At 64.9% G+C, this 57,671-nt stretch carries 53 protein-coding genes and 1 CRISPR repeat array (3 of these 54 running past the window's edge); of the genes, 44 read left to right on the top strand and 9 right to left on the bottom strand.

Annotation, left to right across the window (positions count from 1 at the left end; all coding sequences use genetic code 11):
* Positions 1-3, top strand: partial view of a phosphatidate cytidylyltransferase gene (locus VGK27_00840; protein HEY3488648.1) — the final stretch only. Its footprint begins 807 nt before the window's first position; 3 of the gene's 810 nt are visible here — the last part of the coding sequence; its start codon lies beyond the left edge, outside the window; its stop codon occupies positions 1-3.
* Positions 1-1,190 carry the 3' portion of a 1-deoxy-D-xylulose-5-phosphate reductoisomerase gene (locus VGK27_00835; GenBank protein ID HEY3488647.1) on the top strand. 1 nt of this gene lie to the left of the window's left edge, so the window shows 1,190 of its 1,191 coding nt (coding positions 2-1,191); the start codon is cut by the window's left edge — 2 of its three bases fall inside, at positions 1-2; the stop codon is at positions 1,188-1,190. The genes VGK27_00840 and VGK27_00835 overlap by 4 nt, the downstream gene beginning before the upstream one ends.
* Positions 1,183-2,586 (top strand): RIP metalloprotease RseP, encoded by a 1,404-nt coding sequence (rseP, locus tag VGK27_00830; protein HEY3488646.1) that lies wholly within the window; start codon positions 1,183-1,185, stop codon positions 2,584-2,586. Before VGK27_00835 ends, rseP begins: the two co-directional genes overlap by 8 nt.
* Positions 2,576-3,316 carry a tRNA (adenosine(37)-N6)-threonylcarbamoyltransferase complex dimerization subunit type 1 TsaB gene (tsaB, locus tag VGK27_00825; GenBank protein HEY3488645.1) on the top strand — a complete coding sequence of 247 codons (741 nt, stop codon included), beginning with the start codon at positions 2,576-2,578 and terminating at the stop codon, positions 3,314-3,316. Before rseP ends, tsaB begins: the two co-directional genes overlap by 11 nt.
* Positions 3,317-3,410: 94 nt before the next feature.
* Positions 3,411-4,091, top strand: a complete 681-nt coding sequence (locus tag VGK27_00820; protein HEY3488644.1) for a hypothetical protein — start codon at positions 3,411-3,413, stop codon at positions 4,089-4,091.
* On the top strand, positions 4,088-4,570 hold the full coding sequence (locus VGK27_00815; GenBank protein ID HEY3488643.1) for a hypothetical protein: 483 nt from the start codon (positions 4,088-4,090) through the stop codon (positions 4,568-4,570). Before VGK27_00820 ends, VGK27_00815 begins: the two co-directional genes overlap by 4 nt.
* Complete coding sequence (locus tag VGK27_00810; protein HEY3488642.1) at positions 4,567-5,046, top strand: hypothetical protein; 480 nt, start codon at positions 4,567-4,569, stop codon at positions 5,044-5,046. The genes VGK27_00815 and VGK27_00810 overlap by 4 nt, the downstream gene beginning before the upstream one ends.
* Positions 5,022-5,546 (top strand): hypothetical protein, encoded by a 525-nt coding sequence (locus VGK27_00805; protein HEY3488641.1) that lies wholly within the window; start codon positions 5,022-5,024, stop codon positions 5,544-5,546. The genes VGK27_00810 and VGK27_00805 overlap by 25 nt, the downstream gene beginning before the upstream one ends.
* Before the next feature lie 4 nt (positions 5,547-5,550).
* Here VGK27_00805 and VGK27_00800 read toward each other — a convergent pair whose 3' ends face one another.
* Entirely contained in the window at positions 5,551-5,973 is a 423-nt protein-coding gene (locus VGK27_00800) for a putative toxin-antitoxin system toxin component, PIN family (GenBank protein ID HEY3488640.1), read from the bottom strand.
* Positions 5,970-6,221, bottom strand: coding sequence for a ribbon-helix-helix protein, CopG family (locus VGK27_00795; GenBank protein ID HEY3488639.1), 252 nt, complete (start codon positions 6,219-6,221; stop codon positions 5,970-5,972). Before VGK27_00795 ends, VGK27_00800 begins: the two co-directional genes overlap by 4 nt.
* A 261-nt stretch (positions 6,222-6,482) precedes the next feature.
* Between VGK27_00795 and cas3 the strand changes: the two genes are divergently transcribed.
* Genes cas3 through cas1e form a run of 7 tightly spaced genes read left to right on the top strand, consistent with a single transcriptional unit; the run spans position 6,483 to position 14,633 of the window.
* Positions 6,483-9,119 carry a CRISPR-associated helicase Cas3' gene (gene cas3, locus VGK27_00790; GenBank protein ID HEY3488638.1) on the top strand — a complete coding sequence of 879 codons (2,637 nt, stop codon included), beginning with the start codon at positions 6,483-6,485 and terminating at the stop codon, positions 9,117-9,119.
* Entirely contained in the window at positions 9,116-10,648 is a 1,533-nt protein-coding gene (gene casA / locus VGK27_00785) for a type I-E CRISPR-associated protein Cse1/CasA (GenBank protein ID HEY3488637.1), read from the top strand. Before cas3 ends, casA begins: the two co-directional genes overlap by 4 nt.
* Complete coding sequence (casB, locus tag VGK27_00780; protein HEY3488636.1) at positions 10,645-11,169, top strand: type I-E CRISPR-associated protein Cse2/CasB; 525 nt, start codon at positions 10,645-10,647, stop codon at positions 11,167-11,169. The genes casA and casB overlap by 4 nt, the downstream gene beginning before the upstream one ends.
* Complete coding sequence (gene cas7e / locus VGK27_00775; protein HEY3488635.1) at positions 11,166-12,341, top strand: type I-E CRISPR-associated protein Cas7/Cse4/CasC; 1,176 nt, start codon at positions 11,166-11,168, stop codon at positions 12,339-12,341. The genes casB and cas7e overlap by 4 nt, the downstream gene beginning before the upstream one ends.
* A 2-nt stretch (positions 12,342-12,343) precedes the next feature.
* Positions 12,344-13,036 (top strand): type I-E CRISPR-associated protein Cas5/CasD, encoded by a 693-nt coding sequence (gene cas5e, locus VGK27_00770; GenBank protein HEY3488634.1) that lies wholly within the window; start codon positions 12,344-12,346, stop codon positions 13,034-13,036.
* Complete coding sequence (gene cas6e / locus VGK27_00765; protein ID HEY3488633.1) at positions 13,023-13,709, top strand: type I-E CRISPR-associated protein Cas6/Cse3/CasE; 687 nt, start codon at positions 13,023-13,025, stop codon at positions 13,707-13,709. The genes cas5e and cas6e overlap by 14 nt, the downstream gene beginning before the upstream one ends.
* Before the next feature lie 3 nt (positions 13,710-13,712).
* Entirely contained in the window at positions 13,713-14,633 is a 921-nt protein-coding gene (gene cas1e / locus VGK27_00760) for a type I-E CRISPR-associated endonuclease Cas1e (GenBank protein HEY3488632.1), read from the top strand.
* Positions 14,634-15,004: 371 nt separating this feature from the next.
* A CRISPR array of direct repeats spans positions 15,005-19,850; the repeat unit is 29 nt; unit sequence CCGTTCCCCGCGAGCGCGGGGATGAACCG.
* Positions 19,851-19,856: 6 nt separating this feature from the next.
* Here cas1e and VGK27_00755 read toward each other — a convergent pair.
* A complete protein-coding gene (locus VGK27_00755; GenBank protein ID HEY3488631.1) occupies positions 19,857-20,954 on the bottom strand; it encodes an ATP-binding protein in 1,098 nt (365 codons plus the stop codon).
* A gap of 104 nt (positions 20,955-21,058) precedes the next feature.
* Positions 21,059-21,364 (bottom strand): hypothetical protein, encoded by a 306-nt coding sequence (locus VGK27_00750; GenBank protein HEY3488630.1) that lies wholly within the window; start codon positions 21,362-21,364, stop codon positions 21,059-21,061.
* 264 nt (positions 21,365-21,628) lie between these two features.
* On the opposite strand from VGK27_00750, the gene VGK27_00745 reads away from it, so the two are divergent.
* The 14 genes from VGK27_00745 (at position 21,629) to VGK27_00680 (ending at position 35,494) form a co-directional block, all read left to right on the top strand.
* A complete protein-coding gene (locus VGK27_00745) occupies positions 21,629-21,874 on the top strand; it encodes a helix-turn-helix domain-containing protein (protein ID HEY3488629.1) in 246 nt (81 codons plus the stop codon).
* A gap of 3 nt (positions 21,875-21,877) precedes the next feature.
* Positions 21,878-23,086, top strand: coding sequence for a type II toxin-antitoxin system HipA family toxin (locus VGK27_00740; GenBank protein ID HEY3488628.1), 1,209 nt, complete (start codon positions 21,878-21,880; stop codon positions 23,084-23,086).
* Between the two features lie 150 nt (positions 23,087-23,236).
* Positions 23,237-23,455 (top strand): YdcH family protein, encoded by a 219-nt coding sequence (locus VGK27_00735; GenBank protein ID HEY3488627.1) that lies wholly within the window; start codon positions 23,237-23,239, stop codon positions 23,453-23,455.
* Positions 23,456-23,559: 104 nt separating this feature from the next.
* Complete coding sequence (gene ilvD, locus VGK27_00730; protein HEY3488626.1) at positions 23,560-25,212, top strand: dihydroxy-acid dehydratase; 1,653 nt, start codon at positions 23,560-23,562, stop codon at positions 25,210-25,212.
* A gap of 46 nt (positions 25,213-25,258) precedes the next feature.
* Positions 25,259-26,953, top strand: a complete 1,695-nt coding sequence (ilvB, locus tag VGK27_00725; GenBank protein ID HEY3488625.1) for a biosynthetic-type acetolactate synthase large subunit — start codon at positions 25,259-25,261, stop codon at positions 26,951-26,953.
* A 196-nt stretch (positions 26,954-27,149) separates the two neighbouring features.
* Entirely contained in the window at positions 27,150-27,623 is a 474-nt protein-coding gene (gene ilvN, locus VGK27_00720) for an acetolactate synthase small subunit (protein ID HEY3488624.1), read from the top strand.
* A 55-nt stretch (positions 27,624-27,678) separates the two neighbouring features.
* Positions 27,679-28,695 (top strand): ketol-acid reductoisomerase, encoded by a 1,017-nt coding sequence (ilvC, locus tag VGK27_00715; GenBank protein HEY3488623.1) that lies wholly within the window; start codon positions 27,679-27,681, stop codon positions 28,693-28,695.
* 12 nt (positions 28,696-28,707) lie between these two features.
* Positions 28,708-29,379: a phosphatidylserine decarboxylase family protein gene (locus VGK27_00710; protein ID HEY3488622.1), complete on the top strand. Its 672-nt coding sequence runs from the start codon at positions 28,708-28,710 to the stop codon at positions 29,377-29,379.
* Positions 29,376-30,230 (top strand): CDP-diacylglycerol--serine O-phosphatidyltransferase, encoded by an 855-nt coding sequence (gene pssA, locus VGK27_00705; protein ID HEY3488621.1) that lies wholly within the window; start codon positions 29,376-29,378, stop codon positions 30,228-30,230. Before VGK27_00710 ends, pssA begins: the two co-directional genes overlap by 4 nt.
* Positions 30,217-31,473 carry a 3-isopropylmalate dehydratase large subunit gene (gene leuC, locus VGK27_00700; protein ID HEY3488620.1) on the top strand — a complete coding sequence of 419 codons (1,257 nt, stop codon included), beginning with the start codon at positions 30,217-30,219 and terminating at the stop codon, positions 31,471-31,473. The genes pssA and leuC overlap by 14 nt, the downstream gene beginning before the upstream one ends.
* 388 nt (positions 31,474-31,861) lie before the next feature.
* Entirely contained in the window at positions 31,862-32,362 is a 501-nt protein-coding gene (locus VGK27_00695; GenBank protein ID HEY3488619.1) for a 3-isopropylmalate dehydratase small subunit, read from the top strand.
* A 5-nt stretch (positions 32,363-32,367) separates the two neighbouring features.
* Entirely contained in the window at positions 32,368-33,459 is a 1,092-nt protein-coding gene (gene leuB / locus VGK27_00690) for a 3-isopropylmalate dehydrogenase (protein ID HEY3488618.1), read from the top strand.
* Positions 33,460-33,467: 8 nt separating this feature from the next.
* On the top strand, positions 33,468-34,490 hold the full coding sequence (locus VGK27_00685; GenBank protein ID HEY3488617.1) for an aspartate-semialdehyde dehydrogenase: 1,023 nt from the start codon (positions 33,468-33,470) through the stop codon (positions 34,488-34,490).
* Positions 34,491-34,612: 122 nt separating this feature from the next.
* Complete coding sequence (locus VGK27_00680) at positions 34,613-35,494, top strand: VanZ family protein (protein ID HEY3488616.1); 882 nt, start codon at positions 34,613-34,615, stop codon at positions 35,492-35,494.
* A 31-nt stretch (positions 35,495-35,525) separates the two neighbouring features.
* Here the strand turns inward: VGK27_00680 and VGK27_00675 are convergent, their stop codons facing one another.
* The 4 genes from VGK27_00675 to VGK27_00660 all read right to left on the bottom strand — a co-directional run bounded on the left by VGK27_00675 (position 35,526) and on the right by VGK27_00660 (position 39,525).
* The gene (locus VGK27_00675) at positions 35,526-35,879 is read right to left on the bottom strand and encodes a hypothetical protein (protein HEY3488615.1); all 354 of its coding nucleotides are present in this window, start codon (positions 35,877-35,879) and stop codon (positions 35,526-35,528) included.
* A gap of 66 nt (positions 35,880-35,945) precedes the next feature.
* On the bottom strand, positions 35,946-36,197 hold the full coding sequence (locus VGK27_00670) for a hypothetical protein (GenBank protein HEY3488614.1): 252 nt from the start codon (positions 36,195-36,197) through the stop codon (positions 35,946-35,948).
* Positions 36,198-36,212: 15 nt separating this feature from the next.
* Positions 36,213-37,073 carry a DNA/RNA non-specific endonuclease gene (locus tag VGK27_00665; GenBank protein ID HEY3488613.1) on the bottom strand — a complete coding sequence of 287 codons (861 nt, stop codon included), beginning with the start codon at positions 37,071-37,073 and terminating at the stop codon, positions 36,213-36,215.
* A gap of 121 nt (positions 37,074-37,194) precedes the next feature.
* Positions 37,195-39,525, bottom strand: a complete 2,331-nt coding sequence (locus tag VGK27_00660; protein HEY3488612.1) for an ATPase, T2SS/T4P/T4SS family — start codon at positions 39,523-39,525, stop codon at positions 37,195-37,197.
* Between the two features lie 174 nt (positions 39,526-39,699).
* Here VGK27_00660 and VGK27_00655 point away from each other — a divergent pair, with 174 nt between their 5' ends.
* Genes VGK27_00655 through VGK27_00645 form a run of 3 tightly spaced genes read left to right on the top strand, consistent with a single transcriptional unit; the run spans position 39,700 to position 41,708 of the window.
* A complete protein-coding gene (locus tag VGK27_00655; GenBank protein ID HEY3488611.1) occupies positions 39,700-40,272 on the top strand; it encodes a DUF1499 domain-containing protein in 573 nt (190 codons plus the stop codon).
* Positions 40,273-40,281: 9 nt separating this feature from the next.
* Positions 40,282-41,067 carry a TPM domain-containing protein gene (locus VGK27_00650; protein HEY3488610.1) on the top strand — a complete coding sequence of 262 codons (786 nt, stop codon included), beginning with the start codon at positions 40,282-40,284 and terminating at the stop codon, positions 41,065-41,067.
* A 38-nt stretch (positions 41,068-41,105) separates the two neighbouring features.
* A complete protein-coding gene (locus tag VGK27_00645) occupies positions 41,106-41,708 on the top strand; it encodes a LemA family protein (protein HEY3488609.1) in 603 nt (200 codons plus the stop codon).
* A gap of 27 nt (positions 41,709-41,735) precedes the next feature.
* Here VGK27_00645 and VGK27_00640 read toward each other — a convergent pair whose 3' ends face one another.
* Positions 41,736-42,818: a hypothetical protein gene (locus VGK27_00640; GenBank protein HEY3488608.1), complete on the bottom strand. Its 1,083-nt coding sequence runs from the start codon at positions 42,816-42,818 to the stop codon at positions 41,736-41,738.
* Positions 42,819-42,975: 157 nt separating this feature from the next.
* Here VGK27_00640 and VGK27_00635 point away from each other — a divergent pair, with 157 nt between their 5' ends.
* The 12 genes from VGK27_00635 to VGK27_00580 form a co-directional block, all read left to right on the top strand.
* Positions 42,976-43,173: a hypothetical protein gene (locus VGK27_00635; GenBank protein ID HEY3488607.1), complete on the top strand. Its 198-nt coding sequence runs from the start codon at positions 42,976-42,978 to the stop codon at positions 43,171-43,173.
* A gap of 141 nt (positions 43,174-43,314) precedes the next feature.
* Positions 43,315-45,732, top strand: coding sequence for a glycoside hydrolase family 15 protein (locus VGK27_00630; protein HEY3488606.1), 2,418 nt, complete (start codon positions 43,315-43,317; stop codon positions 45,730-45,732).
* A gap of 55 nt (positions 45,733-45,787) precedes the next feature.
* Positions 45,788-47,179 carry an efflux RND transporter periplasmic adaptor subunit gene (locus tag VGK27_00625; protein ID HEY3488605.1) on the top strand — a complete coding sequence of 464 codons (1,392 nt, stop codon included), beginning with the start codon at positions 45,788-45,790 and terminating at the stop codon, positions 47,177-47,179.
* A gap of 7 nt (positions 47,180-47,186) precedes the next feature.
* Positions 47,187-50,306, top strand: a complete 3,120-nt coding sequence (locus tag VGK27_00620) for a multidrug efflux RND transporter permease subunit (GenBank protein ID HEY3488604.1) — start codon at positions 47,187-47,189, stop codon at positions 50,304-50,306.
* Positions 50,307-50,308: 2 nt separating this feature from the next.
* Positions 50,309-51,730, top strand: coding sequence for an efflux transporter outer membrane subunit (locus VGK27_00615; GenBank protein HEY3488603.1), 1,422 nt, complete (start codon positions 50,309-50,311; stop codon positions 51,728-51,730).
* A gap of 58 nt (positions 51,731-51,788) precedes the next feature.
* Positions 51,789-52,559, top strand: coding sequence for a tRNA pseudouridine(38-40) synthase TruA (gene truA, locus VGK27_00610; protein ID HEY3488602.1), 771 nt, complete (start codon positions 51,789-51,791; stop codon positions 52,557-52,559).
* A 37-nt stretch (positions 52,560-52,596) separates the two neighbouring features.
* A complete protein-coding gene (locus VGK27_00605) occupies positions 52,597-53,148 on the top strand; it encodes a hypothetical protein (GenBank protein HEY3488601.1) in 552 nt (183 codons plus the stop codon).
* A 77-nt stretch (positions 53,149-53,225) separates the two neighbouring features.
* Entirely contained in the window at positions 53,226-54,383 is a 1,158-nt protein-coding gene (locus VGK27_00600) for an ABC transporter substrate-binding protein (GenBank protein ID HEY3488600.1), read from the top strand.
* A 23-nt stretch (positions 54,384-54,406) separates the two neighbouring features.
* Positions 54,407-55,279 carry a branched-chain amino acid ABC transporter permease gene (locus VGK27_00595; GenBank protein ID HEY3488599.1) on the top strand — a complete coding sequence of 291 codons (873 nt, stop codon included), beginning with the start codon at positions 54,407-54,409 and terminating at the stop codon, positions 55,277-55,279.
* Positions 55,276-56,328: a branched-chain amino acid ABC transporter permease gene (locus VGK27_00590; protein ID HEY3488598.1), complete on the top strand. Its 1,053-nt coding sequence runs from the start codon at positions 55,276-55,278 to the stop codon at positions 56,326-56,328. The genes VGK27_00595 and VGK27_00590 overlap by 4 nt, the downstream gene beginning before the upstream one ends.
* A 6-nt stretch (positions 56,329-56,334) precedes the next feature.
* On the top strand, positions 56,335-57,051 hold the full coding sequence (locus VGK27_00585) for an ABC transporter ATP-binding protein (GenBank protein ID HEY3488597.1): 717 nt from the start codon (positions 56,335-56,337) through the stop codon (positions 57,049-57,051).
* Positions 57,048-57,671, top strand: partial view of an ABC transporter ATP-binding protein gene (locus tag VGK27_00580; protein ID HEY3488596.1) — the 5' portion only. It continues 108 nt past the right edge of the window; the window shows 624 of its 732 coding nt (coding positions 1-624); it begins with the start codon at positions 57,048-57,050; the stop codon falls past the right edge of the window. The genes VGK27_00585 and VGK27_00580 overlap by 4 nt, the downstream gene beginning before the upstream one ends.

Below are 57,671 nucleotides of genomic sequence, written 5' to 3'. Positions count from 1 at the left end.
TGACCGCGCCGCCCGTCAAGGGCGTCGCCCTCCTCGGCGCGACCGGCTCGATCGGCCTCAACGCGCTCGACGTCATCGGTCGTTTTCCCAGGCGCTTTCGCGTCACGGCGCTGTGCGCCGGCCGCAACGTCAAGTCGCTCGTCGCGCTGGCCCAGCGCTTCCGTCCGTCGGTTCTGTGCCTGTCCGAACCGGTGTCCCCCTCGCGCCTCAAGGGCATCCCGTCCCGCACGCGCGTCGTCTTCGGCGAGGAAGGCATGCACGAAGCGGTCGCCGCGAAGGGAACCGACATCGTGCTGGCCGCCGCCTCGGGCGTCTCGTCGATCCGGCCCGTCATCGCCGCGGCGCGGGCGGGCAAGCGGATCGCGCTGGCCAACAAGGAGCTGCTCGTTATGGCGGGCAAGTTCCTGGTCGAGGCGGCCCGGCGCTCCGGCGGCGAGCTGCTTCCGGTCGACAGCGAGCATTCGGCGATCTTCCAGGCCATTGCGGGGCACCGGCGCGAAGACATCGCGCGCATTCTGCTCACCGCTTCCGGCGGCCCGTTCCGCACCTGGACCGTGGCGCGCATGCGCGAGGCCACGGTGGCCGACGCGCTGGGGCATCCCACCTGGCGGATGGGCGCCAAGATCACGATCGACTCCGCGACGCTCATGAACAAGGGCTTCGAGATGATCGAGGCGACCTGGCTGTTCGGCCTGCCGCCCTCCAAAATCGACGTCGTCGTCCACCCACAGTCGGTGGTCCACTCGATGGTCGAATATCGCGACGGCTCCCTGATCGCCCAGCTCGGCCCCCCCGACATGCGCATCCCGATCGGCTACGCCCTGTCCTGGCCCGGCCGGCTTCCGCTGGAACTGCCGGGAATCGCGTCGCATCTCAACGGCGGCTGGAGCTTCGGCAAGCCCGACCTGCGCCGCTTCCCCGCGCTATCCATGGCCTACGCGGCGGCCGAGGCGGGCGGGACGTCGCCGGCGGTGCTCAACGCGGCCAACGAGGTGGCGGTCCACGCGTTCCTCGAGGGCGCGATCCGGTTCACCGACATCGTCCGGATCGTGCGGCGCGCGATCGAGGCCACCCGTTGCGGAACGGCCGACGGGACGCTCGAAGACGTGCTCGAAGCCGACGCAGCGGCACGTGAAGAAACGGGACGCATCCTGTCCCGCACCCGGAGAGGAAGAACCCAACTTGACTAACCTGATCCCGCCCGGCCTCACCTATGCGCTTTCCTTCCTGGTCGCCCTGGGCATCCTCATCTTCGTCCACGAGTTTGGCCATTTCATCGTCGCGCGCAAGCTCGGCATCGGGGTGACCAAGTTCTCGTTCGGGTTCGGCCCGAAGCTGTTCGGGTTCACGCGGGGCGAAACCGAGTACCTGGTTTCGGCGATCCCGTTCGGCGGCTACGTCAAGATGATCGGCGAGGGCGACGGCGACGACGTGCCGGCCGAGGATCGCGCGCGTTCCTTCCACCACAAGCCGGTGTGGGTCCGGATGGCGGTCGTCGCGGCGGGGCCTGCGGGCAACCTCCTGTTTGCGATCGTCGCTTTCTGGCTGTTCTTCGTCCTCGGCGCGCCGGTCCTGACCTCCCGCATCTCCGTCGATCCGGGCGGGCCGGCCGAGAAGGCCGGGCTCCGGTCGGGCGATCTGATCGTCGCGGTCGACAACGCGCCGGTTTCCGACTTCGATGGCGTCGACAGCGCCGTGAGCAAGAAGGGGCCGGGCAAGCCGCTCGCGCTGTCGGTGCGGCGCGACGGAACGCTGCTCTCCTTTTCCGTCGTCACGGTTCCCGAGGATGGCCGGAATCCCTTCGGAGAGAAGGTCAAGGGGGTGGGCATCGGCGTGGCGCCCGTCTCCCTGCCGCGCATCGGGTCCGTGCTTCCGGGCTCTCCGGCGGCGGCGGCCGGTCTTCAGAACGACGACCTGGTGCTCCGGATCGACAATGTCTCGATCGCGAGCTGGTCTGTCCTGTCCGGGATGGTCCACACCGGTAGCCCCGATCGCCCGATGCGGTTCGAGGTCCGGCGCGGCAAGACCGAGATGACATTCAACGTGACTCCGCGGCTCGAGCCCGGGGTCGATGCCTCGGGAAAGAAGACGATGGACCCGCGGGTAGGGATCTCAGCCAGTCCCGAGACCATCCTCCGGAAAGCCGGCCCGCTATCGGCGGTGGCGCTCGCCTTCCGCCGCGTATGGGAGCTGATCGTCCTCACGGTGATGGTGGTCGTCAAGCTGATCGCGCGCACGGTTCCCGCCAGGACGCTCGGCGGCCCGATTCTCATCGCCCAGATGGCGGGCGACCAGGCGCGGCTGGGACTCGGCCAGTTCGCCAACTTCCTCGGGCTTTTGAGCGTCAACCTGGGCATCCTCAACCTGCTGCCGGTGCCGGTGCTCGACGGCGGGCACCTGCTGTTCTTCTCCATCGAGGGCATCCGCCGAAAACCCTTGTCCGAGAAGACGCGCGGCATCGCTCAGCAGGTCGGGCTGACGCTGCTGCTCATGCTGATGGTGCTCGTGTTCTACAACGACCTGGCGCGCCTCGACGTCTTCAACGCCGTCGGCCGATTCCTCATGCGGATGTTCCATGCCGGCTGATGGGTCGTCCCCGCAGTCGCCGCGCGTCGTCCTTGCGATCGAATCCGCCACCCCGCACGGCAGCGTCGCGCTTGTGTCCGACGGGGGGGTGATCGGCGAGCATCGCCTCGAGGGCGGCAACCGGATGGACCGGTCGTTCCTCCAGGCGATCGACGCGCTGCTCACGCTGCCGGGGGCGGAAGCCCGGCCGGTGACGCACGTCGCCGTGTCCGCCGGGCCCGGGTCGTTCACCGGCCTCCGGGTCGGCATGGCGGCCGCGAAAGGATTCTGCTTCGGCTGGGGCGTGCCGCTGGTTCCCGTTCCCACGCTGCAGGCGCTGGCGTGGCGCTTCCGGCGCGAGGGGGTCACGCTCTGCCCGGTCCAGGACGCCCGCCGGGGCGAGCTTTACGCGGCGACCTTCCGGTACGAGGGTGGGGCGCTTCACCGCCTGTCTCCCGACCGGGCGGTCCCGACCGATGCCCTCGCCGGGGCGCTGCCCGACGGCCCCCTTCTTTTCTGCGGCGACGCCGTCCCCCCATACCGCGACCTGCTGGCCGGAACCTTCGGCGCCCGCGCCCGGTTTCCTGCCGGCGATGCCCCTTACCCGTCGGCCGCCGCCGTCGGCGGCCTCGCCCTCGAGATGCTGGCCGCCGGGACGCCGCTCCCCGACCCGGCCGTCTTGGTGCCGGCCTACGTCCGCCTCTCCGAAGCCGAGGTGAACCGGTCGCTGGACCATCCCCGAACCCCGTAGCCCCGAATCCCTCACCGGCACAGAAACCGGTTTACCTCCGGGCCCGGATGGCACACGATATTCCCAGGGAACATGCCTTGACCTGGAGGAACCGATGCAGACGCGTTCCCCGTCGCTCACCGAACGAAGCTTCCGCGGGTCTGCGGCCTTGCCGACCGCGGCGGTCTTGGCGCTGGCGTTCTTCCTCGCCGCGTGCGTCCCATCCCCCGCCCATTTCCTGAAATTCGACAATACCTTCTCGAACGCAGGACCGGGGAAACGGCCATGGCGAACGGTTGCCGTCCTTCCGTTCGGGGGGGATCCGTCGCTGCGGCGTCCGGCGGCGGAGTGGTTCGCGCACCGGCTCCGGCCGCTCGGGATCGTCGACGTCGTCGACCCGGCACCCGCCGAGTGGGCGCTTCGAGCGAAGGGGACGTCGCCCCGGCCGGAAGGCGGCTTCTCCGACAACGAGGCGCACCGGGTCGGAATCGCACTCGGGGTCGACGGGGTCCTCTTCGGCGCCGTTTCGATTCCCGGCCCTCGATCGGCGGCGTTCGAACAGCCGGCGGTCTCGGCGTCGCTCCTCGATATGGCGACCGGCCGTGTCGTCTCCGAGACGCGCTGGCCGACGGTTCCGTCCGATCCGGGGCCGTTCGAGACCCGTCTGGCCGCCGCCGTCGACCATGCGTTTGCCGACCTGCTTCCGGCGCTGTACGCGGGGGCGGCAAAACCGCTGCCGCCCCCGCGTACAGCGCCGGCTTCGCCGCCGGCGGACGCCGGGGATACCGTCCGATGACGCCGGCGACGCTCGGGCGGGCCTTCGCGCTCCCGGCGCTCCTGTTCCTTCTTCTCGGCGGGTGCTTCGCGATGCGGGAGCGGACGGTCTTCGACGAGCCGCTCCTCCCCGAGCGGGTGGCCGCCATTCGTCCCGGCGTCACGACGCGCTTGGAGATCCTGGCGGCGTTCGGGCCGCCGCGCGCCGTCGCGCGGCCGGGGACGCAAATGACGTTCCCGCCGCCGGGAGGGTGGCGTGCGGGCGGGGAGTCGGTCCCCTCCGAGGCGTTCCTCGCCCTCTTCGCGGCGAGGCAGCCCCTCCGTCCGTCCGAGGTCGTCTTCTACTACGACGCTCCCGTCGAGGCGGCGAACCAGTTCCTCGTCTTTCCGCTCATCGGGGGCGGCGGCGTGACGCGGGAAGCGGTCGTCGACCGGCTCTTCCTTCTCGTCGACGAGGGGACGGGTCGCGTCGAGGACGTCGTCTTCCGGAGGGCCCCGTGAATCGGCGGGCCGGGACGGCGCTGCGGCTTTGCGCGCTTTTCGGCTGTCTTGCGGCCGCGTCGCCCGGGGCGGGGTGCGCGGTCGTCCGCGACCGTCGCGTTCCCGTCGCGCACTTCACCGACGCCCAGATCGCGGGAATCCTGCCCGGGCAGACCACGCGCCGGGAGCTTCTCGACCGGCTCGGCCCTCCGGACGGGGTCGTCCGGGACGGGGCCTCACAGCCTCTTCCGCCGGGCGGGGTCGGACCGGGCACGGTCGCCTACCGGTACGACGCGGCGGAGAGCCGCTTCACGATCTTCCTCCTCTGCGGGCAGTACGGTTGCATCCCGTATCCGACGGAGCCGGTCCTGACGACCCGGACGCTCTGGGTTCTCCTCGACGAAAAGACCGGCTCAGTGACCCGACGCGAGGTCGGATCGGCGGATCGGAAGATCCCGATGTCGGAGGTTCCGTGGCCGGACGAATTGCTGCACTAGCGCGGGGGGCCATCGCTGTCGCGGCGCTCGCCCTTCTTCTAAGCGGGTGCTACATCCCGCGAGGCGCCTCGAAAGGCGGAACGCTGATTCCTGCGGCGTCGGTCGCGGCGCTCCGCCCAGGCGTCACGACGAAGGGGGAGATCTTCGACCGGTTCGGCCTCCCGGCGGCGGTCCTGGCCCCGGGGGAGACGGCCTCCATCCTCCCGGAGCAAGGCCGCGCTCTCTCCGCCCCCCCGTGGGAGCGACCGGTCGACTTCGACACCGACAGCGCTTTCGAACTCTTCCCGAAGACGCCGGGCGGCGGCGACCACCGCCGGATCTACCTGTTCCGCCGGTCGAAGGAGGACCTGGCCTGCATCGTCCTCATCTTCTGGATCGACATCGACCACCGGACCGACACCGACCGGCTCTGGGTCCTGGTCGACGAGCGCACGCGCATTATCGAGGACTACGCCTGGCGGAAGGCGGGTGGCCCGACCGTCTTCGGCCGCCCCCGCTGACGGCCTACGTCCGCCTGTCCGGTGATGCGGGGAAGCGGTCCAGAAATTCCTTCACGCCGTAGACCGGAATCCCCCGAAAGTTCCCGACCCGAAGCAGGTGCTTGTCCCCGCTGACGATGAAATCCGCGGAAAGCGCCACCGCGCATTCGAAGAACCGGTCGTCGTCCGGATCGTCCGGCACGACCTGTATCCGGGGCGGCTGCGCGAAAAACAAAAGGTTGAACCCTTCCGCAAAGAGCCGGGCCAGTTCCTCAAGTTCCCCCGAATTTCCGAGCCCCATCCGTCGCAGCACTTCCAGGTATTCCTCGACGATGGGTCCGGAGAGGCAGAGCGTCACGGCGCCTTGCCGCCACAGGTCGATCACTTTCCTGGGATTGCCGCCGTAGAACGAGGAGACGAAGACGTTCGTGTCGAGGACGACCTTCAACGGCCGCCCCGGCCCCGGACGCTCCGGATCGCCTCCGCCACGTCTTTCTCCGTCGTGCCCGCGTCGGCCAGTTTCCCGCCCGTCCGGTTCCAGAGGTCGTCGATATATCCCGAGATGTCCCGGTTCTTCACGTATTCCGCAAGCAGCTCGCGCACCAGGAGGCTCGTCGTCTTCCCCTCGCGGTAAGCCAGCCGGCTGACTTTTTCCTTCAGTTCCGGATCGATCCGCACGATCAACTGGGAAGACATGGGCACCTCGTCATCGGTTTGTATATACAAGTTATATTGTATGTCCACCCCTGTCGAATAACAATTCCCGGCCTTCTCGACGGAGTGTCGCCGCATTTGCGACAGCTTTGGTTGAGACTCCTCCCATGAACCGAGCCCCGCGCCGACCGACCCATGCGACCCGGAACGCCCGGTTCAAAGATCGGCAGGAAAGCGTATGCTGATCGGCGAGCTGGCGAGTACGATCGGTTAATGAAAGGGAATATGAGAAAAGGATTCGCAATGCTTTGGGCGAAAAGTAGGGATGATGGCTTCCATCCTCTTCTGCTGCATCTGATCGAGGTTGCCGCCTGTGCAGATGCAATTCTTGATCGGGAGCCGGCGGCGACCCGGGAGAGGATGGGAGGCGTGTTGGGTTTGTCTTGGGAGCAGGCCCGTCCGTGGATCCTTACCTTGATCGCCAATCACGATATAGGCAAGGCATTTCCTGGATTTCAGTTCAAGAGAGAGAGTGCAGAGCCGTTCCTTTCTTCCGCTGGGTTCAGGAGACTTCCACCCCCGTTGGGGGGATTTGTCCACCATGGAGCCGTTGGTCAGGTTGTCCTGTCAGACCTTCTTGCAAAGCGTGGTTGGCCGGAGGAAATGTCGCATCTGATTGCTGATGCAGTGACGTCCCATCATGGCATACGGCCCTCTTCATCCGCGCTTGAGCGGATAGGATCAAGAGTAATTGGCGATCGGGATTGGTCTGCAGCCAGGCAGGAGATTTTCGATTTACTGATGGATCTTTTTGGAGCAATCGTTCCACCCATCAAGCAAAAAATGTCAGGTCCCGATTTCATGTTACTTGCGGGGCTTACAAGTTTTGCCGACTGGATCGGATCAAACGAAATCTGGTTCTCATATGGCACCCCGAAAGATTGCGAAGACCCTCTCCGCTGGTTAGCGGCTAGCGGCAACTCTGCACGAAAAGCCCTCGATGCCATCGGGTGGGCAGCCCGCACGCCCTTGATCACCAAAGCAAGATCATTCGAGTCGATTTTCGAGTTATCTCCAAGGCCTTTGCAACAGGCCATAGTGGAAGCGGTGGGTGCCGTCTCCGGCCCCGCACTGTTTCTTCTCGAAGCCCCGATGGGAGAAGGGAAGACCGAAGCGGCATTCCATGCATACATTGAGTTGCAGAGACGCTTTGGTCATCGCGGCCTTTATGTCGCCCTACCCACCAAGGCGACCGGGAATGCCATGTTTCACAGAACACACCTTTTCCTCAAATCGTTTGGTTCGGACCGTCGGCTCGACCTCCAACTTCTGCATGGTGGAACCTTATTGAATGAGGAATTCCAGGGGCTGAAAGAAGCCGCCATCGACGATCCGGAGTTGGGCGGAGGTGTTCGTGCAGGGGAGTGGTTCACGCGAAAGAAGCGGGCGCTCTTGTCGGAATACGGTGTTGGAACCGTGGATCAAGCGTTGCTGACGATTCTTCCGGTCCGTCACCAGTTTGTCCGCCTTTGGGGCCTCGCAAACAGGGTTGTCGTCATCGACGAGATCCATGCGTACGATGCCTACACCGGAACCCTTCTGATTCATTTGGTCCGATGGCTACTGGCGCTTGGTTCTTCCGTCATTCTGCTTTCTGCGACGCTTCCGTCTTCTATCCGAAAGAAGTTTGCCGAGACTGTGGAGGGGAAAGGGATGTCGTTTGACGATGTCCCCTATCCACGACTCTCCGTTTTCCGAAAAGGTGAAACTCATCAGATACCCCTGCAATCGGACCCAGCCAGACGCACCCGAATCGAAGTTGCCCGAGTCGGTCCTGATCTTCTGTCCGTCAAGGCATCGCTCGAAGAAAGACTGGTATTTGGGGGATATGGGCTCGCCTTGATGAATACCGTCCAGCGATCTCAAGATCTGTACCGGTCTTTCCCCGAAGGCGAGCCGATCGTTGTCGCATCGGGGAAACAGGTCGGAAAGTATCTTGAAGACGGAACTGCGGTATTCCTGTTCCACGCGCGATATCCGGGTGACGAGCGCCAGAATCGGGAAGAGGCCGTCGTACGGACTTTCGGCAATGGTGGGGATCGTAGCGGCCGGAAAATTCTAGTGGCAACTCAGGTAGTCGAGCAAAGTCTTGATCTGGATTTCGACGTCATCGTGAGTGATCTGGCTCCCATCGATCTGTTGCTCCAACGCGCGGGACGATTGTGGCGTCATCAAAGGGATGGGCGTCCGGTCAACAGGCCGGCTCTCGTTGTCTCGGGATTGGCCGGGGAAGAACCGCCATGTTTTGGAGGCCCGCTATGGTGGGGAAGCGTCTATCGGGAAGACCTCCTCCTGTCGACATGGATTGCGCTTCACTTGACCACGGAGATCATCCTGCCTGACGCGATTGAACCGATGGTTCGCGCCATCTACGAGGAAGAAATCATCGTTCCCGAATCCATGCGGGAACGAATGGACAAGGCGCGACTGGCGGAAGGAATTGTGTTCGCCCAGTGCCAGCAGGCGCATCAAGCGATCATCGGACGACCAGATGACGCTTCCTGGGATGATCCGGGGAGATGGGTACGAGCCGATGAGGACGACCCCGGAATCCACCCAGCCCTTGTCGCACAAACCCGTTTGGGGGAGCCCTCCATCCTGGCTGTTCCGCTCTTCCCCCCCGAAGGATTCGATCCAAATTCAACGCCTGACTTCGAGACCGCGAAACGTTGGTTCATGCGGGGCGTGTCCATCTCCAGGAAAGGAATCGTTCGTAATTTAAAGGATCAAGGGGTTCCGGCAGGCTGGAACAAATCGTCATTGCTTCGAAACGCCTATCCGATGCTTCTCGACGATATCGGGCAATGGCAATCCGATCAAAACGTCCGCCTCGACCAAGAATTGGGTTTGGTATACGGGACGAAGAAGGAGGAGTCTTGAGCCGATTCAACCTGATCGATGAAAAATGGATTCCGGTTTGCTTCCGCGATGGAAGAAGGGAGGAGTTGGGCATTCGGGACGTTCTCCTGCATGCCGATGAAATTGCAGGCATCGAAGACGGATCGCCTCTCGTCGTTGCATCGCTGTATCGGTTTCTGCTCGCGGTTCTCTATCGGGCGCTGGAAGGACCGACCGACATCGACGAAGCGAAGGATTTGTTCAATAACGGGTTCCCTGCCGAAAAGATCACCGCCTATCTGGAAAAGTGGAGCGACCGATTCTGGCTATTTCACGAGGAGCATCCGTTCGGGCAGGTTCCTTCGTTTGAGCCGACCAACTGGCGAATGTGGTCCGCAATCGCGATTGAACACAACGCGGATAACGCAAAAATCGTGTTCGATCATGTTTCGACTTTGGGGGATAGCCGTATCGATGATTCTTCTGCGGCAAGGTGGTTGTTGGCAAGTCTGACATTTTCAGTCAGTTCAGGAAAAAGTGAGATTGCTCATACGAAAGACGCGCCATCGACCGGCGCGATGATGGTTATTCCGATCGGGAAATCCATGAGGGAGACCCTCGCCTCCATGCTGGTTCCGGAGACGAAAGACGTGGTAGAAGGCGATCTCCCGATATGGGAAAGAAAACTTGAAACGGTTGCAAGTTTACGAAAAATGGCTCCTCGGGGAATCACTGGATTTGCCGACCGTTATTCATGGCTATCGCGGGCAATAAGATTCAAGGATGACGGCATGCCCGGGGTTTCAAGACTGGGGTTTGCGTCGGGAGTGAATTGCGATGTGGGAAGTCATCGGGACCCGATGCTCGCCTACAAGACCCACGATAAGTTTGGTCTGCTTCCTGTTCAATTCCATGGCCGGGGGGTATGGAGAAACTTCGATTCTCTCCTGCCTGGTGGCGATGAAGAACGTGGGACCCCAGCTGTAATCCAGCATGCCATCCGGTTGTCAGGACACAATGTCGCTAGACTCCCGACCGGGATCATAGTGCTTGGCCTTTCGAACACCAAAGCTAAAATTGATTTCTGGAGGATGGAGCGGTTTGCATTGCCAACTGCCCTTGCAAGTCACCCGGACGTGAGGGCCGACATACGTTCCTTCCTTGACGCCGCCGAGCAAACCCAAAATGTCCTTCTTGCCACATGTCGTGCATATGCGGGAGACCTGATCAGCAGGGGAAATGGGCGGCCTGATCAGAAGGACGTCTCTGCTTTTATTTCCCAAATGCCTTGTCTTCCACGTTATTGGTCGATGCTGGAGGGACGATTTCAGGAAACCCTCCAATCGTTTACCTGTGAGGCGGATCCTTTCCGGGTGGAAATGACCTGGATCAGTTCTGTTCACAAGGCTCTCATTGATGCATGGGAGTGTCACAAGTCGTCGATTGACGGAGGCGACGCATGGTCGATCCGTGCGCTCGTCAAATCCGAAAGGAAGATTTTTGAAGAAGGAATAAAGCTGAAACGTCGGATTTTGGAGCTTGAGGAGTACCTGCGGAAGGAGGAGTCATGAGCCGATTCATCGAATGGCTGGAGAAGCAAGGCGAAAGAGATACCAAGGTGCGGGCTGTATTGAGACGAAGCCTTTCATTTCCGCCCGGCGCATTTCCATCAGCGTATCCCTATGTCGAACCGTTTTTGGTCGGATTGGACGATGGATGGCGACGCGAGGCCCACTATTTGGTTGCGGGCCTCTGGGCTGCCCACTGGCGCAGCGGCAGATCTGGAGAATGCGTCCCGCTCGCCAGGGCTTGCTCGTCCCACATGAAGGACGCCAACTCAAGCAGCACCGAGAACCGATTCATCGCCCTGCTCGATTCGGACCGCGACCAGCTGCCGTACCGCCTGCGGCAGATGGTTTCCCTGCTGAAAGACCGAAACATCGATTTCGATAACTTGTTGAAGGGGCTTTTGTGGTGGAACGACGACAAGAGACGAACACAGAACGAGTGGGCACGATCTTTCTACCGAATCCAGGCGAATGATGTCGCAGACGATAACGAATCCATTCCCGACGCGGAGGCAACACGATGAAGAAACTGGTCGAGATTCATATCCTGCAGAACTACGCTCCCTCAAACTTGAACAGGGATGATACGGGCGCGCCGAAGGACGCGATATTCGGTGGCAGCCGTCGTGCGCGGATATCGAGCCAATGCCTGAAACGGGCCGTGCGTCAACATTTCTATGGGCTTGTAAGCGAAGGGAGACTGATTGCCAAGGCCGATATGGCTGAACGGACGAAGCGGGTCATGGACGCCTTGCTGGAAGAACTAGATCGAAAGGGGCACACCGACAAGGAAATCACGGAAAACAAGATTCGTCTTGCATTGGAAGTTGTTGGGCTTCCGGTTTCTGAAGATGGCAAAAACGAAGTTCTCTTGTTCCTTGGTAAAAAGGAGATCGGGCAGCTGGCCGAAATCATCGAGGCCAAATGGGATGAGCTTGATGCCGATAATGGGGCCGAATTCGAGGTGCCGGAAGGCAAGAAGAAGGGAAAGGGGAAAAAGGAAAAGGGGGAGAATCCGAAACTCAAGGAAGAGATCCTCAAGGTGTTCGACGGTGGAAAGGCAATTGACTTGGCATTGTTCGGTCGCATGCTTGCAAATATGCCCCAAAAAAATCAGGATGCCTCCTGCCAGGTTGCTCATGCCATCTCCACGCATGCCGTCGAGCGGGAATTCGATTTTTATACGGCAGTGGACGAGCGCAAGCCGGAAGACACGGCGGGAGCCGACATGATGGGAACAATCGAGTTCAATTCGGCATGTTTCTATCGGTATGCCGTCGTGGATTTCGACAAGCTCCAATCGAATCTCGGAGACAAGGAAGTGGATGGCTTGGCGGAGAAAGGTCTTCGGGCATTTGTCGAAGGGTTCGTCATCTCGGAGCCGACCGGCAAGCAAAATACGTTTGCCGCACACAACCCTCCGGAGTTCGTCGCAGTCACTATCCGGAAAAATGGTGCTCCGCGCAACCTCGCCAATGCCTTCGAAAACGCTATCCGGGCAAGGAAAGACGAATCGTTGACTCGTGTGTCTGCAGATCGGCTGGTCCAGAAAGGGAATTCTCTAAAGGGCGTCTATGGTGGCGAGGAGCAAACTTTTGTTCTCAACCCGGTGGGCGCTGAAATCAAGGAATTCGGGACCGAGACTGTTTCGCTAGGAAATCTCATCGAGCGGACGATAGAGGCCGTGAGGGGCTAGCCATGCCAACGATACTCCTTCGGCTGATCGGCCCCCTTCAGTCTTGGGGAACGACCAGTCGATTCAACGAACGCGATACCGGGAAGGAACCAAGCAAGTCTGGTGTGATCGGTCTGCTTGCCGCAGCGAGGGGTATTGATCGCGGAAACTGGGATGACCTCGAGCCCATGGTCCGAATGCCGATGGGCGTGCGGCACGATCGTGCAGGGATCCCAAGGCGTGAGTACCAGACAGCTGGATGCAACAAGGACGACACGGTCATCAAGGCTGATGGCACCCGATCGAAGGACGGCGTCGTCTCGACTCGTCATTACCTCGCCGACTCGGCTTTTCTCGTTGGGATGGAAGGCAACCGGGAATTGCTAGATAAGATCCAGGCAAGCCTCCAGAACCCTGTATGGCCATTATCCTTGGGGAGGAAGTCATATGTGCCATCCGAGCCGATTTGGCTTGATGACGGAATACAGGATGTTTCGCTAAAGGAAGCCCTTTCCCTCTGGCCTTGGATCGTCACAAAGCGGTCACGGGAAAATGTACCTGATCGGCTTTTGCTGTCGAGCGAGTCTTTTGATGGATCAGGTTCATTTCGGATGGACCAACCTCTGAGCAGTTTTGCCGAACGAAAGTTTGGCGGACGGTATGTCCAGTCCGAGTGGATTCCCTTTCCAGCGGAGGGCCGTGATGTATCTCCATAGGATATTCCTCGATGCACGTTGCCGGGAGGCGCGCCGGGATCTTGCCGAACCCTACGAACTTCATTCGACTTTGTGCCGGGCATTTTCAAGTCGGGACACGAAATGTCCGCAAGGGGAATTCCTTTGGCGGATGGAACCGGAAAATATGACGGTCGGATCACCCAGAATTCTGATCCAAAGCAGGTCTCTTCCGGATTGGTCGCGGATCGGGATCAAGGGATGGTTGAAGCGCGAGCCGGATCCGGCGATCGACATCGACGAGCGACTTGGATTGGGGGCAATTCGATCAGGTCAAAAATTCCGTTTCCGTCTTCGCGCGAATCCGAGCGTATGCCGCGGCGGGAAACGGCTTGGACTGATGAAAACTCCAGAACAGGAAAAGTGGCTGTTCCGGAAGGGTAAGGATTACCACGGATTCGATCTCCCTTCGCTCAAAAGGGTTGATGATGAGGAGGAAGGGCAGGTACTCCGCCTTGGTGTGGCCATATCCCAGGAACAGATACTCAGGAGCAAGAAGAGAGGGAACGATCATGAAATATGCGTGTTTTCAGTTCTCTATGACGGGACGCTGATCGTTTCCGATCCGGAAAAGTTTCGATCTGCGGTGCTGGGCGGAATTGGTCACGGAAAAGCCATGGGGCTCGGTCTCTTGTCCGTGGCTTCAGCGGGATAGCGAATGGAACCGATCCTTCCTCCACTCAAGCCTATTCCAATGAAGGACCGGGTGTCGGTGCTCTTCGTTGAGTACGGACAGCTGGATGTACTCGATGGTGCGTTCGTTCTGATCGACAAGAATGGAATTCGAACGCATATTCCTGTGGGCTCTGTTGGATGTCTCATGTTGGAACCTGGGACGCGTGTTTCCCACGCCGCCGTTGTCCTGGCTGCGCGGGTCGGTTGTCTGTTGGTTTGGGTCGGGGAGGCGGGAGTTCGTCTATACGCGTCGGGGCAACCTGGCGGGGCGCGGGCTGACCGACTTCTGTATCAAGCGAAACTGGCTCTTGATCCCGACGCGCGGCTCAAGGTCGTCAGGAAGATGTACGCGATGCGTTTCGGAGAGGACCCTCCCGAAAGACGAAGTGTCGATCAACTCAGAGGTATTGAAGGCGTGCGTGTTCGGAAAACATACGAGCTGCTTGCCAGAAAATTCGGCGTCGAATGGAAAAACAGAAACTACGACTATACAACCTGGGAGAGCGGTGATCTCCCCAATCGATGCTTGAGCGCTGCAACCGCCTGCCTATATGGGATCACAGAAGCATGTGTTCTTGCCGCCGGATACGCCCCCGCGGTCGGATTCATTCATTCGGGAAAACCCCAATCGTTTATTTATGACATTGCCGACATATTCAAATTTGAAACCGTTGTCCCGACCGCATTTCGAATCGCGGCAAGTAATCCTTCATCCCCGGAAAGAGCGGTCCGCATTGCTTGCCGAGATATCTTTCGTGCCTCAAGGCTGTTGTCCAGGATCATTCCGACGATCGAAGAAGTGCTTTCTGCGGGAGGACTCCCGATCCCGGAGCCGCCGGAGGATGCCGTCCCCCCCGCGATTCCCGAAAAAGAAAGGTTGGGCGATGTTGGTCATCGTGCTTGAAAATGCCCAGCCCAGATTACGAGGTCGCCTGGCAGTCTGGTTGCTTGAGATCCGAGCTGGAGTTTATGTCGGAAATGTTTCGAGAAGGGTGCGGGAAATGATCTGGGTGCAAGTGGAAAAGGGCATAGGCGAGGGGAATGCAGTGATGACCTGGAGTGCCCCTAATGAGCCTGGTTTCGATTTCGAGACCTGCGGCACTAATCGCCGTTTGCCGACTGAATTCGACGGGCTAAAGCTGATTTCCTTCAGGCCAGCGAGTGAATAGCTGTAAGCGATTAGGAGATGATCTTTGACATTTGATTAGAGCGCAATTTATTGGTGGAAATAATCAGTCAATTATATGTCTATGACTTCGCGTGCTTACGCGAAGTCCGTTCCCCGCGAGCGCGGGGATGAACCGTCGTCCGCCGTGGTATCGGTCGGCTACGACGACCGTTCCCCGCGAGCGCGGGGATGAACCGATGGGGTTCACCGATTCCGTGCGGGCCGTCCACCGTTCCCCGCGAGCGCGGGGATGAACCGCGCAGTCCGCTCCCCAGGAGCCCGCCGCCCCCCGTTCCCCGCGAGCGCGGGGATGAACCGAGCGAGGTCTACGCCGACGCGAAGTGGGGGTTCCGTTCCCCGCGAGCGCGGGGATGAACCGGACGCGCTGACCGGGGTTATCTACACCGACGACCGTTCCCCGCGAGCGCGGGGATGAACCGTAACCCTTGGCAACACGTAATCGAGCGCCAATCCGTTCCCCGCGAGCGCGGGGATGAACCGCGATGGATATTACCGGTGGTTCCCGGGGGACTCCGTTCCCCGCGAGCGCGGGGATGAACCGATGTTCCCGGCCTCGTGCTGCGGCTGGATGGCCCGTTCCCCGCGAGCGCGGGGATGAACCGTGAGTGCGTATCGTTGGGAAGGAACACGCGGGCCGTTCCCCGCGAGCGCGGGGATGAACCGGTGGGCCTCATCCGGGAGAGTACGACGATCTCCCGTTCCCCGCGAGCGCGGGGATGAACCGATCGCCGCCGCGCCTACGTGTCCACAGCGGAACCGTTCCCCGCGAGCGCGGGGATGAACCGCGTGTCGATCTTGAGCGGATCCGGAGCCGGATCCGTTCCCCGCGAGCGCGGGGATGAACCGCCGGAGCGCGACAGCCCCAGCACGCCGTACCCCCGTTCCCCGCGAGCGCGGGGATGAACCGACATCATGCCCCCTATCCGCATCGGACAGACCCCGTTCCCCGCGAGCGCGGGGATGAACCGGCGTTGGCCGAGTTGGAGGTCATCACCCGCACCCGTTCCCCGCGAGCGCGGGGATGAACCGTGGGTTTCGGCGCTTCGGCAAGCGTGAGGTTGCCGTTCCCCGCGAGCGCGGGGATGAACCGGTCGAACTGGGACACATTCGAAGGTTTGGCGACCGTTCCCCGCGAGCGCGGGGATGAACCGTTCGAGCAGGCGAATCGGTATTCGGGTGCCGTCCGTTCCCCGCGAGCGCGGGGATGAACCGACCAACGGGGTTGAAGATATGTTGTGGGCGATCCGTTCCCCGCGAGCGCGGGGATGAACCGTCATACGACTGGCGCAATCGTTCGGAAAAATTCCGTTCCCCGCGAGCGCGGGGATGAACCGATAGCGAATCGGGAGCAAAGCGCAAGCAGAAGCCGTTCCCCGCGAGCGCGGGGATGAACCGCCATCATGAAAGTTATTAAGTTATCTAAATTTCCGTTCCCCGCGAGCGCGGGGATGAACCGCGGGTTTACCTGTTTTCTTGGATATCTCTCGGCCGTTCCCCGCGAGCGCGGGGATGAACCGTCGGGTGCTTTCGCTGGTATTACTGCATGGTGCCGTTCCCCGCGAGCGCGGGGATGAACCGTCGATTACCCGGTATCTATCCGGGGCGGGAAACCGTTCCCCGCGAGCGCGGGGATGAACCGGTCTTTCATGGTGAGAGGAGGACGGGATTTTTCCGTTCCCCGCGAGCGCGGGGATGAACCGGGAATTTAGTTAGCAATATCGCTTTAAATGCTCCGTTCCCCGCGAGCGCGGGGATGAACCGAACATCACGCATTAAGCTTGTTCCCTCAGGATCCGTTCCCCGCGAGCGCGGGGATGAACCGATGTCTAGGTTTTTCAGGTACGACGCGCTGGCCCGTTCCCCGCGAGCGCGGGGATGAACCGTTTGCTCGGCCGGGCCGGGACATGGCCCGTATCCGTTCCCCGCGAGCGCGGGGATGAACCGTAGACTATGCAAGGCCGACGAAAAAAATATACCGTTCCCCGCGAGCGCGGGGATGAACCGGGGGATGGGGGACATTAGTAGATATTACTAGGCCGTTCCCCGCGAGCGCGGGGATGAACCGGAGAGCAGCACGCCGAGCAGCATCCTCATCGACCGTTCCCCGCGAGCGCGGGGATGAACCGGGGTTACACCTGGTCCGCGATCGAGCTCGCCACCGTTCCCCGCGAGCGCGGGGATGAACCGCGGTTCATCGATCGGTGCGAGCGCCCGGATAACCGTTCCCCGCGAGCGCGGGGATGAACCGGGACGCCGAACCTATCCATGACGACGTGATCCCCGTTCCCCGCGAGCGCGGGGATGAACCGGGGGCCGCCGTCATTGGGGCGAGCATGGCGTTCCGTTCCCCGCGAGCGCGGGGATGAACCGAAAAACACCATCCCGCCCCGGCACTCCTGGATCCGTTCCCCGCGAGCGCGGGGATGAACCGGCGGACGGGTTTCTCGCGCCGACCGCCGCCGTCCGTTCCCCGCGAGCGCGGGGATGAACCGACGGTGCGGTCCATACGTCCGTCGCATTGCCCCCGTTCCCCGCGAGCGCGGGGATGAACCGGACGTTGTCTTGTATTTTCAGCGGCCCCCACACCGTTCCCCGCGAGCGCGGGGATGAACCGCCGTTGGTACTTTTGGAAACGCCGGGGTAGGACCGTTCCCCGCGAGCGCGGGGATGAACCGATGCCGAATACGCGGATCATGTTCGACAACCTCTGTTCCCCGCGAGCGCGGGGATGAACCGTCGGCGCTTCCCGTCCCCGGGGTCAGGCGTCGCCGTTCCCCGCGAGCGCGGGGATGAACCGTCGGTCCACCCGGAGACCGGGTGCGATTTTCACCGTTCCCCGCGAGCGCGGGGATGAACCGGCGTCTTCAAATTTCCCGGCGATGTTGAAGAACCGTTCCCCGCGAGCGCGGGGATGAACCGTTGAATTGCCATTTTCCGGTCGGTGCCATGTACCGTTCCCCGCGAGCGCGGGGATGAACCGGCCGCGAAGATGTGGAAGCACAAGGGCCAAGCCCGTTCCCCGCGAGCGCGGGGATGAACCGACCTCCCCGAGATGTTCGACGAGGAAATCAACCCGTTCCCCGCGAGCGCGGGGATGAACCGAAACCTTTGATCTCCCCTTGACGACGGCATTGCCGTTCCCCGCGAGCGCGGGGATGAACCGGGGAAGACACGTCGTTGCGCTTCGCCACCATCCCGTTCCCCGCGAGCGCGGGGATGAACCGTCGGCGTAGTATTTGAGCGTTCTCGGCTCATGCCGTTCCCCGCGAGCGCGGGGATGAACCGCCCCGTATGGTGACCAGAAATCCGCAATTCCACCGTTCCCCGCGAGCGCGGGGATGAACCGCTCTCCGTGCCCGTCGCGCACTGGCTGTTCGCCCGTTCCCCGCGAGCGCGGGGATGAACCGCCCCCGGCCTAACATAATGGTTTGCCGCAAAGCCGTTCCCCGCGAGCGCGGGGATGAACCGACTGTATCCGGCGGATATGTTTACCGTGTAGCCCGTTCCCCGCGAGCGCGGGGATGAACCGCATCGAGCGCCAACGAACAATGGAAAGATCGACCGTTCCCCGCGAGCGCGGGGATGAACCGAAACCGCATTGCGCCTTTTGCGAGCCGAAAACCCGTTCCCCGCGAGCGCGGGGATGAACCGCGTTAGATGATCATCTAACGTGTGACGCATTGCCGTTCCCCGCGAGCGCGGGGATGAACCGAAACCAGGGAAACTATGTCCCGACGGAAGCGGCCGTTCCCCGCGAGCGCGGGGATGAACCGGGGATGGCGGAGGTTCGGCACTTCCTGCCACTCCGTTCCCCGCGAGCGCGGGGATGAACCGGCCACCTGCGGGTCGACCCCCGAGAAGGCATCCCGTTCCCCGCGAGCGCGGGGATGAACCGAAAACGGCACGCTTGACGGGTCCTGCAAATATCCGTTCCCCGCGAGCGCGGGGATGAACCGGCGCCCGCCCGCCCGTACCTTATAGGCGAACACCGTTCCCCGCGAGCGCGGGGATGAACCGTCGATGGTGAACACGGCGGCGACCAAGGAGCTCCGTTCCCCGCGAGCGCGGGGATGAACCGGATTCGACTTCGACAGCCGACATCGCGGCGGTCCGTTCCCCGCGAGCGCGGGGATGAACCGCTGATCCCCTTGGGGATGTAGATCTTCTGGCCCCGTTCCCCGCGAGCGCGGGGATGAACCGAGGATATAGGGTTAACGGCATCCTGCTCAAAGCCGTTCCCCGCGAGCGCGGGGATGAACCGGTTTTGAGAAATCGGATAGCGCAACCTTGACACCGTTCCCCGCGAGCGCGGGGATGAACCGACGACGAGGATATTCGCCTCGACTTTTTCTTCCCGTTCCCCGCGAGCGCGGGGATGAACCGACGGTGGCGATCCTTGCCGACGGGAATGTCGCCCGTTCCCCGCGAGCGCGGGGATGAACCCACTCCGAAGCCAAGGCCAGCTGATATGCCGAACCGTTCCCCGCGAGCGCGGGGATGAACCGGAGACGACGATGAAAAAGCATTTGCTTTTTGCCCGTTCCCCGCGAGCGCGGGGATGAACCGACCTCAAGCACCGCCAGCGCGGCCTGGACCAGCCGTTCCCCGCGAGCGCGGGGATGAACCGCGGGCGTTCTTCCCGGTGCCGGTCGTCGAGCACCGTTCCCCGCGAGCGCGGGGATGAACCGATGGTCCACCCGGGCGGATCGGGCGGCTCTGGCCGTTCCCCGCGAGCGCGGGGATGAACCGGTTGAATTGTGAATAATGCACTGGATACCGAGCCGTTCCCCGCGAGCGCGGGGATGAACCGAACAGATCCGTCGGCATACGGAAAAGAGTCGGCCGTTCCCCGCGAGCGCGGGGATGAACCGTCGGTTCCGCCGGCTCCGGCTCGACCTTCGCTCCGTTCCCCGCGAGCGCGGGGACGAGGGCAACCATTCACTGGAAGCGACGGAAATCGTTCCAGGGGAGGATGGTTGCGAGTCCGCGAATCATCTCTTTGTCGCCGCCGTACACGAGCCAGACCGGGTGCTTCTCCGTGCCGGAGAGTGCCGCCCACCGTTTCAGACCGTCGAGAAAATCCGGCGCGATCGTCTGTCCCGATTTGATTTCGACCGGCGTCAGTGTTTCGCCTTCTTCAATGACCAGGTCGATCTCCAGCCCCTTGCTGTCGCGCCAGAAGAACAGGTTCGACGGCAATCCGCGGTTGAATCGCGCCTTGAGAAACTCCGCCACTACAAAGGTCTCGAACAACGCCCCGCGTTGGGCGTGGAATGCGATCTGCCCAACTTCCCGGATTCCCAGCAGCCATGCCGCCAGCCCGACATCCCAGAAATAGAGCTTGGGCGACTTGACGAGACGTTTGTTGAAATTGCGGTGATGGGGTCGAAGCAGGTGGATGATATAACTCGCCTCCAGCACTGAAATCCAGGATGCCGCCGTGTTGTGGGAGATGCCGCAGTCCGAAGCAAGGGAAGAGAGGTTGAGCAGTTGCCCGGTACGTGCCGCGCACATCTTGACGAAACGCTGAAACGTGGAAAGGTCGCGGACGTTGATCAACTGGCGCACATCTCGCTCGATATAGGTCGTCATGTAGCCGGCATACCAGTCGCCCGGCTGAATATCCCGGTCGTACAGCGGCGGGTACAGGCCTCGAAAGAGCAACTCGTCGAGATTCCCGGGAAGGCACTTCGCCGCTTTCAGTTCCTCGGCCGAAAACGGGAGCAATTGCACCAACCCGACTCGGCCGGCTAGAGATTGACTGATGCCGGACAGCAGGCCGAACTGTTGGGAGCCGGTCAACACGAACAGGCCTGCGCGCGAATCCGCGTCGACCCGCGTCTGCAGATAAGAAAACAGTTCCGGAGCACGCTGAGCTTCGTCCAGAATCGCCCCATCGGGAAAGCGCGCCAGCAACCCACGGGGGTCACTTTCAGCAAGCGCACGCATGTCCGGGTCTTCCAGTGACAGGTACGGTTTATTGGGAAACGCCATTTTGGCGAGGGTCGTCTTGCCGGACTGGCGAGGACCAGTCATGGCGACAACGGGGAATCCCCGCGCCAACCGAAACAACGTGTGGTGAGCCGATCTTTCAATCATAACGAAAGGTTATGCATTTTGGCACATATTGTCAATTCGAATTACAATACGTTCTTGGGGGCATTCCCCGCCCGACTCGCCGGATAGAAAGCGCGGTTACCGAAGGCGTGATCAAGGCAATTGCCGGAAAGTTGCTTTTGAGCGAATTCGAGGCGTTGAAATCGGCGATTTCCATGATGCCGGCCCGGATGGCCGACCATTTCCAGACAGGGTACTTCTGACGGATAATGCATTCCCATGCCCCCGACTCCCGCCATGAATGCGTTGCTCGACACCATGGCCGGGTCCTGAACCGGTGTCCCGCTTGCCATGACGATGATCTCCCCCGAGTCCAGGGCTGCGCCCATTCCCCCCGCACGTGCCTCCGCCGCAAGCGGCAGCTGTTCCAAGAACTGCTGGAGGATGCAGGGGGAAGCGGCGGCGGAGCCATCACGCGGGAGGACTTCGACTTCCTGCTGGGCTAGGGAAGGCGGCGAGCAGCGGTGACGCCCGGGGCGATATTCCGCAGCAGCGCGAGTTCCGTATTCCCTTCTGCGGCCGGGATATCCCAGATGTTTTGTATAGACTGCATAATGGTTGTATTTGGAATATATGTTTCGTATAATGTGCAAATGGATGATTTGAAGAGGATCGGAAATCAGCTGCTTGAGGCCAGGAAGGGGAAGGGCCTGACGCAGGCGACGCTTGCCGCCGAGGTCGGAATCTCCCGGACAACCCTCTCCTTGCTCGAAAGCGGCAAGGTTCAGGAACTGGGCATCCGGAAGGTGATTCGAATCCTCGACCGGTTGGGACTTGAGCTGACAACGAGACCCGCGGGGGCTCCGCCTACGCTTGAAGAGATCCGGGAGGAACGGTAGGCGATGGCCGGGATTCGGTCCCTGGCGGTCTGGGTCGGACTCCGCAAGGCAGGGAGGCTCGAGCGGGCCGACGATTATGTGTTTGCGTATCATCCCGACGCCTTGCCGTCCGACGCGGTCTCCCTGACGATGCCGGTTCGGCTCAGGAGTTGGCAGAGCCGTGACCTCCATCCCGTATTCCAGATGAATCTTCCCGAAGGGGCGCTGCTTGTCGCGGTGCGGAGTGCGATCGCGAAGGTCGCCGGGACCGACGATCTGACGGTCCTCCGAATCGTCGGCGGGAACCCGATCGGGAGAAATCGTTTTTCGCGCGTGGAAGACGACGCGCCGATGTTCCCCTCCGAGCCCGAGTCGCTGGAGGAGATACTTTCGTTCCCCGACGCGATCGAACTGTTCAATGAACTCGTCGCTCGCTACGCGCTTCGGTCCGGGGTTTCCGGCGTCCAACCGAAGGTCCTTCTCCCGGCGACCGAACGGGCGACGGCGGTTTCTTCCGGCTTCATCGTCAAGTCGTGGGGAGGCGAATTTCCCCAGCTCGGGGCAAACGAGTTCCTCTGCATGACGGCGGCGCGGAAGGCGGGGCTGGCGACTCCCGAATTTCATCTTGCTGAGAACGGCGGTCTTTTTGTGATGAAGCGGTTCGACATCGGTCCTGATGGGTCGTCGCACGGCTTCGAGGATTTCTGTTCGTTGCAGGGGTTGGGGACCGACGGCAAGTATGCCGGGAGCTACGAGAGGGCGGCGAAGTCGATCGCCGATTTCGTGTCGCCGGAACATCGGACCGAGGCGCGGGAAAGGTTCTTCGGTGCCCTGGTTCTCTCCGTGGCCGTCCGCAACGGCGATGCGCACCTGAAGAACTTCGGCGTCCTTTATGACGATGCGAAGGGGCCGGTCCGCCTTGCGCCGGTTTATGACATCGTGACGACGACCGCGTACCTGAAGAGCGACGTTCCGGCGTTGACGCTCGAGGGACGAAAGATCTGGTGGCCCCGGAAAACGCTCGAGAAGTTCGCCGTTCTCCACCTTTCCATCCCGCCGGGAAAGGCACGCGAGATCATCGACCGCGTTGTGGATGCGGTCGACGGAACGCAAAACGAAGTACGGCGTTACATGGCCGATCATCCCGGGTTCGTCCCTGTCGGAGAGGGGATGCTCGCGGCGTGGCGGGCCGGGTTGGAGGGACTTTCGGCGCACCCGAAGACCCTTCCGTAGCAGGGGCCGACTGTATCCCTCGCTTGGCGGCGCCCTCCCGAGGGCGGGACCGTCGCGGTCGGGGGCAAAATGCGCGCTTTCCGGCGGGCTTTGTAATATGGCCCTTCCTTTGTTAGACTGAACTACCACTATCCAGTCACGGAGGTGACGATGGACCAGGCCACCATGGACGCCAAGCTGGCAGCACTGATCGTGGACGATCCCGGGATCCGGGAACTGGTCGAAGAGCATCGGGTTCTCGACGATGCGCTCCGGGAACTCGACCGGAAAGTCTACCTCCTCCCCGATGAAGAGGTCGAGCGGAAACGCCTTCAGAAACTGAAGCTGGCCAAGAAAGACAAGATCGCCGAACTACTGAACGCGCAGTAAGCCGCTCATCTCGACGAAACGAGCGATCGCTACGCAGGGCCCGCCAATTTCGGGGGGCCCTGCGGCGGCGTTTTTGTATTTGCCGTCTGGAAAGGGTGATAACCATGCGAAGTGACCGGACGAAAAAAGGATTGGAGCGGATGCCCGCGCGGGCGCTCTACTGCGCCGCAGGCGTTCCCCAGGAATCGATGGGCAAGCCGTTCATCGGAATCGCGTCGTCGTTCACCGACCTCGTGCCCGGCCACGTCGGGATGCGGGCGCTCGAGCGGGTTGCCGAGAACGGCGTCCACGCGGGAGGCGGCTACCCGTTCATCTTCGGTGTCCCCGCGGTCTGCGACGGCATCGCGATGGGCCATGCCGGCATGCACTACTCGCTGCCGCTGCGCGAGCTGGTCGCCGACATGGTCGAATCCGTCGCCGAGGCGCACGCGCTCGACGGCCTCATCCTGCTGACCAATTGCGACAAGATCACGCCCGGCATGCTCATGGCCGCGGCGCGGCTCGACATCCCGTGCATCGTCCTGACGGCCGGCCCCATGCAGGGCGGCCGGATGGGCAACCGGCGGCTGTCGCTCATCAACGACACCTTCGAGGCGGTCGGCCGCTTCCAGCGGGGCGAGATCAAGGAGTCCGAGCTGCGGCACCTCGAGGCCGAGGCGTGCCCCGGCGAGGGCTCGTGCCAGGGGCTCTACACCGCCAACACCATGGCGTGCCTGACCGAGACCATGGGGATGTCGCTGCCCGGCTGCGCCACCGCCATCGCGGGGCTGGCCAAGAAGCGGCACATCGGCTTCGCGACCGGCGAGCGGATCGTCGAGCTGGTGCGCAAGAACGTTACGGCGCGCAAGATCATGACCCGCGCGGCATTCGAGAACGCCATCCGCGTCGACGTCGCGCTGGGCGGTTCCTCCAACACGGTGCTCCACCTGCTGGCCATCGCCCGCGAGGCGGGCGTCGACCTGCCGCTCTCCGAGTTCGACCGGATCGCGCGCGAAACGCCGCAGCTCACCACGGTGACGCCGGTCGGTCCCGACCTCATGGAAGACGTCGAGTATTGCGGCGGCGTCCCGGCCATCCTCAACCGGCTGCTGCCCAAACTCAAGAAGAACCCGACCGTCTCGGGCTTCGACATCAAGGAGATCGCGAAGAAGGGCAAGCCGGTCGGCGACGACATCATCCGGCGGCTCGACAAGCCGGTCCGGCCCGAAGGGGGCCTCGCGGTGCTGACCGGCAACCTGGCGCCCAACGGCTCGGTCGTCAAGCATTCCGCGGTCGACCCGTCGATGTTCGAGTTCAAGGGAAAAGCCAAGGTGTTCAACGCCGAAGCCGACGCGATGGCCGCCATCATGGGCGGCAAGATCAAGGCGGGCATGGTCGTGGTCATCCGCTACGAAGGGCCCAAGGGCGGCCCCGGCATGCGCGAGATGCTTTCGCCCACCTCGGCCATCATGGGGATGGGGCTGGGCACGAGCGTCGCGCTGGTCACCGACGGGCGCTTCTCGGGCGGCACGCGCGGCCCCTGCATCGGCCACGTCTCGCCCGAGGCGGCGGACGGCGGGCCGATCGCGCTGGTCAAGGACGGCGACACGATCATCCTCGACATCCCGAAGCGCAAGCTGACGCTTGATGTTTCCGCGGCCGAGCTGGCGCGGCGCAAGAAAACATGGAAGGCGCCCCACCCCAAGATCGAGCGGGGTTACCTGGCGCGCTACGCCAAGCTGGTTCGCTCGGCCGACGAGGGGGCCGTCGTCCGATAGCGAACGACTGGATGAAAGCACGGCCGCAGTGAAAGGGGGCAACGCTGTGAAACTGACCGGTGCGGAAATATTCGTCAAGGGGCTGGCCGACCTCGGCGTCGACGTGATCTTCGGCTATCCCGGCGGCTCCGTCATCAACATCTACGACGAGCTGTTCAAGAACACCAAGGTCCGCCATCTGCTGCCGCGTCACGAGCAGGGCGCGGTCCACATGGCCGACGGATTCGCCCGCGCCTCGGGCAAGGTCGGCGTCTGCCTCGTCACCTCCGGGCCGGGCGCGACCAACACCGTCACCGGTCTCGCCACCGCCTACATGGATTCCATCCCGATCGTGGTCTTCTCGGGGCAGGTCCCCACACCGCTCATCGGCAACGACGCGTTCCAAGAGGCCGACATCGTCGGCATCACGCGCCCCTGCACGAAGCACAACTTCCTGGTCAAGGACACGGCCGACCTGGCGCGCGTGATGAAAGAGGCGTTCTACATCGCTTCCACCGGGCGCCCGGGGCCCGTGCTCGTCGACATGCCCAAAGACGTCCTCATGGCCTCTGCCGAGTACGCCATGCCCAAGGAGGTCAAGCTCCGCGGCTACAATCCCAATTACGAGGGGCACCCCAAGCAGGTCGAGAGCGCCATGCGGCTGCTCGAGGAAAGGGAGAAGCCGGTCCTCTACGTCGGGGGCGGCGTCATCCTCTCCAACGCGGCGGCCGAGCTGACCGAGTTCGCGCGCCTCCTCGGCATCCCGGTTACCACCACGCTGATGGGGATGGGCGCCTTCCCGGGCACCGACCCGCTCTGCATGGGGATGCTCGGCATGCACGGCACCTACGCGGCCAACATGGCGATCTCCCACAGCGACATCATCCTCGCCGTGGGCGCCCGCTTCGACGACCGCGTCACCGGCAAGATCGCCGCCTTCGCGCCGCACGCCAAGATCGTCCACATCGACATCGATCCCACCTCGATCCAGAAAAACGTGCGGGTCGACATCCCGATCGTCGGCGACGTCAAGGACGTCCTCAAGAAGATGCTCAAGCTGGCCAAGGCGCCGAAGGTGGCCGCGGCCTGCAAAAAGCGGGTCGCTCCGTGGCGCGATGAGATCGCCCGCTGGGAAGCGACGCATCCGATGCGGTACAAGCAGGGCAAGGGCAAGATCAATCCCAAGTTCGTGGTCGAGAAGATCTACGAGCTGACGAAGGGGAAGGCGGTCATCGCCACCGAGGTGGGGCAGCACCAGATGTTCGCGGCGCAGTTCTACAAGTACGACAAGCCGCGCACCTTCCTGTCCTCGGGCGGGCTCGGCACCATGGGCTTCGGGCTGCCGGCCGCGATCGGCGCCCAGGTGGCGCTGCCCGGCGCGCTCGTCATCGACATCGCGGGCGACGGCAGCATCCAGATGAACATCCAGGAGCTGGCAACCGCCATGCAATACCGGCTGCCGGTCAAGGTGGTCATCCTCAACAACGGGGCGCTGGGCATGGTCCGCCAGTGGCAGGAGCTGTTCTTCGACGCGAAATACTCGCAGACCTGCCTTCCGCAGATCCCCGATTTCGTCAAGCTGGCCGAGGCGTACGGCGCCGCCGGCTTCCGCGCCACGAAGCCCGAGGAGGTCGAGGGCGTGCTCAGGAAGGGCTTCGCGACCCCGGGCCCGGTGATGATCGACATCCAGACCGATCCCAACGAGCTCGTCTACCCGATGGTGCCGGCAGGCGCGGCGCTCACCGACATGTTGCTGGTCTAAGGGCCTGGCCATGGATAACCTGACCATCTTGCATCCCATCTTCAGGGCACCTTCGGATGAGCCTCAATCGCCAAATCCTCACCGTAGTTTCAACTACGCCTCCGGTTTGGCTCAATCGGCTCAAGCCGAATCTGCCCTAAATCTGTGCGCAATCTCGGCCAACTTATCCATGGCCAGGCCCTAGGAGGGGATGCCGATGCGACATACCATATCAGTCCTGGTCGAAAACGAATTCGGGGTGCTCTCCCGGGTCGCGGGGCTCTTTTCCGGCCGCGGCTTCAACATCGAATCGCTCTCCGTCGCCGAGACGGCCGACCCGACCATCTCGCGCATGACGATCGTCACGGTCGGCAACGACCAGATCATCGAACAGATCCTCAAGCAGCTCAACAAGCTGATCCCGGTGATCAAGGTGGTCGACTTCTCCGGGACCGACACGGTCGACCGCGAGATGATCATGGTCAAGGTCAACGCCGAGAACGAGACGCGCACCGAGGTGCTCCGCCTGGTCGACATCTTCCGCGGGAAGATCGTCGACGTCGCGCCGCGCAGCTACACCATCGAGATGACGGGGGACGAGGCGAAGGTCGACGCCTTCCTCGCGCTCCTGCGTCCCGTCGGCATCAAGGACATCGTGAGGACCGGCAAGATCGCCATCGCACGCGGGTGACCCCCGACCGATCCGTCAATCGACGAAACAGATCCCATAAATGGAGGAAAAGAACATGGTCAAGGTCTACCACGAGAGCGACACCCGTCCCGAGCTGATCAAGAAAAAGACGGTCGCGATCCTGGGCTACGGAAGCCAGGGGCACGCCCACGCCAACAACCTGAAAGAGAGCGGCGTCAAGGTGATCGTCGGCCTCCGTCCCGAGAGCGACAGCGTCCGCAAGGCCAAGGAAGCGGGTCTCGACGTCGCCACGGTCGCCGAGGCCACCGCGAAGGCCGACGTCGTGATGCTGCTTTTGCCCGACGAGCACCAGGCGGCGATCTATCGCGACGAGATCGCCCCGAACCTCAAGCAGGGCGCCAGCCTGGTGTTCGCGCACGGGTTCGCCATCCACTTCGGGCAGATCGTCCCCCGGAAAGACAACAACGTCTTCCTGGTCGCTCCCAAGGGGCCGGGCCACCTGGTCCGCGCGCAGTACGTCAAGGGACAGGGCGTCCCGGCATTGATCGCGATCCACCAGGACCCGTCCGGCGAGAGCCGCGACCTGGCGCTGTCCTACGCGGCGGGCATCGGCGGCGCGCGCGCCGGCGTCATCGAGACCACCTTCCGGGAAGAGACCGAGACCGACCTGTTCGGCGAGCAGGCCGTGCTTTGCGGCGGCGCGTCGGCGCTGGTCACGGCCGGCTTCGAGGTGCTGGTCGAGGCGGGCTACGCGCCCGAGATGGCCTATTTCGAGTGCCTCCACGAGCTCAAGCTCATCGTCGACCTCATGTATGAAGGCGGCATCGCCAACATGCGCTACTCGGTCAGCAACACCGCCGAGTACGGCGACCTGACGCGCGGTCCCCGCGTCGTCAACGAAGACACCAAGGACGAGATGCGCCAGATCCTGGCCGAGATCCAGGATGGCACCTTCGCCCGCGAGTGGCTGCTCGAGAACCAGGTCGGCCGCCCGCGCTTCAACGCGCTGGCCCGCCAGGGCCAGGAGCACTCGATCGAGGCCGTCGGCGCCCGGCTGCGCGCGCTGATGCCCTGGATGAAAGACAAGATCGTCGACAAGAACAAGAACTAGGGAGTGGGCGGTTTGAGTCCCGAAAGTCCGCTGCGGGGGGCGGGCGGCATGATCGCCCCCGAGGGGTGGCCCTTCATCCTGGTGCCGCTCGTCCTGGGCGCCGCGGTGTGGTGGTTGTACCCGCGGGGGTGGCCTGCGGCGGCGGTCCTGCTGCTGCTGTCCGCCTTCTCGCTCTGGTTCTTCCGCAATCCCGTGCGGACGCCGCCGCCCGATCCGGGCGGCAGCGTCCTCGCGCCGGCCGACGGCACCGTCATCGACGTCGGCGATGTGCCGGCGGGCCGATACCTCGACGCCCCCGGCAAGCGGGTGTGCATCTTCATGACCCCGCTCAACGTGCATGTCAACCGGGCGCCCGTCGCAGGGCGGGTGACCCGGGTGCTTTATAATAAAGGGAAGTACTTCGCGGCCAACGCCGAGAAGGCGTCCCTCGAAAACGAACAGAACGGCGTGACGATCGAGACGCCGGGCGGCGTGCCCGTGACCTATGTCCAGATCGCCGGATTCATCGCGCGCCGCATCGTCTGCGACGTCAAGCCGGGCGACCCGGTCCGGCGGGGCGGGCGCGTCGGGCTCATCCGCTTCGGATCGCGCGTCGACGTCTACCTGCCCCCGTCCTTCGCCGCCGGCATCCAGGTAGGCGACAAGACGATCGCGGGCGAAACGATCATCGGGGTGTTGCATTGAGCCGCAGGCATCGCGCGGGGGACAGTCTCCGCAAAGGGGTCTACGTCCTGCCGAACCTGATCACGTCGGGTTCGCTGTTCGCCGGGTTCTATTCGATCGTCCAGACCCATTTCGGGCGGTACGAACATGCGGCCTTCGCCATCATCGCGGGCGTGGTGCTCGACGGCCTCGACGGCCGCGTGGCGCGCATGACGCATACGACCACCCGGTTCGGCGTCGAGTACGATTCGCTCGCCGACCTGGTTTCCTTCGGCGTCGCGCCGGCGTTCCTGGTCTACGGGTGGGCGCTGTCGCCGTTCGACCGGTGGGGCTGGCTCGCGGCGTTCCTGTTCCTCGTGTGCGGGGCGCTGCGGCTGGCGCGCTTCAACGTGCAGGTCAACACGGTCGAGAAGGGGAAGTTCAACGGGCTGCCGATCCCGGCGGCCGCCACCTTCGTGGCGTCGTGCATCCTCTTCATCACCTACCTGCAGCACATCGAGATCGAGAGCGGGGGATCGCGCTCAGATATTCTGGGGTGGCTGTCCGGCGTCTCGGCGGCCATGGACGCCTACCGGCCCTTCGTGGTGCTGCTGGCCATCTACATTTTGGCGTTCCTGATGGTCAGCACGGTGAAATTCAACAGCTTCAAGGATCTCGACCCGTTCCTGAAGCGGCCGTTCAACACGCTGGTCGTGTTCATCTTCGGGACGCTGCTGCTTTTCTCCGAGCCGCAGATCATGATCTTCTTCGCCATCACCGGCTACATCATCTCCGGGCCGGTCGGCGAATTGATCGGCGCCATGCGGCGGGGCCGCACGAAAAATACGGATGATAACGAGAAAGGGAACGAAGATGGGCATGACGCTGACTGAAAAGGTTCTCGCCCGCCACGCGGGAAAAATAAAAGTGACGGCCGGCGAGCTGATCCTGGCCAAGGTCGACCTGGCGCTGGCCAACGACGTGACCGCCCCGATCGCGATCGACGCGGTCCGGCAGGTGGGTGTCAAGGAAGTGTTCGACAAGGCGAAGATCGCGCTGGTCCCCGACCACTTCGCGCCGAACAAGGACATCAAGTCGGCCGAGCAGGTCAAGCTGATGCGCGAGTTCGCACAGGAGTTCGGCATCGTCAACTACTTCGAGGTCGGCCGGATGGGGATCGAGCACGTCCTGCTGCCCGACGAGGGGCTGGTGGTCCCCGGCGACCTGGTGATCGGCGCCGACAGCCACACCTGCACCTACGGCGCCCTGTGCGCGGTCTCGACCGGCGTGGGCAGCACCGACCTGGGCGCGGCGATGGTGTCGGGCGAGGTCTGGCTCAAGGTGCCCGAGACGCTCAAGATCAACCTCGTGGGCAAGCCGGCGAAGGGCGTCCAGGGCAAGGACATCATCCTCTACATCATCGGGAAGATCGGCGTCGACGGCGCGCTCTACCAGGCGATGGAATATGCGGGCGACGGCTTGCAGTACCTGCCGATGGCGTGGCGCTTCACGATCTCCAACATGGCGATCGAGGCGGGCGCCAAGAACGGCATCTTCCCGTTCGACGCGATCACGAAGGAATACGCCGACGCGCACGCCAAGGGGAAGAAGTACATCGTCGAGACGGTCGATCCCGACGCGAAATACGCCGCCGAGATGACCGTCGACCTGTCGACGCTCGAGCCGCAGATCGCCTTCCCGCACCTGCCCGAGAACACGCGGCCGCTGTCCAAGGTCGGCAACGTCCGGATCGACCAGGTGGTTGTCGGGTCGTGCACCAACGGCCGGATCGAAGACCTGCGCGCCGCCGCCGAGGTGATGAAGGGCCGCAAGGTCGCCGACGGCGTCCGGATGCTCATCTTCCCCGGTACGCAGAAGATCTACCTTCAGGCGTTCCACGAAGGGCTGGTCGACATCTTCGTCAACGCGGGCGCGGTCTTCTCGACGCCGACCTGCGGCCCTTGCCTGGGCGGCCACATGGGCATTCTGGCCAAGGGCGAGCGCGCGATCGCGACCACCAACCGCAACTTCGTCGGCCGGATGGGGCATCCCGAGAGCGAGGTCTACCTCGCCAATCCGGTGATCGCCGCCGCGTCGGCGGTGTTGGGCCACATCGGCGGCCCCGACGAGCTGTAAGCGGGTAGACGCACGGCGCGGCCCACTCCGCGTCGCGGGGTACCCTTGGCGGGGGACGGCTTGTCCGGGTATCCATTCCCGTCCTGCGCCTCGGGTGCCCAGGCTCGCGGCGCCATCCCTGGCGCCCCAGAACGCTCGGGGCACACGCCCCCGCCAAGGGCACCCCGAGCCGCTGCGCCGGCCGGGAAGTGCGACGGCTCCGTCATGACGGCAACGGCGGATGCCCGCTGCATCCGTAGCGAAGTGGCGGGTGGGTCTGAGCGAAGTGCCGATGGATAGAAGTGTTGCGGCTGACTACGGAGTGAACGGCCCCCCTCCCCGGAACGAAGGAATAGAGGGGCATCCGCTTCACAATGAAACGAAATATTTGCGAGGGGGCGATGGCGATATGGAACTGAAAGGGAAGGCCTGGAAATACGGGAACGACGTCGACACCGACGTGATCATCCCGGCGCGGTACCTCAACAGCTCCGACCCGAAGGAGCTGGCGTCGCACTGCATGGAAGATATCGACAAGTCGTACGCGAAGGGCGTTCAGCCCGGCGACTTCATCGTCGCCGGCAAGAACTTCGGATGCGGCTCGTCGCGCGAGCACGCCCCGATCTCGATCAAGGCGTCGGGCGCGTCGGCGGTCATCGCCAGGTCGTTCGCCCGCATCTTCTACCGCAACTCGTTCAACATGGGTCTGCCGATCTTCGAGGCGCCGCAGGCGGTCGACGAGATAGAGGCCGGCGACGCCCTGTCGCTCGATACCGAGAAGGGCATCCTGCGCAACGCGACCAAGGGCAAGGAATACGCCATCGTCCCGATCCCGGCCTTCATGCAGGAGCTGATCGCGACGGGCGGCCTGCTCAACTGGACGGCTGCGCGACTGAAGAAGGGAGCCTGATCGAGATGAAGAAACTTTGCGTGTTTCCGGGTGACGGGATCGGCCCCGAGGTCGTGGCCGAGGGGCTTGCGGTGCTCGAGACGATCGAGTCGGTCGCCGGCAAGAAGCTGTTTTCGACCGAGTCCGAGCTGTTGGGCGGCTGCTCCTACGACGCCCACGGCGTGCCGATGACCGACAAGGCGATGGCGCTGGCCGAGGCGTCGGATGCGGTCATTCTGGGCGCGGTCGGCGGTCCCAAGTGGGACGGCCTGCCGTTCGCCGTCCGCCCCGAGCGGGCGCTGCTCGGCCTCCGCAAGAATCTCGGGCTGTTCGCCAATATCCGCCCGGCCAAGGTCTTCGCCCCGCTGCTCGACGCGTCGCCGCTGCGGCGCGAGCTGGTCGAGGGGATCGACCTCATGGTGCTGCGCGAGCTGACCGGCGGCATCTACTTCGGCGAGCCGCGCGGCGTCTCCATGATCGACGGCGTCGAGACCGGCATCAACACCGAGATCTACACCCGTCCCGAGATCGAGCGGGCGGCGCGAATGGCGTTCGACCTGGCCCGGAAGCGTCGCAACCACGTCACCTCCGTCGACAAGGCCAATGTGCTCGAGGCAACCGAGCTGTGGCGCAAGGTTGTCTCCGAGGTGCATGCAAAGGACTACGCCGACGTCACGCTGGTCCACATGCTGGTCGATAACTGCGCGATGCAGCTCATCCGCTCCCCGCGCCAGTTCGACGTCATCCTCACGACTAACCTGTTCGGAGACATCCTGACCGACGAGGCGTCGATGATCACCGGCTCGATCGGCATGCTGCCGTCGGCGTCGCTCGGCGGCCGGGTCGGCATGTACGAGCCGATCCACGGCAGCGCCCCCGATATCGCGGGCAAGGGGCTTGCGAACCCGCTGGCCACCATCCTGTCCATGGCCATGATGCTGAATTATTCGTTCGACATGCCGAACGAGGCCGCGCTGATCGAACGCGCGGTCGAGAAGGTGCTGACCGACGGCTGGCGTACCGGCGATATCTTCCGCGAAGGCCCCGGCATCACGAAGGTCGGCACGAGAGAGATGGGCGAGAAGGTCCGTCAGGCAATCATCAACTCGGTGAGGTGACCAGGAAAATGAGCAAGAAACAGTTCAACGTGGCCATCGCAGGCGCGACCGGCGCGGTCGGGGACGTGTTCCTCAGCATCCTCGCGGAGCGCAACTTCCCGATCAGGAACCTCCGGCTGCTCGCGTCCGAGCGGTCGGTCGGCAAGAAGCTCAAGTTCAAGGGCGAAGAGATCCCGTGCGAGCTGCTGACCAAGGACGCATTCAAGGGCATCGACATCGCCCTCTTCTCGGCGGGCGCCTCGCGCAGCAAGGAGTTCGCCGGGCCGGCGTGGGAGGCGGGCGCGGTGGTCGTCGACAACTCGTCCGCGTTCCGGATGGATGCCGACGTGCCGCTCGTCGTTCCCGAGATCAATCCCGAGGCGATCGCGCAGTACAAGCAGCGCGGGATCATCGCGAACCCGAACTGCACCACCATCATTTCGATCATGCCGCTGAAACCCCTGCATGATTTCGGCACCTTGAAGCGCGTCGTGGCGTCCTCCTACCAGGCCACCTCGGGCGCGGGCGCCAAGGCGATGGCCGAGCTGGTCGCGCAGGCGCACGCATTCGCCAAGGGCGAGACGATGGAAGTCGCGGCGTTCAAGCACCAGATCCTGTTCAACGTCATCCCGCACATCGATTCCTTCCTCGACAACGGCTACACGAAGGAAGAGATGAAGATGACCAACGAGGGGCGCAAGATCATGGGGCTGCCCGGCCTGCGCGTCACCTGCACCACGGTGCGCGTTCCGGTGCTTACTGCGCACTCCATCGCGATCAACGCCCAGTTCGAGAAGAAGATCACGCCCGAGAAGGCGCGCGAGCTGATCGCGGCGTTCCCCGGCTGCCAGGTGATGGACGACCCGAAGAACGGCGTCTACCCGATGCCGCTCTTTGCCGCGGGCAAGGACGACTGCTACGTCGGGCGCATCCGCGACGACGAGTCGGCCGAGAACACGCTCAATCTGTGGGTGTGCGGCGACCAGCTCCGAAAAGGGGCGGCGCTCAATGCGGTGCAGATCGCCGAAGTGCTGGCGGAGAAGTACCTGTAGGCTCGTTCCCGAGCGGCTCGTCCGCCCGTTAAGGTACGAAAACGCGGCCCTCTTTCCGATACGGGAAGGGGGCCGTCGTCATTTCGCTCGAAAGCCTGCCGGCTCCCGGTTATGATCCGGGAATGTCCCGTACCTTTTTCAACTGGCGCCCGATCCTGCCTGCGGCGATCGTTGTCCTCATCCTGATCGCGACGCTTCGTCCGTTTGATTTCCGCTTCGATGCGGGGTTCACGGCCATGCGGATGGGGAAGGTCGACCTGGCGTTGCTGCCGGTTCCGGAGCACGAATCGCTGTACATCGACGCGGTGCAGAACCTGCTGCTCTTCTTCCCGCTCGGGGCCGCGCTGTTCCTGGGACTGGTGAAGAGACGGGGAGCCATGTCGAGAATCGCGGTCGCCATCGCAGGCGCCGCTTTCCTGAGTTTCCTGTGCGAAACGCTCCAGATCTGGCTTCCCACCCGCTACCCTCAGGTCATGGACGTCGGCGCGAACACGCTTGGGGCCTTTTCGGGCGCGGTCGCCGCCGCGGTTTGCGAGCGGATCGGGGCGACGGTATCGTCCGGTGAGCTTCGTCGTGGCCTCGGCTGGAACATCGCGGGGGCCGCCGCGGCGGGGGCGGTCGCATTGATCCTTCTGGTCTCCGCGGTCGACCTCGATCCGGTCCGCTCCGTCCGTGAACTCGAAGGCCACGCGAAGGCCTTTATCCGTTCGCCCTGGTTCGACCGCTGGTCGTTCGAGAACGCGACGCTCCCGCTGATTCTCCTTGGCGTTTTCTCCTGCTCGTTCTCCGAGTGGATCATGGATCGCTTTCCGTCTCTCCGGACCCGCTTTACCTATCTGCCGGTATTCCTGATTTCCTCGATCCTGGCGATCCTCTTTCCTCTTCCGCGAATCTTCTTCCGCTCCTTCGCCCCCAACTGGGGCGCCATCGCGTTCGGGCTCCTCGGTAACGTCCTCGGGATCGCGGTGCACCGGTTCGCCGCTGCGTGGTTGCGGCAGTCCTGAATCGGGGAGGCGGGCCGCCCCCCGCCAAGAACTACTCGAACGGATTGTCGATGGCGGTCGGGGAAACGGTGACGACTTTTGGCGGGAGCGGTTTCCGCTCGCGCAGCGCCCGGCACACCCGGTCGAGCAGCATCCGCAGCGCCTCGGCCTTTCGGATTCCTTCCTGGTCGAGCGTCAGATCGATGCTTCCGATCATCGTCACGCGGTCGAGCCGGTTCTCGATCGTCAGATCGGGGCCGATGCCGATCACCTCCGATTCGTTCTTGTAGGGATCGAACGGGATGGGCTCCGTCGGCTTCCGCGCGTCGGGAGCTGCGAGGGCGACGGTCGACAGCAGGACAAGAATCGAAGCGCAGGCGATTCTTCGAAGGGACGCGGTCGGCATGGGAAAACCTCCGGGGAACGGGGTCCGGGCAACGTTGCCACAACCGTGCCGCCTAATGGTTCGATATCACGCGAAGGGGTTATCCACCTTCCCGGGCGGCTTCACCTTCACCTTGTCAGGCAGTTCCCGCTGCGCCAGCGCCTTCGCGGTCGCGTCGACGATCTCCTTCAGGATCCGGATGTTGGCCAACCCTTCCTTGTCGCAGGTGATGTCGACGGAGCCGAAGATGGAGACGCGATCCACCCGGTTCTCGACGTTCAACTCCCCGATGCCGACCGCGTCCGATTCATTCGCAAATGGTTCGAATTTCGTACCCATCGGTTTTCCCTCCTTCTATCGGAACAGCGACTTCAGTCCACGAACCAAGGCATCCGGATCGTCATCCGGCGGGGCCCGCTTCCGGCCGCGGCCACGGTTTCGAGACGGTTTCGGAAGGTCCGGCTTCGCCTTCTTGACGGATGCCGGCATACCGGGAAAGAAATCGATCCCGGCGATCGACTCCAGCTCCGCGATGCTCATCGTCGCGTATTCGGAGGTCGGGGCGTTCTCGACGAGATAGGCCCCTGCCCGCCCGTTTTTCGGGTCCAAAACGATCTTGTAGAGGTGCGACGGGACCATCACGCGTTCTCCGATCCTTTTCAGTTGGGCGCCTCGGAACAACGGGCCAGTGAGGACGAACAGCTCTCCGCGTTTTTTTGCGAGGGTCCGCACGGACGACTCGATCTTCTGCCAGATGCCGCGGTTGGATTCCGGATCCTGGGGGACGATGTTGGCGAGGGAGAAGCTCTCGTGCTGCGACGGCTTGTCGGGCATGTCGCCGTTCGGGGCCATGTGCCCGCGGTCGTATCCCGATCGGGCGTAATCCCGCAGTTCGGCGCGGCTTCCCGCAGGCAATCTCCCCTCCGGGTGGAAGCTGTTGACCCGCACCAGTCCTTCGGCGGACGACAGGGCGTCGCGCGTCAGGTGCTCCGCGGACCACAGGGGCGTGCGCGTGATGCCCGAATGCATGACGCCGAAGCCGTCGAAGCAGAGCTCCCGGAAATCCTTCATCATCTTCGGATTGGTGATGTCGGGGGAGATCCCCTGGAAATAGTGCTCCGGGCAAGCCGGCCGCCCTGCGAAGGCGGGAAGAGCGCCGGCGATCAGAAGCCCGAGGAGGGCCGCTGCGAAGATGGTTTTCTGCGGCGCATTCATGCCTCAGGTTAACGCACGGGATGCCGGGGTTCAACGACGGATGCCCTCTGCTTCCGGAGTGCAGGGGGCCTCCGCCGGAGACGCTTAAAGCGCCGGGACCCGAACGGCGTGCCGGTGCCCGTCAGCGGTTGCAGACGGCGAGCACCTGCCGCATGTCCGTCAACCCCTTGAGGCACTTCCCGATCCCGTCCTGCAGGAGGGTTCGCATCCCGCCGGCGACGGCCAGGGTGCGGATCTGGTCGGCGGGGACCTTCTTCTGGATCGCCTGGCGGATGGCATCGTCGGCCACCAGCAGTTCATAGAGGCCGAGCCGTCCCTTGTACCCGCGCCCCTCGCACTTCGGGCAGCCCGTTGCGCGATGGAGGCGGAGCGGGCGCCCGTCGAGCGCCTGGTCCAGTTCGTCCGACCCGAACAGCGTCTCCATCTCCTCGCGTTCCGCCAGGGTGGCGTCATACGACTGGCGACACTCGACGCATAGCCTCCGCGCCAGCCGCTGGGCGAGCACGCCCAGGATCGCATCGGAAAAGGTGAACCGGTCGAGCCCCATGTCGACCATGCGGGTGACGGTCTCCGGCGCGCTGTTGGTGTGAAGCGTCGAGAATACGAGATGGCCGGTGAGCGACGCCTCGACGGCCATCGTGGCCGTCTCCTGGTCGCGCATCTCGCCCACCATGATGACGTCGGGATCGGCTCGGAGGAAGGCGCGGAGCGCGGTGGCGAAGTCGAATCCGATCCGGGGCTTGACCTGGACCTGGCGCAGCCCCCGCTGCGTGATTTCGACCGGATCCTCCGCCGTCCAGATCTTCCGCGCGGGGGTGTTGATCGATCCGATGAGCGAGTGGAGCGTCGTCGTCTTGCCCGATCCGGTGGGCCCCACCGCGAGAACCATGCCGTACGGCTTCCCGACGATCCGGCGCGCCTCGGCCAGGTCGCGGGGCGACAGGAGCAACTCATCCATCGGGATCGGTTCGCCGGCCGAGAGGATCCGGAGCACCACGTCCTCGTCGCGGGAGACGGTCGGAATCGTGGCGACGCGCAACTCCAGCGGCTTGTCCTTCAGGCGGAGGCGGATCTTGCCGTCCTGCGGCTTGCGATGCTCGGTGATGTCGAGCTGGGCCATGATCTTCAGGCGGGCCACGAGGCGCGAGCGGAGTATGGGCTGGAACTTCCGGTAGGTCTCGCAGATCCCGTCCACCCGGAAGCGGACCGTCGTCTCCCGGCCTTCGCCGTCCGGCTCGATGTGGATGTCGGAGGCCCCGCGGGCCTGGGCGTCGAAGATGATCTGGTTGGCAAGGCGAGCGACTCCGCTGTCGTCATTGCTGGCGATCGTGAGGTCCTTGGCGTCGGGGGCTTCCTCGGACAGGTTGTCGATCTGGATGTCCGAGAGGATCTCCTCCATCCGGTCGGATGCGACGAAGTCGTCGCCGTTCGCGACCATCTTCGAGATGAGGCGGGCGATCTGGGAAGGCATCGCCACCGTTTCCATGATCCGCACGCCGAGCGTGAACCGCAGCATGTCGAGCGCCTCGAAGGCGAGGGGGTCGGAGATGGCGATCGTCAGCCCCTTTTCGTCGGAGTGGACCGGCAGGACGGAATATTTCTGGATCAGCTCCGGTGGGACGAGCGAAACGGCCTCCGGGTCCACCTCGGTCTCGTCCAGGTCGATGAAGGGCACGTTGAATTTCTTCGAGAGCGTCCTGGCCAGCTCGAACTCGCTGACGAGGCCCATCTCGACGAGCACCTCGCCGATCCGCTTCCCCCGTTTCTTCTTCTGCTCCTCGAGCGCGGCCTCGATGTCCTCCTCGCGTGCGAGCCCGGCCTCGACCAGCACTTCTCCCAGGCGCATCCTCCGACCCTTCGCCGCCGCTTCCCGCTGGGTCGCCGCGGCTGCCTTGACCTCGGCCTCCCCCACCTTGTTCTGACGGATGAGGATATCCCCGATGTTGAGCGCCCGGCGCTCCGCCTGCTCCTCGAGGCCGCGGGTGAGTTTTTCGTCCTCGATGACGCCCGTCTCGACGAGAAGCTCGCCGAGGGAGACCTTGTCCTCCCGGGCGTTGATCCCGTGGGCGTAGAAATAGATTTCGGAAAAGAGGCTGGCATTGGTGGCCGGCACGGCCCAGAAGCCGGGGCGCGCCGACCCTTTTTCGGCCGCGGCCAGGACGGAGAAGGTGATTCCGCCAGCGACGTGGACGTCGAGCGACTGCGTCTTGCCGGATGACGGTACCGGGAACGGTTGGCCGACGCGATGGATCGCGACGTAGGCGACGCTGCCGGACGCCAACCGTTGGGTCGATTCGGTGGAGATGCCGGCGGCGTCCCGGGAGCGTACGGCGAGGATGAGCTCCGGGTCCGTGGGCCGGAAGCTCTTGAGACGCCCGACGATCGACCGGCCGTCCGTGATGCCGACGGTCACCATCGCCGGGTTTCCCTTGAATCTTCTTTCCTCGGTCATTCGCACGTCTCCCGCCTGTATTTTTGCCAACGGACAGGGTAGCTATCGCGATGCCCGATCTCAAGAATTAACCCTCTGCATGATTCCGCTGGCACGGGATCGGCGTGAAATCCGCCCGAAGGCGTCGGGAAACCCGCACCGGTCGGCGGATATCCAACAGGCGGGAGGTGCGCGATGCGGTGGTTGCGGGGGCGTGCGGGAGAGGTGACCGTCTCGATCGCGTTCGGCTTCGGGATCGTGATCGGGTGCGTGGCGATCGGCGTGTCGGCCGTCTCGTACCGGGTCGCCAAGAACGTGCCGATGATCCACGACATCACGACCGACCCGTCGGATCCTCCCGCCTTTGTCGCGTTGCTCCCGGAACGGAATGGTTCGTTCAACGGGGCGGAATACGGCGGGGCCGTGGTGGCGGAAAAACAGCGGAAGGCGTATCCGGACATCGTCCCGATCGAATCATCGCTGCCGCCGGCCGAGTCGTTCGAGCGGGCGCTGGATGTGGCGCGCGGGATGGGCTGGGCGATCGCCGGGGCCGATCCGGCCGCCGGGCGGATCGAGGCGACCGATCGGACGCGCTGGCTGAAGCTCAAGGACGACGTGGTGATCCGCATCCGGCCGGAGGAGAGCGGCAGCAGCCGCGTGGACGTCCGCTCCGTTTCACGGATCGGGCTGAGCGATCTCGGCAGGAACGCCGCGCGGATCCGGGAGTTTTCCAGCCGATACGCCGGAGCGCTTCATCTTGGATTATGATAGGCCGTTATGACGATGCGACGCCTCCTCCTCGCCGCGCTGCTGTTCCTGGCCGCGGGACTCCCCATGATGTACGCGCCGGCCGCCGCGGCGACCCCGGACGAGGTCCCGGCGCATACCGGATATGTGACCGATACGGCCGGCGTCCTGGGCGACTGGGCGCCGAGGATCGCGGCCTCCATTGCCGACCTCGAGCGGAAGACCTCTTTCGAGATCGGCGTGCTGACGGTCGACACGCTCGCCGGCGAGGCGCCCGCCGACTATGCCCAGCGCGTCTACGACCGCTGGAAGATCGGCAAGAAGGGCAAGGACAACGGCCTCCTCTTCCTGGTCGCCGTCCGCGACCGGAAGATCTGGATCACGACGGGGTACGGCACAGAGAAGATCCTTCCCGACGGCAAGGTCGGCGAGATCCGCGACGCGATCCTGCGGCCCGCATTCAAGGACGGCCGCTACGGCGAAGGCCTCTCCCAGGCGGTGGACGCGGTGCGTGCGATCGTGCTCTCCGCGGGGCAAAAAGGGGAGGACGTCGCGACCGGGCAGCCCCGGAAGGGGTCGCTCCTCCACACCCCGTGGATCGCGCTCGGCCTCCTTTTCCTCGTCTTCCTGGTCGCCAGCCTGTTCGGCCGGGGAGGTCGCGGCCCGCGGGGAGGCGGCGGGGGCGGCGGTCCCTACGGCGGGTTCCCCATGGGCGGCGGGGGCTTCGGAGGCGGCGGCTCGGGGGGCGGCGATTCGGGCGGCGGCGACTTCGGCGGGGGCGACTCGGGCGGCGGCGGCGCCGGGGGCGATTTCTGACCGGGCAATCACGGAAACGACTGAAAGGAGCTTCATCCATGCACATCAGGGAAAACAATCGCGGGGGCGCCGGCGTCGTCGTCGCGGCCGTGCTCGGGGGGCTGCTGCTGATCGTGCTGCTGGCCGGCGGATGGCTCGTCGGCAAGTACAACACGATCCAGAAGATGACGGTCGCGGTGGACCAGTCGTGGGGGCAGGTGCAGAACGTGCTCCAGCGGCGCGCCGACCTGATCCCGAACCTCGTCTCGACCGTCAAGGGGTATTCCATCCACGAGAAGGACGTGCTGGCCAACATCTCGGCGGCCAGGGCCGCGCTCGGCGGCGCAAAGACGCCCACCGAGGCCATGAAGGCGAACGGCGAGCTGTCGGGCGCCCTGTCCCGCCTGCTCGTGGTGGTCGAGAACTATCCGAACCTCAAGGCCGACACGCAGTTCACCCGGCTGATGGACGAGCTTGCCGGCGCCGAGAACCGGATCGCCGTCGAGCGGAAGCGCTACAACGACTCGATCGGCGTCTACAACAGCTACATCGTCACGTTCCCGAACAGCCTCGTCGCCGGATTCGCGGGCGCGCAAAAGAAGCCGTTCTTCGAGGCCGAGGCGGGGGCGAAGGAAGTGCCGAAGGTCGATTTCGGGAAGTAACTCGCGGGCGCGCCGGGGGGCGTCGGGTCATTCGTCGGAGGCGCCGGCCGGCCGCGCCTCGATGACCTGACCCTCCGGGGTGTCGGTGATCTTCCAGCCCAGCGCGCCGATCCGCTTCCGCAGCGTGTCGGCCTCCCCCCAGTCGTGCCGTTCCCGCGCGGTTTGGCGCGCCTCAACCAGCGTCTTGACCTCGTCGGGGACGACGACGGGCGGCCGGACGGCGGGAGACGCCGTGGCGGCGACCGCCGCGTCCCATACTGCCGAAGGGATCGCCCCGCGCCCGCTTCTTTTGTCGAAAGGCCCGAGGATGCCCAGGTCGAACGATTGACCGGCGGCGAACCGTTGTTCGCGCCCGCCCCGGAGAATGGTGACCGTCCCCTGCCCGACGACTTCCCCCCGCCCTGCCGATAGCTCCGCCACCAGAGCCGTGCTCTCATCGACGCCGACGATCGTCCGGTCGGGGGGGAGCAGGGCGCGCAGCGCCTCGAACCGCTTTTCCCCCATGTAGCAATGGCTGGTGTCGAGCTCCTCGCCGCCGTCGGTGTTGTTCCAGTGCGGGACGAAGGCCAGCGAGAGCCCGTAGGCCCCGAACAGGTCCAGTCCCTCCGTCCAGTGCACCGGCTCCCCGACCTTGTAGATCTCGTAGACGGGCAGGGCGCTCGCCCCGATGGCGATCATCGCCGCGCTGGCGAAGACGGTCGTCGCTCCCAGGCGGTGACGCGCCAAGAGGGTGTGCCACGCGAGGCTGTCCCGAAGTTGGCGGACGGCGTAGGTCGGGCTGCCCGGCCCGAGAAAGACGAGGTCGGCGCGGAGCAGGCCCGCAAGCAATGCCGGATCGTCGGGGCTGAAGGGGGTGTCGCGCTGCCGCGCGGGGATGATCTCGATCTCGGGGCGGCGGTTTTCGAGGCGCCGGCGGAGGAAATCGGCGATGCGCCCGGCGACGCGGTCGGAATTCGGCTCGAAGCCCGCGGGGGTCTCGAGGATCGAAATGCGATAAGGGCCGTGGCCTCCGCCGCGCGCGGCCAGCCGTTCGAACACGTTGCCGCCGACCCGCGAGGTCTCGCCCGAGCCGAAGAGGGCCACCGGGCCCGGATCCGGGAATTCCGCCATGCTTCCCCCGCCTTGCGCGCCCGCTTCCACCGCGGCGCCGCGATTACGAGTATATCCTCAAAAAAATGTCGGGAACCAATGTCCGCCTGTCGGCAATCTAACCGGAAAGCGGGCTCCTCCGCAGGGAGCCGTGCACCAGCCAAAAAGGAGGCAGTCCATGTGGGAAGTCCCCCGGATTCACCCGTCGGACGCGAGGATCAAGGCGCAAAGGGGCGAGGCGCTCCTGGTGTGCGCCTACGAGGACGAGGACAAGTATCGCAGCCTTAGGCTTGACGGCGCGATTTCGCTTCAGGAGTTCCGGGCGCTGGTCCCGACGCTCGACCGGAGGAAAGAAATCGTCTTCTATTGTGCCTGACCCACCGAGGCGACCTCCGCCGGTCAGGCGGGGAAATACATCGGGGAAGGGTTCGTGAATGCGAAGGCGCTCCTGGGAGGCGTCGAGGCCTGGAAGGCGCTGGGCTTTCCGTTCGCCGCATGACGGAATGACGGAGGCACGATGGGAGTGATCGGGCCGGGCCGGGAGGCCTTCGGGTGGCCGGGCATTCCGCCCCGTTGGACCCAGGGGGCGAAGGACGGCGTCGGAACGGCCTATTCCAGTTCGAGCCGCGTCTGGTTCACCCTGTGGAACGGCGTCATCACCGAGGTCTATTACCCGACCGTCGATCGCCCCCAGATCCGCGATCTCCAGTTCCTTGTGACCGACGGGAATGGGTTGTTTCAAGACGAGAAAAGGCACCTGCGAACGACGACCCAGCGGCTCTCCCGGCACGTCCTGGGCTACCGGATCACCAACAAGGACCGGGAAGGCCGGTACGAGATCCTCAAGGAGATCATCTGCGACCCGCACTTGCCCGTAGTGCTGCAGCGGACCTATCTCGCCGGCGACGAGAGCGTCCTCTCCCGCCTGAAGTTCCACCTGCTCTGCGCCCCCCACCTCGGGGGAGGAGGATGGGGCAACAACGGCTACGTTCTCGAGGTTGCCGGGCGGCGAATCCTGGCCGCCGAGAAGGACGGGACGTGGCTCGTGGTCGCTGCGGGCGTCCCGTTCTCGAAGCTTTCGGCCGGGTATGTCGGCGCCAGCGACGGATGGACGGATCTGGCGGCCCATGGCCGGATTGAATGGGAATTCGACGTCGCGCGCGACGGCAACCTGGCGCTGACGGGCGAGTTGGCGCTCGACGGCTGCCGGGCGTTCACCGTCGGGCTGGCGTTCGGCCGGGGGCTGCACGACGCCGCGACGGCGCTCTTCGAGTCGCTGGCCGTGCCGTTCGAGGCGCACCTCGAGCGGTTCACGGGGCAATGGAGCCGCACCGGCCGGAAGATCCTGCCGCTCGAGGACGCGGACTGCGAGGAGTGCGACCTCTATCACGGCAGCTACAGCCTGCTGCTCGGCCACGAGGACAAGACCTACCCGGGCGCCTTCATCGCGTCGCTCTCGATTCCCTGGGGAGAGGCGAAGGACGACCGGGACCAGGGGGGGTATCACCTGGTCTGGACGCGCGACCTCGTCAACACGGCGCTGGGGCTGCTCGCCGCGGGCAACACCGATTCCCCGCTGCGTGCGCTCGTCTACCTGGCGGTCAGCCAGCAGGAGGACGGCGGATTCCCGCAGAACTTCTGGATCGACGGGACGCCCTACTGGCAAGGCGTCCAGCTCGACGAGGTGGCGTTCCCGATCCTGCTCGCCTGGCACCTCGAACGGGCCGGGGCGCTGGGAGAGTTCGATCCCTGGCCGATGGTGCGCAGGGCAGCCGGATACCTGGTGGCGCATGGCCCCGTGACGCAGCAGGAGCGGTGGGAGGAGGCCTCCGGATATTCCCCGTCGACGCTTGCCGCGAACATCGCGGCGCTGGTCTGCGCGGCTTCCTTCGCCCGCAGGCGGGGCGACGAGGCGACGGCGCGCTTCCTCGAGGAGTACGCCGATTTCCTCGAATGCCACGTCGAGGCGTGGACCGTCACGCGCGCAGGCACCCTGGTGCCCGGGATCCCGCGGCACTACATCCGCATCCTGCCGGTCGACGTGGACGATCCCTCGCCCGTCGAGGATCCCGACTGCGGCGTGCTCGTGCTCAACAACCGCCCGCCCGGAACGCCCTGGCGATTCCCGGCCCGGGAGATCGTCGACGCCGGCTTCCTCGAGCTGGTGCGGTACGGCATCCGCCGCCCCGACGACCCGGTCGTGCTCGATTCCCTGCGCGTGATCGACGCCGTGCTCAAGGTCGAGACGGGCTGCGGTCCGGTGTGGCGCCGCTACAACCACGACGCCTATGGCCAGCGGGAGGACGGCGGCCCGTTTACCGGGTGGGGAAAGGGGCGCGCCTGGCCGCTCCTGACCGGCGAGCGGGGGCACTACGCGCTGGCCGCGGGCGAGGATCCCCAACCGTATCTCCGGGCGATGGAGGCGTTCGCCATTCCGACCGGCCTCCTGCCCGAGCAGGTGTGGGACGAGCCCGACCGGCCCGACCTCCACATGTATCTCGGGCGCCCGACCGGTTCCGCCCGCCCGCTCATGTGGGCGCACGCCGAATACATCAAGCTGCTTCGGTCCCGGCGCGACGGGCGCGTCTTCGACTGCATCCCCGAGGTGGCGGCCCGTTATATCGCCGACCGGCGGGGCTGTCAGACCATCGAAATCTGGAAGCCGAACCGGCACGTGCGCGCCGTTTCGCCCGGCGCGACGCTTCGGGTGCAGGCGCCGGAGCCGTTCCTCCTGCGCTGGTCCCGCGACGACTGGCGTACCGCGACGGATACCGAATCGCTTTCGACCGCGCTGGGAATCGACTATGCCGATATCCCGACTGGCACGGAGGATGGCGGCGCGATCCGCTTCACGTTCCGGTGGCCGCTCCGGAACGCATGGGAAGGCGATGACTACCGGGTCGCGATCGGCGGTCGGCCGGCATCCCCGGGTTGAAACCAACGCGGGGGCGCCGGAACCTAAGGGGGGATCGCGGTTCAGGGGTCTTCCGATGGAACAGGAACGGACGTACATAAAGGCTCGGAAATTTCTTTTCTCCCGCTCGGCCTCCCTGCTCATCCTGTTGCTCCTCGCCGGCGCCCCGGGTTGCCGGGAAAGCGCTTCGGGCGCGCCCGCGCCGCCGACGGTCCAGGTGGCCGCGGTCGTCCGGCGGGACGTCCCGGTCTGGCAGGAGTGGGTCGGCGTCACCGACGGGTTGGTGAACGCGTCTATCCGGGCGCAGGTCACCGGCTACCTCGTCCGACAGGCGTACCGGGAGGGCGATTTCGTCCGGAAGGGTCAGATCCTTTTCGAAATCGACCCCCGCGTCTTCCGAGCGGCGCTGGCGCAGGCAGGGGCGCAAAAGGGGCAGGCCGACGGGCAGCTCGCCCGGGCGGAAGGGCAGCTTTCCCAGGCCGAGGGGCAGCGCGCGCAGGCGGAAAGCCAGCGGGTCCAGGCGCAGGTGACCCACGTGAACGCCCTCGCCGTCCTCGACCGAGTGCGCCCCCTGGCCGAGCAGGATGCCGTCAGCCGGAAGGATCTCGACGATGCGGTGGGCGCCGAGGGCGCCACGCGGGCGGCCGTTGCCGCCGCGGAGGCCAACGTCGCAGCCGCCGGGGCCAACGTCGTCGCCACGAAGGCCGGGATCCTCACCGCGAAGGCCGGCGTCGCCTCGGCCGTCGCAGCCCTCGAGAAGGCGCGGCTCGACCTCGAGTTCACGCGGATCGTCTCCCCGATCGACGGGATCGCCGGCATCGCCAAGGCGCAGGTCGGAAACCTCGTGGGCCCCGCCCAGGGGGGCGAGCTGACGACCGTCTCGACGCTCGACCCGATCAAGGTCTATTTCACGACGAGCGAGCAGGCGTATCTCGCGTACATGAAGCCGTTCGCCACCGGGACCGAGGCGAACCGGCACCGGATCGAAACGCCGCACGAGCTGATCCTGGCCGACGGGACGGTCTATCCCCACAAGGGCCGCTTCTTCGCCGTCGACCGCCAGGTCGATGAACGGACGGGCACCCTGCGCGTCGCTCTCCTGTTCCCCAACCCGGGCAACCGGCTCCGCCCCGGCCAGTTCGCGCGGGTGCGCGTCGCGGGGACGACGCTCGCGAACGCGCTGCTCGTCCCGCAGCGGGCGATCTCCGAGATCCAGGGGAACTACCAGGTGGCGGTCGTCGGTCCCGGGGACCGCGCCGAGCTCAGGACAGTCCGGCCGACGGAGCGCATGTGCGCCCTGGCGGTCGTCGAGGGCGACCTCAAGCCGGGCGAGCGCGTGGTGGTCGAGGGCACCCAGAAGGTGAAGCAGGGGCAACCGGTGACGGCGAAAGCGCCGCCCCCCGGGCTCACGGCCTTGCTGGGCGCCGTTCCGGACGCCGAAGGCCGATGCGCGGCCGGGGCGAGATAGCAAGGCGATGTCCCGCTTCTTCATCGACCGGCCGATCGTCGCGATGGTCATCGCGATCGTGACCGTGATCGTCGGGCTGGTCTCGTTGCGCGGGCTGCCGGTCGCGCAATACCCGAACATCGTTCCCCCGGAGATCCGCATCGGCACGGTCTACGGCGGCGCCGACGCCCAGACGGTCGAGCAATCGGTCGCGACACCCATCGAGCAGCAGATGAGCGGCGTGGACGGGATGAACTACGTCTACTCGATCAACGCCAACGACGGCTCGATGCGGATGGTCGTGGACTTCGACGTGAAGACCGACCCGAACACCGACCAGGTGCTGGCGCAGATGCGGGAATCGCAGGCGGAATCGCAGCTCCCGGTCGACGTCCGGAACTACGGCGTCACCGTCCAGAAGTCGCCCGCGTCGCCGCTCGTCATCTTCGCGCTCTATTCCCCGAAGGGCACCTACGACGGGACGTTCCTCGCGAACTACGCCTATATCCGACTGAACGACCAGTTGACGCGCGTGCCCGGGATCGCCAGCGTCACGATCTTCGGCGCCGGGCAATATGCGATGCGCTGCTGGGTCCGCCCCGACCTGCTCGCGAAGCTCAACCTGACGATTCCGGAGCTTGTCAACGCGCTCGAGCGGCAGAACGCCGTGAACCCCGCCGGGCAGATAGGGGCGGAGCCGATCCCGCCGGGGCAGGAGTTCACCTATTCGATACGGGCGCAGGGACGGCTCGTCACGCCGGAGGAGTTCGGCGGGATCGTGCTGCGGGCGAACCCGGACGGATCGCTCATCCGCCTGAAAGACGTCGCCCGGATCGAGCTCGGGACGCAGGATTACGGAATCAAGGGGCGGTTCAACGGGAAGCCGGCGGCGCTGATCGCGCTCTACCAGACGCCCGGCTCGAACGCGCTCGATGCGGTCGCCGGGGCGAAGCGGGTGATGTCCAACCTCGCGAAGGCGTTTCCTGCGGACCTCGATTACGCGCCCGCGCTCGACACCACCCTCTCCGTCACCGAGGGGATCCACGAGATCGTCATGACGCTGGGCATCGCGATGCTGCTCGTGATCGTCGTCGTGTTCGTCTTCCTGCAAGGGTGGCGCGCGACGCTGATCCCCGCCGTGGCCGTCCCGGTGTCGCTCATCGGCACCTTCGCCTTCTTCCCCCTCCTTGGCTTCTCGATCAACCCGATCGCCCTGATGGGGATGGTCGTGGCCATCGGGCTGGTCGTCGACGACGCCATCGTGGTGGTCGAGGCCGTGGAGCGGCACATCGAGGAGGGAATGTCGCCCCGGGACGCCACCCTGCGGGCGATGGAGCAGGTGTCGGGGCCGGTCATGGCGATCGCCCTGGTGCTGGCGGCGGTGTTCCTCCCGACCGTGTTCATCCCCGGCATCACGGGCCGCCTCTACCAGCAGTTCGCCGTGACGATCGCGATCTCGGTTTTGCTGTCGGCGTTCAACGCGCTGACGCTCAGTCCCGCGCTCTCGGCGCTGATCCTCAAGCCGCGGGGGGAGGCGAGGGGCGTGCTGGCCCGGTTCTACGGGGGATTCAACCGGCTCTTCGGGCGGGCGACCGACGGATACGTCGACATCTGCCGCGGGGTCATCCGGAAGGCGGCGGTCGGGCTCGTCCTGTTGGCGGCCATCGCCGGGGCCGCGGGCCTTCTCGGTCTCCGGATCCCGGGGGGATTCCTGCCCGAGGAGGACCAGGGTTACCTGTTCGCGGGTATCCAGCTCCCCTTCGCGGCCTCGCTCCAGCGGACGCAGGAGGCGACGCGGGAGATGGAGCGGATCATCGGGGAAACGCCGGGCGTCCGGGCGGTCACGACGATCAACGGCTTCAACCTGCTCAGCCAGTCGCGCAACACCTACAGCGGCTTCTTCTTCATTGCCCTCAAGCCCTGGTCGGAGCGGGAGCGGCCCGGGGAGCGGGCGGTGGCGATCCAGCAGCGGATCAACGCGGCCGTCTCGCGGCTTCCGCAGGGCGTCGCCTTTTCCTTTTCCCCCCCCGCCATCCAGGGGATCGGCACTTCCGGCGGCGTGACATTCATGCTCGAGGACCGCGGCGGGCGCGACATCGCCTTCCTGGCGGAGAACACCCGGAAATTCGTCGCCGCCGCGCAGAAGCGGGGGGAGCTGGGGCGGGTGACGACCACCCTCCTCCCGGACGTCCCGCAGATCTTCGTCTCGGTCGACCGCGACAAGGTGCTGAGTCAGGGCGTGGACCTGGGCGACGTATACCGGGCGCTCCAGTCGTTCATGGGCGGGCTGTTCGTCAACTACTTCAACCGCTTCGGGCGCCAATGGCAGGTGTACCTCCAGGCGGAGGGGGACTTCCGGACCGATGTCTCTCGGCTGGGCGAGTTCTATGTCCGGAACGGGGCGGGCGGCGCAGTGCCGCTGTCGGCGCTGACCCAAACGGAGCGGCGCGCGGGGCCGGAATTCATCATGCGCTACAACCTGTACCGATCAGCGCAGATCAACGCGGCCGCCGCCCCCGGCTTCAGCTCCGGACAGGCGATGGCGGCGCTCGAGGCGGTATTCCGGGAGACGATGCCCGCGGACATGGGATTCGACTACCTGGGGATGTCCTTCCAGGAGCAGAAGGCGCGCGAGGGGGTCTCCGCCGTGGCGATCTTCGCCCTGTCGGTCGTCTTCGTCTTCCTGATCCTGGCGGCGCTCTACGAAAGCTGGTCGCTTCCGTTCAGCGTCCTGCTCGGCACCCCGGTCGCCGTTTTCGGCGCCTTCCTGGCTCTCTCGCTGCGCGGCATGACGTTCGACGTCTACGGCCAGATCGGCCTCATCGTGCTGATCGGCCTTGCCGCGAAGAACGCCATCCTGATCGTCGAGTTCGCGAAGAAGGAGGAGGAGCGGGGCAGGGAGACCGCCGAGGCGGCGCTGGAGGGAGCCCGGCTGCGATTGCGCCCGATCCTGATGACCAGCTTCGCCTTCATCCTGGGCTGCGTCCCGCTGGCCGTCGCGACGGGCGCGGGCGCCCTCGCCCGACGGGTGATGGGAACGGACGTCGTGGGCGGCATGCTCGCGGCGACGGGCATCGGCATCTTCATCATCCCGATGACGTTCGCCGTGGTCGAGCGGCTGGCCCGGCGCTCCGGCGAGGGGCGCTGAAGATGGCACGCGCGAAGGGGGCAGCGGTGCGGGTCGCCCTCGGCATCGCCCTCGGCATCGCCTTCGGCGTCGCCCTCGTCATCGTCGGCTGCGCCGTCGGCCCCGACTATCGGCGCCCGGCGATCGACGTCCCGGGCGCGTGGCGCGTCGAAGCGCCGGAGGCGCAGGCCATCGCGGGCACCGCCTGGTGGGTGCAATACGGCGACCCGGTGCTAAACGACCTGATCGCCGCCGGCCTTCGGGAGAACGCCGACCTCCGGATCGCGGCCGCGCGAATCGAGGAATCTGCCGGGCGGCTGGCGATCGCGCGCGGCGGCCTGTTTCCCGAGGCGGGATTCGGCGCTTCGGTGGAACGGGAGCGAATCTCCCGGACGGGCCTGCCACCCCTATCGGCCACGGCGCCGAACGTCGGGAACCTGGTCCACGCCACGGTTTTCGCAAGTTGGGAGATCGACCTGTGGGGGAAGGCGCGCCGGGCGACGGAGGCCGCGCGGGCCGAGCTGCTCGCTTCCGAGGAGGGGCGGCGGGGGACGGTCCTTTCCCTCGTCGATGCCGTGGCGACGGGCTACATCAACCTCCGCACCCTCGACCGGCGGCTGGAGATCGTCCGGAGGACCGCCCGGACGCGCGAGGCGTCGTTGCGCCTCTTCGAGCTCCGGTTCAAGGGAGGACTCGTCTCGGACCTCGAGCGGGACCAGGCGCAGGCGGAGTACGAGCGGGCGCTGGCGGCGATTCCCGCGGTCGAGAAGGCGATCGCCTTCCAGGAAAACGCCCTGAACGCGCTGCTCGGGCGGAACCCCGGCCCGATCCCCCGCGGCCTCCCGATCGACAACCTCGCGTTTCCCGTGGTGCCCGCCGGCCTCCCCTCGTCGCTCCTGGCCAGGCGGCCCGATCTTCGGCAGGCCGAGCAGGCGCTGGTTGCGGCCAACGCGCGGATCGGCGTCGCCCGGGCGCAATACTTTCCGTCGATCGCGCTGACGGGCGCCCTCGGGGCGACGAGCCCGCAGCTGTCGTCGCTTTTCGAGGGCCCGGCGCGCGCGTGGGATCTCGCGATCCCCCTCGCGGCACCGATCTTCTCCGGGGGCGTGCTTTCGGGCCAGGTGAAGATCGCCGAGGCGCAGCGGGACCAGATGCTGCTCGCATACCGGCAGGCGATCCGGAACGCGTTCCGGGACGTCGAGGACGCCCTGGCCGACCGGCAGCGCACGCAGGAGCAACTGGCGGCGCAGGAGCGCCAGGTCGAGACGCTGCGGAGGACGGCGCAGGTCGCGCGCCTCCGGTACGACAACGGCTACACGAGCCACCTCGAGGTGCTCGACGCGGAGCGGGGCCTGTACGACGCCGAGCTCGCCGCGACCGAGACGCGGGGCGCGCTGCACGCCGCGCTGGCGAATCTCTACATGGCCATGGGCGGAGGCTGGTAACGCCCCGGGCGGCGCGTCCCTTTGTCTTCCCCGGGCCGTTTGTGGTTTGATGGGTTTCATGACGGACGAAACCGGAGCGAGCGCGCCGACCCGGCGGGTGCGGATCACGATGTCCTACGACGGGACGAACTACTCGGGCTCGCAGATGCAGCCGACGGGGCCGACCATCCAGTCCGAGGTCGAGGGGGCGCTCGCGCGGCTGCTCGACGCGCCCGTCCGGATCCGGACGGCGGGTCGGACCGACGCAGGGGTGCACGCTCTCGAGCAGGTCGCCGACTTCGCCGACCACGGCCGCCGGGACCTGGCCACGATCGTCAAGGGCGGGAACGCGCTGCTTCCCCCCGATATCCGGATCCTGTCCGCCGCCGAGGTCCCGATGGAATTCGACGCCCGGCGCCACGCGACGCGCAAGGAGTATCGCTACTTCCTCCACGTCGCCCCGGTCTGCTCCCCCTTCTTCGCCCGGCACGCCTGGCACTTCGAGAAGCCGCTCGACCTCGACGCGATGCGGGAGGGGATGGCGCACCTCGTCGGCGAGCACGATTTCACCACGTTCCGCGCGTCGGGCTGCTCGGCGCGGGATCCCGTCCGCCGGATTGCGAGCGCCGCGCTTTCCGGGCGAGTCCCGGGATTGTGGTCCGTCGACCTGGTCGGCAGCGGTTTCCTGCGCCACATGGTGCGCAACATCGTCGGGACGTTGGCCGACGTCGGCCGGGGAAAGATTTCGCCGGGACGGGTCGGGGAGCTGCTCCAGTCGCGCGACCGGACGCAGGCCGGCATGACGGCCCCCGCCCACGGCCTGTTCCTGTGGAAAGTGTGGTACGAATGAAAACGCTCGCAGAAGCCGGGAAGGAGACGAACTGTCCATGGTCAAGCGCGTAGCCGTCCTCGTGGCCGTCGCGATGCTCTTCGCGTCGACTTGTCCCTCGCAGGCCGCGTCAAAGCGCGGAAAGAAAAAAGGCAAGGCTGCTCCGGCTGCCGTTTCCGCCCAGGCCGAATCCGAGGCGCCGGAAGCGAACCCCGAGGAAACCGCCTCCCCTCCAGCCGGCGAAAAGGCGGGCATCGCCCCTCCGGCGGCCCTGCCTCCCACGCTTCCCGCGATGCCGCCGCGCCCCAAAAAGGGCCCGGACGACAACGCCGCCGCCGCGATGGGGAACGACGCCGAGTACAATCGCCGGCTGTTCGGCCAGGCGGTCCGGATGGGCATCCTCAAGCCGGACGCCCCGCCTTCCGCCCTCACTCCCGAGGTCTTGAACCGGATGATCGATGCGCACGTGCTGAAGGATGCGGTCCTCCACGGCCTGCTCCCGGCCAACGCCACGCCGGCGCAGGTCACGCCGGAGATCCGGGCCGTGATGAAGAAGGGCGGTTTTTTCGTCCACTACTACCCCGACGGGTCGGTCAATCCGAACTATTGATGCGCAATTGGAGAACCGTTCGCCTGCGTGCTAGGATGGCGTAACACGGTTCTATTCTTACATGGGGGGTGTGACCGATGAAAATGCGAATGGGGGCACTGGCAACGCTGTTCCTGCTGATTTGTTCCGGCTCCGCTTTTTCGGCGACCAAGGTGAAGCTCGGCTTCGTCAACACGATCACCGGTGCCGAGGCGCCGATCGGTGAAAACCTGACCAACGGCGTCACGCTCGCCCTCGAGGATCTCAAGAAGAAGGGGATCGACGTCGACCTCGTCAAGGAAGACGATACGGGCAAGCCCGAGAAGGCCATGTCCGCCTTCGAGAAGCTGGCCACCCGCGACGGCGTCGCCGGTGTTGTCGGACCCTACACCTCCGCCTGCGCCAACGCGGTCGCGAGCCGCGCCGACCAGTACAAGGTGCCGCTGCTCGTCCCCGTCGCCGCCAAGGAAGAGATCACCCAGAAGGGCTACAAGTACGTCTACCGGCTCAACGCGCCGGCCGACGTCTACTCGTCGGTCATCATGGACACGATCCTCGGCCTCGGGAAGCCGAAGACCATCGCCTACATCTACGCCAACACCGACTTCGGCATCTCCACCGTCAAGACGGCCAAGGAATACGCCGCCAAGCGGGGCTTGAAGGAAGTGGCCGACGAGAAGTACCAGAAGGGGGCGCCCGATTTCCGCTCCACGCTGACCAAGATCAAGGCGCTCGCGCCCGACCTGGTCTTCATGGTCTCCTACGAGGTCGACGCGATCACGCTCATGCGCCAGTCCCGCGAGATCGGCCTGACGCCGAAGGCGTTCCTCGGCGCGGGCGCCGGCTTCACGACCTCACAGTTCCTGGCCCAGAAAGAGGTCTCCAACCACGTCTTCTCGAGCACCCAGTGGACCGACGACGTGAACTGGCCGGGCGCGAAGGATTTCTACAAGCGCTACGTGGCGAAGTTCAAGAAGGAGCCCTCCTACCACGCGGCGTGCGCCTACGAGGCGATGCGGATCATGGCCGAAACCGCGGCGGCGTCCGGGAGCGATCGCGAAAAGACGCGCGCAGCGCTCCGCAAGGGCGCCTGGAAGGGGATCATGGGCGACGTGAAGTTCATCGACTACGGCAAGTTCACCAACCAGAACCGCCACGAGATGCTCGTCCAGCAGATCCAGGACGGCAAGTACGAGACGGTCTCTCCCGCGAAATACGCGACGAAGAAACCCATCTACCCGTTCAAGTGGAAGTAGCCGCCAGGGCGGAGTAAAGCATCATGACGCTCACCGTGTTCCTCCAGGCGCTCGTCAGCGGCATCCTGATCGGCGGCGTCTACGCGCTGATCGGCATCGGCCTCACCATCATCTTCGGCGTCATGCGGGTCACCAACTTCGCGCACGGCGACCTCATGATGGTCGGGATGTACCTGACCTACTTCCTGTTCACCCTGGCGAAGATCGACCCCTTCGTCTCGATTCTGATCACGATCCCGTGCATGTTCCTCTTCGGCGCCTTCCTCCAGAAGACCGTGATCAACCGGATCCTCGGGAGCCTGGCGCAGAACCAGATCCTGCTCACGATCGGCCTCGGCCTCATCATGAGCAACACGGTCATGCTCGCCTTTACCTCCGACTACAAGATCCTGACGACCTCCTACTCGTCCTCGAGCATCAGCCTGGGGGGTATCTCGATCTCGCAGCCGCTGGCCGTGTCGTTCGCCATCACGGTGGTCATCACCTCGGTGCTCTACTGGTTCCTGATGAAGACCGACACGGGGCAGGCCATCCGCGCCACCGCCCAGGACCGCGAGGCGGCGCAGCTCATGGGCATCAACGTCAAGCGGATGTCGATCATCGCCTTCGGCATCGGTACTTCGCTCGCGGGCACGGCCGGGGCGCTGATCTCGCCGACCTACTACGTCTTCCCGCAGGTGGGCAGCGCCTTCACGCTCAAGGCGTTCGTCATCACCGTGCTGGGCGGGATGGGCAGCGTCGTCGGCGCCACGCTGGGCGGCATCATCATCGGCGTCGTCGAATCGGTCGGCGCGGTTGCGATCTCCTCCGAATGGAAAGACGTCCTGGTCTTCGGCATCTTCCTCGTCGTGCTGCTCGTCCGCCCTTCCGGGCTGATGGGCCGGTCCCGCATGTGAGCCCGACGAAAAGATTCCCGTTCCGTTTTATCCTGGTGCCGGCGGCGCTGGCGGCGCTGTGCGCGTTTCCTGCCTTCGTGGCGAACCCCTACGCCCTTCACATCATGATCCTGCTATTCCTGGCCACCGCCCAGGGAGAGGCCTGGAACATCATCGGCGGCTACGCCGGCCAGTACTCGGTCGGACACGCGGCCTATTTCGGCGCCGGGGCCTACGGCGCCCTCATCCTGCTGACTCATTACGGAATCGCACCCTGGTTCGGCACCTGGGTCGGCGTCGCCGCCGCGATGGGGCTCGCCCTCCTGATCGGCGCGATCTGCTTCCGGCTGCGGGGGCCCTATTTCGTCCTGGCCTCCATCGCCGTGGCCGAGATCGTGCGGATCACGGTGCTCAACACGCCTGCGCTCACCAACGGCGCCGAGGGGATCCTCGTCTCCGAGCTGCCGCCGCTCGTCCTGGGCGGCAAGATGATCACCGACTTTTCCTCCAAGGTCCCCTACTACTACATGGGGCTCGGCCTGGCTGTCGCCACCATCGTGGCGACCTGGGCGGTGCAGAACTCGAAGCTGGGCTACTACTTCCAGGCCATCCGGGAAGACCAGGATGCCGCCCACTCGCTGGGGATCAGCTTGAAGCTCTACAAGAACCTGGCGCTGCTGCTTTCGGCGTTCTTCACGGCGCAGGCGGGCGCCTTCTACGCCCTCTACGTCCGCTTCATCGACCCGACGACCGTCCTGCCGCTCGACCTGTCGGTGCAGATCGTCCTCATCGCGATCATCGGCGGGATCGGCACCATCTACGGACCCGTGGTCGGCGCGCTTGTTCTGGTCCCGCTCTCCGAGGTGCTGCGCAGCAACGTCGTCGCCCAGGCGCTCATCAATTCCGGGCTCGTCCGCGAGGACTCCGGCATGGGCGTCTTCCTCAAGGAGCACCTGGCGCACGCGCATGTGCTGATCTACGGCATCCTGGTGGTGGTCGTCATCCTGTTCATGCCCGACGGCGTTCTGGGCTTCGCCCGGAAGCTCGTGACCCGCAAGGCGAGGAGCTAGCATCCGATGGCCATCCTCGAGATCCGGCACGTCAGCAAGTTCTTCGGCGGCCTGGCCGCGAACTCCGACGTTTCCTTCGCCGTCGAGCAGGGGACGATCATGGGACTGATCGGCCCCAACGGCGCCGGCAAGACGACGCTGTTCAACTGCATCACCGGCTACTACCCTCCCTCGCGGGGCGAGGTGTTCTTCGACGGCAGGAAGATGAACGGGCTCGAGCCCGACGCGGTCTGCCGACTCGGGATGGTGCGCACCTGGCAGAAGGTGCGGCCGCTGACCAAGCTGAGCGTGCTCGACAACGTCATGGTCGGAGCGCTCTGCCGGACCCATTCCCTCAAGGTGGCGCGCCGCGCCGCCATGGAGCAGCTCTCCGTGGTGGGCCTCGAGGCGAAGTCCGCGATGCGCGCAGGGGCGCTCCCGATCGGCGAGCGCAAGAAACTCGAGGTCGCCCGGGCGCTGGCGACGCAGCCGAAACTCCTGCTGCTCGACGAGGTGATGGGCGGGCTCAACCCGTCCGAAAGCGAGGAGATCATCGGGCTGATCCTCGATATCCGGACGAAAGGACTCACCCAGATGGTCATCGAGCACGATATGAAGGCGATCATGCGGCTGTCCGACCGGATCGTGGTCCTCAACTCCGGCGAGAAGCTGGCGGAGGGGTCCCCGGCCGAGATCGTCGGCAACCCGCAGGTCGTCGAGGCATACCTGGGGCCCGAGCAATGACGGCGCCGGCCTCCGGCTCCCCGCTCCTCAAGGTCGAGAAGCTCGCCTTCGCCTACGGCGATCTCAAGGTGCTCTGGGGCATCGATCTCGAGGTGAATGCCGGTGAGATCGTCACCGTGGTCGGCGCCAACGGCGCGGGCAAGTCGACCGTGCTCAAGAACATCTCGCGGCTGGTCCGGTGGGCCTCCGGATCCATCACGTTCGGCGGCGAGGACCTTTCCCGGCTCGAGCCGCACGATGTGGTCGAGCGGGGGATCATCCAGGTGCCCGAGGGGCGCAAGATCTTCCCCGAGATGACGGTGATGGAGAACCTCCGGATGGGCTCGTTCCACAAGAGCTGCCGGAAGGACCGCGAGAAGAACATCGAGCGCGCCTTCGTCCTTTTCCCGCGGTTGAAGGAGCGCGAGAAGCAGCTCGGAGGCACCATGTCGGGCGGAGAGCAGCAGATGCTCGCGATCGCCCGCGGCCTTATGGGCAATCCCCGGCTGCTGCTCCTCGACGAGCCGTCGCTCGGCCTGTCGCCGCTCCTGGTCAAGAGCATCTTCGAGATCATCACCGAGATCAACCGGCAGGGGGTGACCATCCTGCTGGTCGAGCAGAACGTCTACCAGTCGCTTCGC

The organism is Candidatus Deferrimicrobiaceae bacterium (assembly GCA_036504035.1).
Taxonomy (GTDB): Bacteria; Desulfobacterota; Deferrimicrobia; order Deferrimicrobiales; family Deferrimicrobiaceae; genus JANXPS01.
The sequence above is the reverse complement of the archived record's forward strand: the minus strand, read 5'-3'. Positions and strand labels throughout refer to the sequence as shown.

Coding starts and splice junctions, on each gene's coding strand:
- VGK27_00735 (HEY3488627.1), top strand. CDS start 23,237: ATGGACCAGGCCACCATGGACGCCAAGCTGGCAGCACTGATCGTGGAC.
- VGK27_00675 (HEY3488615.1), bottom strand. CDS start 35,879: ATGCCGACCGCGTCCCTTCGAAGAATCGCCTGCGCTTCGATTCTTGTC.
- VGK27_00695 (HEY3488619.1), top strand. CDS start 31,862: ATGGAACTGAAAGGGAAGGCCTGGAAATACGGGAACGACGTCGACACC.
- ilvC (HEY3488623.1), top strand. CDS start 27,679: ATGGTCAAGGTCTACCACGAGAGCGACACCCGTCCCGAGCTGATCAAG.
- leuB (HEY3488618.1), top strand. CDS start 32,368: ATGAAGAAACTTTGCGTGTTTCCGGGTGACGGGATCGGCCCCGAGGTC.
- VGK27_00665 (HEY3488613.1), bottom strand. CDS start 37,073: ATGAATGCGCCGCAGAAAACCATCTTCGCAGCGGCCCTCCTCGGGCTT.
- VGK27_00655 (HEY3488611.1), top strand. CDS start 39,700: ATGCGGTGGTTGCGGGGGCGTGCGGGAGAGGTGACCGTCTCGATCGCG.
- casB (HEY3488636.1), top strand. CDS start 10,645: ATGAGCCGATTCATCGAATGGCTGGAGAAGCAAGGCGAAAGAGATACC.
- VGK27_00650 (HEY3488610.1), top strand. CDS start 40,282: ATGACGATGCGACGCCTCCTCCTCGCCGCGCTGCTGTTCCTGGCCGCG.
- ilvN (HEY3488624.1), top strand. CDS start 27,150: ATGCGACATACCATATCAGTCCTGGTCGAAAACGAATTCGGGGTGCTC.
- tsaB (HEY3488645.1), top strand. CDS start 2,576: ATGCCGGCTGATGGGTCGTCCCCGCAGTCGCCGCGCGTCGTCCTTGCG.
- VGK27_00585 (HEY3488597.1), top strand. CDS start 56,335: ATGGCCATCCTCGAGATCCGGCACGTCAGCAAGTTCTTCGGCGGCCTG.
- VGK27_00795 (HEY3488639.1), bottom strand. CDS start 6,221: ATGTCTTCCCAGTTGATCGTGCGGATCGATCCGGAACTGAAGGAAAAA.
- VGK27_00685 (HEY3488617.1), top strand. CDS start 33,468: ATGAGCAAGAAACAGTTCAACGTGGCCATCGCAGGCGCGACCGGCGCG.
- leuC (HEY3488620.1), top strand. CDS start 30,217: ATGACGCTGACTGAAAAGGTTCTCGCCCGCCACGCGGGAAAAATAAAA.
- VGK27_00600 (HEY3488600.1), top strand. CDS start 53,226: ATGAAAATGCGAATGGGGGCACTGGCAACGCTGTTCCTGCTGATTTGT.
- VGK27_00660 (HEY3488612.1), bottom strand. CDS start 39,525: ATGACCGAGGAAAGAAGATTCAAGGGAAACCCGGCGATGGTGACCGTC.
- VGK27_00750 (HEY3488630.1), bottom strand. CDS start 21,364: ATGGGCGCAGCCCTGGACTCGGGGGAGATCATCGTCATGGCAAGCGGG.
- truA (HEY3488602.1), top strand. CDS start 51,789: ATGACGGACGAAACCGGAGCGAGCGCGCCGACCCGGCGGGTGCGGATC.
- cas1e (HEY3488632.1), top strand. CDS start 13,713: ATGGAACCGATCCTTCCTCCACTCAAGCCTATTCCAATGAAGGACCGG.
- cas7e (HEY3488635.1), top strand. CDS start 11,166: ATGAAGAAACTGGTCGAGATTCATATCCTGCAGAACTACGCTCCCTCA.
- VGK27_00745 (HEY3488629.1), top strand. CDS start 21,629: ATGGATGATTTGAAGAGGATCGGAAATCAGCTGCTTGAGGCCAGGAAG.
- VGK27_00635 (HEY3488607.1), top strand. CDS start 42,976: ATGTGGGAAGTCCCCCGGATTCACCCGTCGGACGCGAGGATCAAGGCG.
- VGK27_00630 (HEY3488606.1), top strand. CDS start 43,315: ATGGGAGTGATCGGGCCGGGCCGGGAGGCCTTCGGGTGGCCGGGCATT.
- ilvD (HEY3488626.1), top strand. CDS start 23,560: ATGCGAAGTGACCGGACGAAAAAAGGATTGGAGCGGATGCCCGCGCGG.
- VGK27_00670 (HEY3488614.1), bottom strand. CDS start 36,197: ATGGGTACGAAATTCGAACCATTTGCGAATGAATCGGACGCGGTCGGC.
- VGK27_00595 (HEY3488599.1), top strand. CDS start 54,407: ATGACGCTCACCGTGTTCCTCCAGGCGCTCGTCAGCGGCATCCTGATC.
- VGK27_00755 (HEY3488631.1), bottom strand. CDS start 20,954: ATGACTGGTCCTCGCCAGTCCGGCAAGACGACCCTCGCCAAAATGGCG.
- cas3 (HEY3488638.1), top strand. CDS start 6,483: ATGCTTTGGGCGAAAAGTAGGGATGATGGCTTCCATCCTCTTCTGCTG.
- VGK27_00605 (HEY3488601.1), top strand. CDS start 52,597: ATGGTCAAGCGCGTAGCCGTCCTCGTGGCCGTCGCGATGCTCTTCGCG.
- VGK27_00815 (HEY3488643.1), top strand. CDS start 4,088: ATGACGCCGGCGACGCTCGGGCGGGCCTTCGCGCTCCCGGCGCTCCTG.
- cas6e (HEY3488633.1), top strand. CDS start 13,023: ATGTATCTCCATAGGATATTCCTCGATGCACGTTGCCGGGAGGCGCGC.
- VGK27_00645 (HEY3488609.1), top strand. CDS start 41,106: ATGCACATCAGGGAAAACAATCGCGGGGGCGCCGGCGTCGTCGTCGCG.
- VGK27_00740 (HEY3488628.1), top strand. CDS start 21,878: ATGGCCGGGATTCGGTCCCTGGCGGTCTGGGTCGGACTCCGCAAGGCA.
- VGK27_00820 (HEY3488644.1), top strand. CDS start 3,411: ATGCAGACGCGTTCCCCGTCGCTCACCGAACGAAGCTTCCGCGGGTCT.
- VGK27_00680 (HEY3488616.1), top strand. CDS start 34,613: ATGTCCCGTACCTTTTTCAACTGGCGCCCGATCCTGCCTGCGGCGATC.
- VGK27_00620 (HEY3488604.1), top strand. CDS start 47,187: ATGTCCCGCTTCTTCATCGACCGGCCGATCGTCGCGATGGTCATCGCG.
- VGK27_00640 (HEY3488608.1), bottom strand. CDS start 42,818: ATGGCGGAATTCCCGGATCCGGGCCCGGTGGCCCTCTTCGGCTCGGGC.
- VGK27_00615 (HEY3488603.1), top strand. CDS start 50,309: ATGGCACGCGCGAAGGGGGCAGCGGTGCGGGTCGCCCTCGGCATCGCC.
- cas5e (HEY3488634.1), top strand. CDS start 12,344: ATGCCAACGATACTCCTTCGGCTGATCGGCCCCCTTCAGTCTTGGGGA.
- VGK27_00625 (HEY3488605.1), top strand. CDS start 45,788: ATGGAACAGGAACGGACGTACATAAAGGCTCGGAAATTTCTTTTCTCC.